The sequence below is a fragment of the Litoreibacter sp. genome (genome assembly GCF_058136045.1).
On sequence record NZ_JBYVDD010000003.1, the window covers coordinates 168,594 to 223,195 of the forward strand.

A 54,602-nucleotide genomic window follows, 5' to 3' on the forward strand; every position below is an offset into this window, starting at 1 on the left:
GATGTCGTGCTATACCTTAATGGCGAGGTCGATAGCCTTCCACCTTCGGCCAAAACAAACTGCACGTTATGGGCAGAAATGGGCGAAATCAGGGGGGAAGCATCGGCATTGTCAGAGGTGTTCGGCGCGGAGGACACCCTTGTTATTGACGCGCTGTTTGGCATCGGGTTGTCGCGGCCAATTGAGCTATACTGGCGCGAAATTATCGACAAATGTGGCTGGTTTGACAAGTCTTTGGCTATTGATATCCCGTCGGGTTTTCACAGTGATACAGGGCAGATCATTGATTTCTCCGAGAGTTATTTAGAAGAGACGATTTCGTATGTTGACGCTCAGGTGATTGGTAAATTTGATCTAACGGTGACATTCCATCGTCAAAAGCCGGCACATCAAATTCAGCCCTGCGCAATGCATTGCGGTAAAATCATCGTAAAGGATATAGGGTTATGAGTTTGGCGATCACCCCCATGCAGCTTGACGTGCTGCGTAAGCGCCCTGAGCAGCACAAGTACGACCATGGATCAGTCTTGGTTTTGTCCGGCCCAGCTTACCGCACCGGGGCCGCGCGCCTATCCGCTATGGCGGCTTTGCGTGTGGGGGCCGGGGTTGTGACGCTTGGCGCGCCGCAAGAGGCTATGGCGGAATGCGCGGCGCAGGTGACGGGGATCATGTTGCGCGAGGTCTCCGAGGCGTTGGATTTGTCGCTGATTTTGGCCGAGGACGCGCGGATTAATGCGCTGTGCATCGGGCCGGGCTTCGGGATGGAGCCTGAGCAGGGGCAGATTGTACGCGCCGCTTTGGCCGTTAAGCGGGCCTGTGTGCTGGATGCGGATGCGTTGAGCTTGATGGCGCAGGACCGTGATTTATTCACGCAATTGCATGAGGGATGCGTTTTGACACCTCATGCGGGCGAGTTCCGCAGGCTGTTTCCGGGCTTGGGCGAGGACAAAGCGGAGTTTTCGCTGGCAGAGAAACGGGATGCGACCATGCGGGCGGCGGATTTGTCGGGGGCTGTGGTGCTTTATAAAGGCGCGCAGACCACGATTGCGGCCCCCGGGTGCGCGGCCACAGTCTTGGACACGAGGTCTGAGCCGTCAGCAGCCTGGCTTGCGACGGCTGGTGCGGGCGATGTGTTGGCGGGGCTGATTGCGGGGCTTTTGGCGCGCGGATGCGGGGCGCAAGAGGCCGCAGAGTTGGGGGCGTTGTTGCACAGCTTGGCCGCGAAGAACGCAGGGCCGGGGCTGGTTGCAGAGGATTTGCCGCAGCAAATTCCTAAAATTTTTAGGGGATTAGGTCTCTAAGTTTGGCGTGAGGGCCCATATACAAGGCCCTCGCTGCCAACAATTTAACGTAGGGTGCTGCGATTAAGCCGCTACGAGGATGTCCTCGGACAACTCATTTGCCTCGGTCGTGTAATCGGACACGATCTCGACGCCATCGGCGTAGAAGATTTCTTCGCCAGCAAACCGAAGCTGGTAGATGTCATGGACTTCAGCCTTAGGGGCTTGGGAGATGTATTTGCCGTCAATCATGGTGTTGATGTTCACAATAACCATGTCGCGGCCAAAAAGCATCTCGGCGCGCCAGTCGCGGACCATAACCTCTTGGTCGGGGGCCATTTGCATATCTGTGTTTGGACGGGTGAAGCCCAATGTGCCTTGACCCACTTGGATCGGGCGCATCATGTGGCTCTCGACGTGCATCTCTAGCAAGGTACACATTCCGTTGCGGGTTATAACGCGGTCGCCAGCCTTGAGGCTTTTGATCGGCATATAGCCCTTCATTGTCAGAACTTGTGAGCCGCCCAGAAGGCCGGTCAGCTTGGTCTTGGTTTCAGTTTCCCCACCGAAAGTTTTGTGCATGTTGGCAGACATGTGATCGCTCCGTTTGTTTTGTTGCGTCTTTCGATACTTGGTTAATGAATTCCAATTGGGGCAAAAAGTGGACATGGTTCGGTCAAGTCTAAGGCCATGTCGCGATAAATTCAGGGCGCAGAGGGCAAAAGGTGGGGGCTGCCTTACGTTTTGATGGCAAATAGCATCATTTTCGTCTCGCATCCTCTCGCGGGCTTTGCTACATGGGCGCGAAGCGGGCCTTAGGATTACCTCTGAGGCCTCAATGATATGCGGGTGTGGCGGAATGGTAGACGCACCAGATTTAGGTTCTGGCGCCGCGAGGCGTGGAGGTTCGAGTCCTCTCACCCGCACCACTATATATAGGGAAGACAAACATGAAGGTCACCGAGACCCTGAATGAAGGCCTGAAACGCGGTTATAATATCGTAGTTTCTGCTGATGAGCTGGAAGCAAAAGTAAACGAAAAGCTGATCGAGGCCCAACCAGAGGTCGAGATGAAAGGCTTTCGTAAAGGCAAAGTGCCGATGGCCCTGCTGAAAAAGCAATTTGGCGATAAGGTGATGGGCGAAGCGATGCAAGAAAGCATCGACGGCGCAATGTCCAAGCATTTTGAAGAGAGCGGTGATCGTCCTGCGCTTCAGCCAGAAATCAAAATGACCAATGAAGACTGGAAACCCGGCGATGCTGTCGACGTTTCAGTTTCCTATGAAAAACTGCCAGAGATTCCTGACGTTGACCTGAAAACGGTCAAGTTGGAGAAAATGGTGGTTAAGGCTGACGACAAGGATGTGGACGAAGCTTTGTCCAACCTTGCCGAAAATGCGCAAAACTTTGAAGATCGCAAGAAGGGCTCGAAAGCCAAAGATGGCGACCAGATCACCATCGACTTCTTGGGTAAAGTAGACGGCGAAGCCTTTGAAGGCGGCACGTCCGAGGATTACCCGCTGGTTTTGGGCTCCAACTCGTTCATTCCGGGCTTTGAGGCCCAGTTGGTTGGTGCCAAGGTTGGTGACGACGTTGAAGTGAACGTCGACTTCCCAGCCGAGTACCAAGCCGAGCATCTGGCCGGTAAAGCGGCTGTGTTTGAGTGTAAGATCAAGGCCGTTAAGGAACCAAAAGCAGCTGAGATTAACGATGAGATGGCCAAGCAGTTTGGTGCGGAGGACCTTGCCGGTCTGAAAACCCAAGTGGCCGAGCGTCTTGAAGCCGAATTTGGCGGTGCCTCGCGCGCTGTTATGAAGCGTAAGCTGCTTGACGAGTTGGACAAGCTGGTGGCGTTTGAGCTGCCCCCATCATTGGTTGAAGCCGAAGCGGGTCAGATTGCGCACCAGTTGTGGCATGAAGAAAACCCTGACGTTGAAGGCCACGATCACCCAGAGATCGAGACCACCGACGAGCATAAAGGCTTGGCCGAGCGCCGCGTTCGCCTTGGCTTGTTGCTGGCCGAGATGGGTCGCAAGAACGAGATCGAGGTGACAGACGCCGAGATGACACAAGCGATCATGAACCAAGCCCGCCAATATCCGGGCCAAGAGCGTCAGTTCTTTGAGTTCGTTCAACAGAATCAACAAATGCAGCAGCAGATGCGTGCGCCGATCTTTGAAGACAAGGTTGTCGACTACATCTTCGAGCTTGCAGAAGTAAAAGAGAAGACCGTCAAAAAGGCTGATTTGGAAAAAGCTGTTGAAGCTTTGGAAGATGACGCGTCTTAACTGACTGATCTACTTGATTAATTTGGGCTGCCCTCCGGGGCGGCCCTATTTTTTTGCCACTATGTGAATGCGTAATGGCCGCTGTTTTGCCCCTATTCGCTTAAATTTGGTCTCATTTAGCCGCCAGAGTTAGCGGCAGCGAGAGAGAATTTAGGGACCGATGCTATGACCATGATGGATTACGTTTTAGATACCGCCGATCACGAGGCTTCGGTCGAGATTGACAATACATCGTGGGGATATCGCATCCGTGAGGTAGAGATGAAAGGCTGGCGGGTTCATGTGGCCCGTGCCGTTACCGCTGCTTTGTGCTTTGGCATGATGGCCGCTGGTGGCATGGTCTGGACTTTGACCGATGCGACGTTTCCCGGTGATCCGGCTATTACAAAGGCTGTGTTATCTACCGCGATTTACATCGTTGCTGCGGCATTGGTTGCGAATGGCGCGTTTTTACCAAAGCGTGATTCCATTGAAATCGACACCAAGGGGCGCACGTTGAATATTGTGAGCCGGTCGTTCGCGGGCTGGCGCAAAAACCGCAAGACCTACCGGTTTGAAGAGATCACCCGGATTGATTTGGCCGAAACCAGCTTGATGAACGAATTGCGCAGCGCAATCACGCGTTGGGACTATGGAAGCATCACGTTGAGCATCCATGGAACGCGGGATCTGCGTCTTTTGGGCGGGGATATGGATGATCTTGGGCCGCTGTTAAGCCGCCTGCGTGGTGACGCAGGCGTTGTTTAGGCAACCGCTGACTTCAGCCGCATCGGTGATGAGCCGCTAACCTAGTATAGAGAATGAGAAAGGCCGCTCTGGTAAGGAGCGGCCTTCGTCTTGTTCAGAGTGCTCAGAGAGGCTTATTCAGCCTCGTCGTCGCTTTCCTCGGTGGCAGGAGCAGCGTCGTCAGCTGCCGGCACCAGATCATCGTCGTCAGCCGCCGCAGCGCCCATATCGTCGAAGAGTTCCGAGATTTCGAACTCAGCTTCAGCTTCTGCTTCAGCGGCCAGTTCTTGGATGGATTTGCCGGAGGCTTGCAGCTCGGCTTCCTCGACAGAACGTGCGACGTTCAGCGAGAAAGTGGTGTCCACTTCAGGGTGCAAACGAACAGTTACGTCATGTACGCCCAGATATTTGATTGGACGATCCAGCACGACTTGGCCGCGATCCACGGTGAAGCCTTCGGCTGTTGCACTGTCTGCTGCGTCACGGGTGGTGACAGAGCCGTAAAGTGCGCCAGCGTCGGAGGCTTGGCGAATCACGATGAACTGTTGGCCACCAAGTTTGTCGGCCATTGCTTCGGCTTCTGTCTTGGTTTCCAGGTTGTTGGCTTCGAGTTGCGCTTTTTGCGCTTCAAAGACTGCCTGATTGGCTTTGGTCGAGTTCATCGCCTTGCCTTGTGGCAAGAGATAGTTGCGGGCGTAGCCCGGCTTTACGTCAACGATCTCGCCCATTTGGCCGAGTTTAGCGACGCGTTCCAGAAGGATAACTTGCATGTGCTTTGCTCCTTACTTCACAGCGTATGGCAGCAGGGCCAAGAAACGTGCGCGTTTGATGGCACGGGCCAGCGCACGCTGGTTCTTGGCGCCAACAGCGGTGATACGCGAGGGGACGATTTTACCACGCTCAGAGACGTAGCGTTGCAGCAGGCGGGTGTCTTTATAGTCGATCTTCGGGGCGTTATCACCCTCAAACGGATCGGACTTACGACGGCGGAAAAATGGTTTAGCAGCCATTGGTTAGCTCCTTAAGTTCAAGTAACAAGACTTAGTGGCGAGGGCGACGTTCACGCTCGTCACGCTTTTGCATCTGCACGGATGGACCTTCTTCATGTGCGTCAACCTTGATGGTCAAAACGCGCATAACGTCATCATGCAGGCGCATCAGACGTTCCATCTCCTGCACGGCAGCGGCCGGTGCGTCGGAGCGAACGAAGGCATAGTGGCCCTTGCGGTTCTTGTTGATCTTATAGGCCATAGTTTTCAGGCCCCAGTACTCGTGCTCGACAACTTTGCCGCCATTGTCCGACAGGACGGCGGAGAAGTGCTCGATCAGACCTTCAGCTTGTGTATTGCTGAGGTCTTGGCGCGAGATAAACACGTGCTCATACATTGGCATGTGTAATTCCTCTACTTTTCAGGCGTGCTTCACAGGACGGGCATCATCGACCTTCGTACCCATCCACGAGTGGCATCGCGGTTCAAATATTTTCACGAAGGTCCGCGCGGTATAGCAGGGATCGGGCAGGGCGCAAGGCAGAAGCGTGGCCTGCGCTGGCGCACAATTGAGCTACGTATTTACGCACACAAACTGTTGAACGCCACAGGATTGCCTTTTCATGCTACAAAGCGGGATTATTGCGTGACGATTCACAAAGCATTCCAACGCCTAATAAGGAAAATCCCCATGAAAACCTTTGCTCTTGCAGCCGCTCTTGCACTGACGGCCACCAGCTCATTTGCCGCTGATACATACATGCTGGATGCCAGCCACAGCCAAGTTGTGTTCAATTATAGCCACCTAGGGTTCTCGACCACCTATGGCATGTTCTCGGGCTTTGAGGGCGAGATTAGCTATGATGAGGCAAACCCGGCGGCATCCACTGTGTCGGTTTCCATGCCTGTTAAGAGCATGTTCACAGGTTGGGAGCAGCGCGAAGGGCATTTGATGTCGGGTGACTTCTTTGGGGCGGCTGATGGTGATTTGGTAACATTCACCTCCACAAGCATTGAAGTGACTGGTGATAATACCGCGAAAATCACAGGCGATTTGTCGATGCATGGCGTTACCAAATCCGTGGTATTGGATGCGAAAATGAACAAATCCGACGTCCACCCGATGGCAGGCAAGCCGTGGTTGGGCTTTGATGCTACGACCACGCTGATGCGCTCTGACTTCGGTGTTGGGGCTTTTGCACCAGCAGTGAGCGACGCGGTTGAGGTGAAAATCTCGATCGAGGCACAAAAAGCCGAGTAATGAACCAATGCCCGTGCGGATATTTTCCGTGCGGGGTTTTCTTTGCAAAGGCGGGCATTGTTATTGCTACATCCCCGCGCCGTCAGAATTCACCGAATAATCCGGGCTGGCGGGCCGAAAATACTAAGCTTCGACAACGCTCAAGCCATTTTTAGCAAGCCTCTCGACCAGCTTATTTTGCTTCCGTCCCAAAGGAACGGGGCAGGCGGGTTTGGGGTGAAACAGGGGATCAAGCAGTTTGGGGAAGAGTGTAAATATCTCGTCTCGGGCATCCGCCGAGAGGGTGTTCAGCGTCTCTTTTCCGGTGAAAAGGCTCTCGGTCAACGCGCCTTCAGCCAGAATAACCGCGTGATTGTTGAGCAGGATGTGGAAATACTCAACCTGTTGGACCGTGGTATCTACGAAAATATTATCAAGGCCTGACAGTTTGATCGCGGAAACGAGAACATCAAACCGCCCAAACATACGGTTTGCGACCCGAGATTTTGTCACCATGCGGTGTTGGCGCGACACCCATAAGTCACGTTTCGGGCGCCCGTTCCCAAGGCTGCCCTTTGATATTTTGACAGGATATAGTTTGGGGTTGGCCTTCAATTGGCGAGAGGTCAAACGCCGCTTGTAAATTCGTTTGATTTTGGTCGGTACAAGAGTGCCCGTCCGATCGCAGCGCGACAAGATCTGGTCGCCGTTCTTCAAGTCTTCGACGGCGACCTCACCCGTTGCTGTGCTTACGCGCGTGCCGCGGGTCAGGCAGGGAATGCCGATAGAGATCAGCTCTGCATCGGTGTCCAACTCGCCCGTGGTTACCCCGTATATGCGGATTTTTGTGCCGTCAGGAAAAGTTATGATAGATGACGCGCCGCCGTTTGTGCTGGAGACGACCACATCGTTAACGGTAATTGGGTCGCCCAAGGTGTTGGTTAACGCGCTGACATCGAGAAGGTCTTCGCCGACAGTGAAATCGTAAATAGAGTCGGTGACCCCGGGCTCCGACGTCATGACAAACGTGTCATTTCCTGACCCACCCCAAAGGCGGTCGCTGCCAAGGCCGCCAATGAGCAGGTCATCCCCGCTACCACCTAAGAGGGCGTCGTTACCAAGGCCGCCGATGAGAGTATCGTTGCCGCCCTGACCTTCGAGCCTGTCGTGCCCGTCGCCGCCATCAACAGTGTCATGGCCATTACCTGCGTAGATTTTGTCGTTGCCGTCATTCCCAAAAACGGTGTCATTACCGCCGCCCGATTTTATTGTGTCGTTGCCGCCGAGACCGGAAATTGTGTCATCCGCACCGTCACCGGTAAGGGTGTCATCGCCATTTGTGGGGGTGCCGGTAACTGCCATGTTGCCTCTGTCGTACACTGGTAAATGAGATACTAAAAAATAGACGAGCGGTCGTATGTTGGTTAAACGAGCGAGCGGGTCACGAGGATGGAAAACCAAAATTCCCGTGCCTGTTTAGTCAATATTAATTAAAATTAACGCTATAGCCTAGCCCAGCTAAGCGCTTAATCCGCCACTGTTGCGATTTGTGTACAATGGGGCGCAGGTATCAGGGTTTGAGCTGCGTTGTGGCAGGCCGTGTTTTAATTGCGCGTGGCCGTTAGGGACACATCTATCGCCACATCGAAGCCAAGGGAGGATTCGTCTGGATAGGCCTCTCCGACTTTGAAGCTGGTGCGATTCAGTCGGGTTTGGCCTTGCATTGTGGCGGTGTCGCCGTCGATGGACAGTGAGAACGGCAAGGTGACGGGGGCCTCTAGGCCTTTCAGTGTCAGGGTGCCGACGGCCTTATAGCCTTGGGTGTCGGGCATGATGTCGGCCTTAAACTGGGCTATCGGATGGGTTGTGGCGTCAAAAAAGTCGGCGCCCATGGCCTGTGCCGTGACGGAGCCAAGGGTTAGCGAGGCAATCGCGATTTGCACGTCGACATCGCCGTGAGTGCCGTCCGCGCCGATGGTTTCGGAGAAATTGATCGCGGCGGTCCAATCGGAAAAACTGCCTTCAACATCGCTGCCAAGCTGGCGCACGGTCAGGCCTAATGTGCCGTTTTGCACGTTCCAGCCGCTTTCGGTGACGCTTAGGACAGCGGCGGCGGAGGTGTCATGGCTATGCGCGTGATCATGCGCGCCATGGCTAAACAGACCCAGCCCAGCGCCAACGGCCAGCGCCAAAGCAAAGGCCCCAACCGCGCCGATGAGGGGCAGGGCGGAATGGTATTGCGTCGGCAGGCTGTCAGGCTCGGTCGTGCCGGGAAGCATACGTTTTAGGGTGATATCGCGGTCAATAAAGTGGTGCTTTAGCGCGCCAGCCACATGCAGCAGGATCGAGATCACGAGAACGCGCTCGAATATGATGTGCAGCGAGGAGAAGATTTTCGCGACATCTTCGCTTTTTGGCACCAAGGGCAAGCCTTGACCAAAGGGCCACCGGATCGGGGCAAAGCCAGTGGTGGCGGCGTGGTGGATCCAGCCACTCAGCGGGACGAGGATCAGCGAGATATAGAGCGTCCAGTGTACCATTTCGGCCAGTGTTGCTTCGAGGCGTTTATCGGCGTTTAGCAAGCCGGGTTTGGGCTGCGAGATGGCCCAAGCGATGCGCGCAACGGCGACGAAGAACAAAGTCACGCCAAGGGTTTTGTGCAGTGAGAACACGAAGGCTTTGTGAAGCAGCGCCTCGCTGGTGTCGAAGGGCAGGCCGCTGGCGTAGATACCCATCGGGATCAAGGTGATGATCAGCAGGACTGTAAGCCAATGAAATGACTTGGTTACTGCGCCGTAAGTGGTTGTGCTATTGCCTCGCATGGGGCGGGTGCTCCTGACTGGGTTCAGGGGCAATGTAGCGGTATTTCCAGCGATCTCAAACCACGAAAAGGTGCACATAATCTGTGCGCAAGGGTGGCGGCGGTGCTTGTGAGGCGCGGGCGGGTCGGATAGGCTGGTAAAAACGGTTATTTCTAGTGAGGGGAGCGGCTCATGCGCGCATTTGTATTTCCGGGCCAAGGGGCTCAGACCATCGGAATGGGGCAGGCTTTGGCTGCGGCCTATCCAGAAGCGAAAGCGGTTTTCGATGAGGTCGACGAGGCCTTGGGCGAAAAACTGTCTACACTGATTTGGGAAGGTGAGCAGGAGGCTTTGACCCTGACGCAAAACGCGCAGCCGGCGTTGATGGCCACGTCCTTGGCGGTGATGGCTGCATTGAAGGCCGAGGGCGTCGGGATTGAGGCCGCGTCCTTTGTCGCGGGGCATTCTTTGGGTGAATATTCGGCGCTGGCAGCGTCCGGCGCGATCTCAGTGGCCGATACGGCGCGCCTGTTGCGTGCGCGCGGTGTGGCGATGCAAGAGGCAGTGCCTGTGGGCGTTGGCGCGATGGCTGCGGTGTTGGGCTTGGATTTCGAGGCGGTTCAAGCGGTGGCGGAAGAGGCTGCGGGCGGTGAGGTTTGCCAAGCGGCCAATGACAATGATCCGGGGCAAGTTGTGGTGTCTGGCCACAAAGCGGCGGTGGATCGCGCGATTGTGCTGGCCAAAGAGCGCGGCGCCAAGCGTGCGGTGCTTTTGCCAGTAAGCGCGCCGTTTCATTGTGCGCTGATGGAGCCTGCGGCCGCAGCTATGGCGGGTGCTTTGGGGGGCGTGGATATTGAGCGCCCAGTAGTGCCGCTGATCGCCAATGTGCGCGCGACGGCGCTCAGCGACCCGACGACGATCCGCAATTTGCTGATCGAGCAGATCACTGGCTCGGTCCGTTGGCGTGAAAGCGTTATGTTTATGAGCGAGCAAGGTGTGGGTGAGATTTGGGAAATTGGCGCGGGCAAGGCATTGTCCGGCATGGTGCGCCGGATTAATCGTGATATTGCGTGCCGCGCGATTTCCTCGGCTGAGGATGTGAAGGCCGCCGCCGAGGCGTTGAATGCTTAAAGCCGGGCTTCTGGGGCTGGCCATATTGGCAGGTTGCGGGACGGTGGAAAACATGTCCCAAACCCTGCAAATGCGGGTGGAGGGACAGGTGTTGCACATGGATGGCATCATCAACACCCGCGCGTTGCGCCAATTCGTGCAGGTTCTGGAGGATAATCCGGGGCTGAGTGTGGTGGCTTTCGGCGATATTGATGGCTCGCTTGATGATGAGGTTGTGGCCGAGATGGGCTATGTTTTGCGCGAGCAGGGCTTGGCGACGCGAATGGGGGCTGGCTCGGAGGTGTTTTCGGGCGGTGTCGATTTGTTTCTTGCAGGCGTGGAGCGCACGGTGGCTGCGGGCGGTGTCGTAGGGGTGCATGAGTGGCAAAACAGCTATGGCTCGGCGCGCGACTACGGGCACGGGTCACGCCAGCATGAGCCGACACGCGGCTATATCGAGGATATGCTGGGGACGGACGCTTTTTACTGGTTCACCATTGGCGCGGCGCGCTTTGACGAGGTGCATGTGATGAGCCGGTCTGAGTTGATAAAATACGGTGTGGTGACACGCTAAACGAGTTTAAGAAAGGGCAGTAAGATGTTTAATTTAGAGGGTAAATCGGCGCTTGTAACAGGGGCGTCCGGTGGGATCGGCGGCGAGATTGCCAAAGTGTTGCACGCACAGGGCGCAACGGTCGGCCTGTCTGGCACGCGGGTTGAGCCATTGGAGGCTTTGGCGGCCGAGCTGGGGGAGCGCGCGCATGTGTTGCCGTGTAACCTGAGCGATTTCGAGGCCGTGGATGCGCTGCCCAAACAGGCGATTGCAGCCATGGGCGCAGTCGATATTTTAGTCAATAACGCGGGCATCACGCGCGACAACCTGTTCATGCGGATGTCGGATGACGAATGGCAGTCGGTGATCAATGTGAACCTGACCTCGACATTCAAGCTGTGCAAAGGCGTGCTGCGGGGCATGATGAAGGCGCGGTGGGGGCGGATCGTGAATGTGTCGTCCATTGTTGGGGCCACGGGTAATCCGGGGCAGGCCAATTACGCGGCCTCCAAGGCGGGCATGGTCGGCATGTCCAAATCGCTGGCCTATGAGGTGGCAACGCGCGGCATCACGGTCAACTGTATCGCACCGGGATTTATTGCCACGGCAATGACGGATAAGCTGACGGATGACCAAAAAGCCGGTATCCTTGGGCAAATTCCCGCCGGGCGCATGGGCGAAGCAAGTGAAATTGCTGCGGCTGCATTGTTTCTGGCAAGTGCCGAGGCAGGCTATACAACTGGCACGACGCTGCATGTAAACGGCGGAATGGCGATGATATAAGCGCTGCACTGCGGCGCTTTACGTTGGGGCAGTGATGGGTTGCATAAGCGTTTGCGTTCCCTATTTGGTGTGCTATAGGCGGCGCAGATGTGCTAACAGCGTATCCTGCGAGGGGCGTTTGAGGCGAAATAACAGGCCAAATGGCCAGACCACTTGGGCGGGGCAACCTGCCTACCACAAAGCGGGATTTTCCCGAGCAAATACGAGGAATATAACATGAGCGATATCGCAGACCGCGTTAAAAAGATCGTTGTCGAGCACCTTGGTGTAGAAGAAGACAAAGTTGTTGAAAACGCATCGTTCATCGACGATCTGGGCGCAGACAGCCTCGACACCGTTGAGTTGGTAATGGCATTCGAAGAAGAGTTCGGGATCGAAATCCCAGACGACGCTGCTGAAACCATCCAGACGTTCGGCGACGCAACAAAATTCATCTCCGCGGCTTCCTAAGTTTCACTTAGAGCTTTGACGAGATTAAAGATGGCATCCTTCGGGGTGCCATTTTTCGTTGATGACGTTGGAATGTTGGCTTTGGAATGTCCGGTATGGGGCTGCGATCTGAGTGATCATCGGTGACCCTGCCGCGCTTGGGGGAAATGATACGCGCCTTGGTGAATTACCTGCCACGAGGCAGGTACGAATATCTGGCCTTCTGGGATGCCATCCGTTCCATTCGCTCTATTTACAAGCTGCATTCACATATAAAGACCGCTGACTTTTTTCAATGTAGGTCCACGCAATAAAGCGACTTGTTTTTTGCCCCTGTGCCATCTCAACGACTTTAAAATCAACGACTTTAGCTTTTCCTAAAATTTTGTAGAGCGGCCGGAGGTTGTCTTTTTTCGATACCAGAGAGCTAAACCACAGGCACTGGTCGGCGAACTCCATGCTTTGTTCAACCATGCTCGCGATAAACTTTATCTCGCCGCCCGGACACCAAAGTTCAGCGTTTTGACCGCCAAAATTGAGTTGTTTTGAATGCCCCTTGCCAAGGTTGCGCCACTTACGTTGGGTGCCTTTATTAGCCTGCTCGATGGACGCATGGAAAGGCGGATTGCACATGGTGATGTGAAACGCATCATGGGGTTGGATCACGCCTCGAAAGATATTCTCAGGTGTATCTTGTCGTTTGAGGGTAATGTTCAGCTTGTTGGATTGGCAAATCTGCTGTGCTGATTTGATAGCAGCCGGGTCTATATCGACGCCAGTGAAGTGCCAGCCGTATTCACTTTGGCCAATAAGGGGGTACACCAAGCTGGCGCCGGTGCCGATGTCCAACACTTTGACATTACGCCCACGCGGGATTTCTTGATTGTTACTGCAAGCAAGCAAGTCCGCCAGGTAGTGGATGTAGTCGGCACGACCCGGGATCGGAGGGCATAGATAATTGGCAGGGATATCCCAGAAATTAATATTGTAATAAGTCTTTAGTAACGCCCGATTAAGCATACGGACCGCCTGCACGTCTTGAAAGTCAATCGTCGTCAGGCCGGCAGGATTGGTGATCGTGAATGCCTCAAGTTCAGGTGTATGCGCCACTAAACGAGTAAAATCGTAACCTTGTATGTGTTGATTACGGGGGTGCAGCTTAGATTTGCTGGCCATGGGGAAGCCTTCATTAAAGTTGGTGGAGGTAGCTAGCCAAACCGTTCGTTTCTCTTAAACCCTCATGCACAAATAGTAAAATTAATAGGCTGCTACATAGGAATGATAGATGAGGAGGAGCTGATATTTTGTGTATAAGGCTTAGCCCACGTGGTCTTGCTGGATCATTTATTGAACCGTTCGCGGTCTTAGGTAGTAATTTAATTTCGGGCGGCAAGCCAGCCTTTGACGCAACGGCCTGAGCGTTCGCCCTAGGGGTTTCATCCGTTATTTGGGGTGAAATAGGTGCGTTCGTAATTGCACAGGTGCTTGGAGTTTGGGGAGGGTGCGAAGTGTTTTCTATGGGGGCCGGGTGCTGCCTTTGCCTTGCAAAGGTTAGGGGGCGTCGGTAGGGATATACGGGATGTTTTTGCTTAACTGTTTGCCCATTGTCGATCCCAACCTATAGCTTTCGTCGATGGGGGCACTATTAAATGAGGCTGATGTTCTTGTCATTGGGCATTGCGTTACTACTATTTTAACGAGAAGATTATAACGTTCATGGAGAAAATAAACGGAATTTAAGGCCAATACACGCCCTTCGGATGCTAATTATCGACAGGTCTGCAAAAATCCATTTCACATTATCACCCACGATCGCGATTATATTCCTATGCCGCCATTGGTCTATTTGTATTGTGCTATTCTGGCGGAATTTACCTAAATAGAGCTTCCGATTCCGGGGATTATAACTACTTGGCGTTCATTGGGATTGCCGTCCTTTTAGCAAATGTATTTCGCGGGTTTTGGCAGAGACGAAAGATGTTACTGTCTGTTCAAAACAGCCCTCTTAGGAGTGGTGTGTTTTCACTAACCTTGAATGATGAAGGGTATACTGCACAGAAGGCAGGCTGTGTGACGTCTATTGGTTGGGAGCATTTTGATGCAGCGATTGATACGCAACAGGGGCTGATGCTTTTACATGGTGTGGGTGAATTTAAGATGGTCCCAAAAGATACGTTTCAAGAGAATGTAGCTGCGTCTGATTTATGTGCGCAGATCAATAAGTGGATAAAATTGTCTAAAGTGAAAAGAGAAGACTAGCTCCAGCCCACTCTGTTCACATAGAAACTCAGTTTATTGGATTATGTGCTTGGGCATTGGAGTGTTGCCTTTGCTTTGTAAGGGCTAGAGATGCCTACGTTCTCACCGATGCTTGTGGATTTGGCAGTTATCTAGCGCATAGCCGATGATCTCTTTGAATGCGTTTCCGTGGCCGACGAAGGCGACTGTTTGTGAGCCAACATCCTCTAGGGTGGTCACGAATTCAGCGATGCGGGTGCGAAAGACTGGCATTGGTTCTTGTATGATTTTCGGGTCATCGGGGTTGCCTGCGTGCCACCAGATATGGGGCAGGTGGTCGAATTCGAGGTCGGGGAAAGCGGTTTTTAGCGCTTTGGGGTGCCTGCCAACGTCACAGCTATGGGCGAGGTGTTCGTGGTGGCCGTGGCGTACTTCGATGGGGGCTATGTCTTCAAAGATTATTTGGGCGGTCTGAATTGCGCGGGTGAAGGGCGAGGTGATGACGCGGGTGATGTTCAGCTCTGCGATTGTTTCACGCGCTTGTGCCGCTTGTGATTGCCCAAGTGCCGTGAGCGGGGCGTCGAAAATCATCGGATCGCCTGAGCCGTCATATGCCGCGTTGAATTCGGATTGGCCGTGACGGATGAAGTAGATGCTCATGTGAAATTCTTTCTCAAACTGTAAATTTTTCGTGTGTTCTAGGCGGATGCGGCCATTTGGACGTTATTTTAAGTGCAATGCAACCGCTCTCAGGCGTGATTATGTTTGGCTTTCTTGCTTAACACTGGTGCGATTTCCTGTGCAGATGCCTTGCCCCTATGGGGCGTGGGCGTGTAAGACGCGGGGGATAAACCTTGTGCTACAAAATAAAGGGGTGGGGTATGCGTCGCGTAGTTGTAACCGGACTTGGAATGGTAACGCCTTTGGGCGATGGGGTGGAGACCACCTGGAAAAACGCGTTGGCGGGCAAATCCGGCGCGCGCACCATTGAGAGATTTGATGCCTCGCATCTTGGGACTAACTATGCGTGCGAAGTGCCGCGTGGCGAGGGTGAGGGCGAGTTTAACGCTGACGCCTACATGGCCCCCAAAGATCAGCGCAAAGTGGATGATTTCATTTTATACGGCATGGCTGCGGCGCAGCAGGCGGTGGAAGATTCTGGCTGGACGCCGACAGAGCGTCACGACCAAGAGCGCACAGGCGTGATGATTGGGTCTGGCATTGGCGGTTTGTCGTCGATTGCGGATACGGCGGTTTTGTTGAAAGAGCGCGGCCCGCGCCGGGTTTCGCCGTTCTTCATTCCGGGCGCTTTGGTTAATTTGGTCTCGGGTCAGGTGTCTATTCGCTATGGCTTTAAGGGGCCGAACCACGCGGTTGTGACGGCGTGCTCGACCGGGGCGCATGCGATTGGCGATGCGGCTCGTTTGATCATGCTGGACGATGCGGATGTGATGATTGCGGGCGGTGCGGAAAGCCCGATTTGCGAGATCGGCATTGCAGGTTTCAACGCGTGCAAGGCGCTATCTACGACGGGCGCGGATGATCCGACCAAGGCCTCGCGGCCATGGGATGCGGACCGAGATGGGTTCGTGATGGGCGAGGGCGCTGGCGTTGTGGTGCTGGAAGAATACGAGCACGCCATGGCGCGTGGCGCGAAGATATACGGTGAGATTTTGGGCTACGGGCTGTCGGGTGATGCACATCACATCACTGCGCCGCCGCCAGATCACGAGGGCGCCGAGCGTGCGATGCGGGCTGCGGTGAAACGTGCGGGCATTGAGCCAAGCCAGATTGATTACATCAACGCGCATGGCACCTCGACGATGGCGGACACGATCGAGCTGAGTGCGGTGGAGCGGCTGCTGGGCGATGCATGCAAAGGCGCTGTGATGTCGTCCACCAAGTCGATGACGGGGCACCTGCTGGGCGCTGCGGGTGCGATTGAGGCTATTTTCTGTATCTTGGCGATGCGTGATAATATTTGCCCGCCGACGATAAATTTGGACAATCCCGCATCCGATACCGAGATTGATTTGTGTGCAAACAAGGCAGTAGAGCGCGAAGTTAATGTAGTTTTGTCCAATAGTTTCGGCTTTGGTGGGACCAATGCTTGCCTCGTTATGGGGAAAGTTTAAGCCCTCATGTGGAAGTCCATTGCCTCGAATTTCCTGACGCTGTTTATCGTTTTACTGGTGGCGGGCGCTGCGGTCGTTGGTTGGGGGAAGTCCCAATATAGCACCTCGGGCCCCTTGGAAAATGCCATCTGTTTGCGGGTGCCTTTGGGCGGCTCCATGGCGCTGGTTTCGCGTGATCTTGAGGCTCGCGGGGCGGTGTCCAACGGGCGGATTTTTCGCATTGGTGCGGATTACTCTGACAAATCGCAAAAGCTAAAGGCAGGGAGCTTTTTGGTACCTGCGCAGGCGACGATGGAAGACATTATAGATATCGTGACGCGCGGTGGGCAAAATACCTGCGGCACGGAGGTGGTCTACCGGATTGGCATCACGTCGCGCAGTGCGGTGGTGCGCGAATTGGACCCCGCAACGAATGCCTATGTAGAGGCCGCGAAGTTCACGCCGGGCGAGGATGAGACCCCGCAGAAATACGTGGAGGCCCGCGAAGACCGCGATGTGCGCTACCGTGTGGCGATTGCGGAAGGGGCGACAAGCTGGCAGATCGTGGACAGCCTGAAAGCGCTGGATGTGTTGGAGGGCGAGGTTGGCGAAATTCCCGCAGAGGGCAGCCTTGCGCCGGACAGCTATGAGGTGGTGCCGGGAACAAAACGCGCCGATGTGATTGCGAAGATGCAGGCAGCGCAGGTCAAGATTTTGGCAGATGCGTGGGAGGCGCGTGATCCGAGCGTTCCGCTGAAGACGCCGGAAGAGGCGCTGATACTGGCCTCGATCATTGAGAAAGAGACGGGCATCGCCGAGGAGCGGCGGCAGGTGGCCAGCGTGTTCACCAACCGGTTGCGCCAAGGCATGAAGCTGCAAACGGACCCTGCGGTGATTTATGGGATTACCCATGGTGAGGGAGTGCTGGGGCGCGGTTTGCGCCAGTCCGAGCTGCGCCGCAAGACACCGTTTAACACCTATGCGATCCCCGGTTTGACGCCGACACCGATTGCGAACCCCGGTCGTTTGGCGATTGAGGCGGCGCTGAACCCTGACGAGACGCCGTTCATTTTCTTTGTTGCGGACGGTACGGGTGGTCATGCTTTTGCCGTGACAATTCAAGAGCATAACGCGAATGTTGCCAAGTGGCGCAAGATCGAGGCGGAGCGCAGTTCGGGCAATTGATACCTGTTAACCCATTGTTAACAAACACCGTTCGCAGGTATTGATTGGCAAAAAAACTTGACTTTTGGTCAGGATTGAGGGTAGTTACCCCCAAGATTGATGGTAGTAACCCTCAAGATAGATGAATTGAGAAAGCGGCGTGGATCAGTGTGATCCAGGGCCGCTTTTTCGTTTTCTGACCCTAGAGTATGCCTGCTGTGCCGGGCGCAGGGGCGCGGAGGCACTTAATGACAGAGACACCTGATCCATCCGGTTCGCCGGAGCCGTTGGCGCAGCGTAGTTTTGACGAGTTTTATGAAGAGTTAATGGAGATGACGCGTGAATTGACCAAAGACGTGCGCGCCGAATGGCACCGCGTGAAAGAAGATAGGACCGCTACGGCTCATTTGAAAAGCAAGCTTCGGACCGACCTGATCGGCCTGTTGACCCAGAGTATGGACACGGAGGGCAAGATCAATGAACACCGCATTAAGCGTGCCGGAAATGCCGGAGAATATGCGCTCGACCTTGGAGCAGCCCGACTTGAGATCGGGCGCCGACTTAATAGCATCCGCACCGCCGGACGTGCAGAAGGCGTTTCTTGACGGGTTGAGCGAGAATGAGATGGCGGCGTTGCCGTTCCTGTTCGATTTCTGGGCGCATCCGCATCAGCAACCGCCCGAGGGCAAGTGGCGCTCGTGGGTGATTATGGGCGGGCGTGGTGCGGGCAAGACCCGTGCGGGGGCCGAGTGGGTGCGCTCTATGGTTGAGGGCGACATGCCGTGCGACGCGGGGCGCGTGCGTCGGGTGGCCTTGGTGGGCGAGACCTTTGACCAAGTGCGCGACGTGATGATTTTTGGCGATAGCGGGATTTTGGCGTGTTCGCCGCCGGACCGTCGTCCGGAGTGGCAGGCGACGCGTCGCCGCTTGGTTTGGCCTAACGGCGCGGTGGCTGAGGCGCATAGCGCGTCCTCGCCCGAACATATGCGCGGGCCGCAGTTTGACGCGGCTTGGGTGGATGAGTTGGCCAAGTGGAAGAAGGCCCGCGAGGCCTATGACCAGTTGCAGTTTGCGCTGCGATTGGGGGAGTGCCCGCAGCAGGTGATTACGACCACGCCGCGCAATGTGTCGGTGCTGAAACAGGTGTTGGATGCGGGCTCGACGGTTGTGACCCATGCACCGACCGAGGCGAATAGCGCCAACTTGGCGGCGTCGTTTTTGGAAGAAGTCAGGACGCGGTATGGCAACACGCGGCTGGGGCGCCAAGAGTTGGACGGCATTTTGCTGGATGATTTGGAGGGGGCATTGTGGACGGCCACGATGTTGGAGGATGTGCGGGTTGCAGAGCTGCCGGAGTTTGAGCGGGTCGTGGTGGCTGTGGACCCTGCGGTGTCATCCAAGAAGTCATCGGACGCTTGCGGGATCGTTGTGGCGGGGCTGGTGCGCGCGGGCAAGGATTGGCACGCGGTGGTGATTGAAGATGCGACGGTTGAGGGGGCATCGCCCACGGGCTGGGCACATGCAGCGATTGCGGCCTATGAGCGCCACGGGGCGGAGCGCATTGTGGCGGAGGTCAACCAGGGTGGTGATTTGGTGGAGACGTTGATCCACCAGTTGGACCCGTTGGTGCCATACAGATCCGTGCATGCGACGCGGGGCAAGGCTGCGCGCGCGGAACCTGTGGCGGCATTGTACGAGCAGGGCCGGGTGCGCCATTTCGGTGCGTTGGGCCCGTTAGAGGACCAGATGTGTCAGATGACGACGATGGGGTTTCAGGGATCCGGCTCGCCGGACCGGGTGGATGCTTTGGTTTGGGCGTTGACCGAATTGAAAGGTGCGGTTGCGCCGGAAGCGCGGATACGCACGCTTTAGGGCACCGTACGGTGGTGTAGGAACATCTTAGGGGCAGTGCTGCATATTGCCCTCAAGACGCGATGAAGGGCTTACGGCCCAAGGACGACAGACAATTGAGGCTCCCGAGGATCACACCCGGGGGCCTTTTCTTTTGGACGAACAGGAGCCGGATGATGGTGTTTGACTTTTTACGGCGTGGGGCGGCGGAAGTGCCGGAAGCGAAGGCCTCGGCCACGGGCAAGGTTTTGGCCTATGGTGGGCGCGGCATTGCATGGAGCCCACGCGATACGCCGTCGCTGACACGCACGGGATTTGCGGCGAACCCGGTTGGGTTTCGCTCGGTCAAGATGATCGCGGAGGCGGCTGCAGCTTTGCCATTGGTGTTGCAAAATGAGGCGCAGCGCTTTGAGACGCATCCGGTGTTGGCGTTGATGTCGCGGCCCAATCAGGCACAGGCGCGTGCTGAATTGCTGGAGGCGTTATATGGCCAGTTATTGCTGTCGGGGAACGGCTATCTAGAGGCTGTGGGGCTTGGTGACGGGGTGCCGGTTGAGTTGCATGTGCTGCGCTCGGAGCGGATGCGCTTGGTGCCAGGATCTGATGGCTGGGCGGCGGCGTATGAATATGCGGTGGGCGGGCGCAAGCACCGCTTTGACATGACAGGGGATTTGGCCCCGATCTGCCATATTCGCAGCTTTCATCCGCAAGATGATCATTACGGGTTCTCGCCGATGCAGGCGGCGGCGACGGCGGTGGATGTGCACAATAGCGCGTCGCGGTGGTCAAAAGCCTTGCTGGACAATGCGGCGCGGCCCTCGGGGGCGATTATCTACAAGGGCGGTGATGGTCAGCAATCGATGACCAATGATCAGTTCGAGCGCTTGCAGGTTGAGATGGAGGCGCATCATCAGGGCGCGCGCAATGCCGGGCGTCCGATGCTGCTGGAGGGTGGTCTGGATTGGAAGCCGATGGGGTTTTCGCCGTCCGATATGGAGTTCCAGAAGACCAAGGAGGCAGCGGCGCGCGAGATTGCGCAGGCCTTTGGGGTGCCACCGATGTTGCTGGGGATACCCGGCGATGCGACCTACGCGAATTACGCTGAGGCGAACCGGGCATTCTACCGCCTGACGGTGTTGCCGATGGCGGGAAAAGTGTTGGGCTCGGTGTCGCATTGGCTGAGCGAGTTGTCCGGTGAGGCGGTGAAGTTGAGCGCTGATTTGGACCAAATATCGGCCTTGGCTGTGGAGCGCGAGGCGCAATGGGCGCGGGTGGCAAAGGCTGATTTCCTAAGCGCTGCTGAGAAGCGGGTGCTGTTGGGGCTACCAGCGGAGGCGCAATGATCGAGACCAAGGCGGGTGCTGCGCATAAGGGCGGCGGATCACGCTACCTTTATGAGCCATTTCAGAGCGGCGTAGAGCTGGCTCCGATGTTGAAGTTGGAAGCGCTGGAGCGGGTGCAGGCGGAACGCTGGAGCGCGCTGGACTACCGACTGGGGCAGATCGAGACCCGGCTAGAGCGGCTGGATAAGCGGGTTTGGTTGACGATCTTTGGGGTCGCGGCCGCCGTGTTGAAAGAAACCGTAACGGGCGTTTTACTGCCGTGAGTGAGCGAAGGAATACAATGATGTCAGATTATTACGGGCCAGATTTAGAACGAAAGTTCTGCCAGATCGGCGACCAGATGGAGTTGGGCGCGGATGCCACTATTTCGGGCTATGCCTCGCTGTTTGGCGAGACGGATCAGGGCGGTGATGTGGTCACCAAAGGGGCTTATGCGGCCTCTCTGGAGCGGCTCAAAGCCAGCGGTAGCAAGGTGAAATTGCTGTGGCAGCATGACCCGGCCCAGCCGATTGGGGTCTGGGACGAGGTGCGCGAGGATGCGCGCGGGTTGTTCGTCAAGGGGCGCTTGTTGACCGAGACAAGGCAGGGGTTCGAGGCGGCGGCGCTGATCGAAGCGGGCGCCATTGACGGGCTCTCTATCGGATACCGAACGGTGAAGGCCGAACGGGATGCCAAAGGCCGGAGGCACTTGGCAGAACTGGAGTTGTGGGAGGTGTCGCTTGTGACATTTCCGATGCTTCAACAAGCGCGAGTGGGGGCTAAGGCCGACACTGTGCTGGATACTACAACGCAGGATTTAGCGGGCGTTTTCCGTACCTTGCGTCACACGCTCAGCGAGGCCTGAGCTTTCATTAACTAACATGCAGGACATGACATGACCAAACCCGAGACAAAGTCCCGGGCCGGAGGGCGCACGCCTGATGGCACGGCTCCGGCTTATAACTTGGCCACTGAGATGGCCGGTTTCATGGACGAATTCGGCCTGTTTCAGGCTGACATCAAATCCCGATTACAAACACAGGAAGACCGTATGACCCATTTGGATCGCAAGAATTTCGCCCGCGCGGCACGCCCCGCTTTGTCCACATCTGTTGAGGCCGGAGTGCCGCATCAAAAGGCGTTTAATAGCTATTTGCGCTCTGGCGATGAGGACGCGCTGCGCGGCCTTGAGGTGGAGGCCAAAGGTTTGACCACAGCGGTGGCCGCTGATGGTGGTTATCTGGTTGATCCGCAGACGTCAGACACGGTTGCGACGGTGCTGAAATCTGCGGCATCATTGCGTGCAATTGCCAATGTGGTGAATGTGGAAGCGACGTCTTACGACGTATTGGTAGATCACACCGAGCTGGGTTTTGGCTGGGCAACTGAGGCAGCTTCAGCAGAGACAGACACGCCGCAGTTTGATCGTATTTCCATTCCGTTGCACGAGTTGTCGGCGCTGCCGAAGGCTTCGCAGCGTTTGCTGGATGATGCAGCGTTTGACGTCGAGGGTTGGTTGGCTGGTCGCATTGCCGACAAGTTTGCCGGTGCTGAGGCCGCGGCGTTTATTTCCGGTGATGGCGTGGACAAGCCTAAAGGGTTTTTGAGCCATAGCACGGTGGATGATGCGTCTTGGGCGTGGGGTAATATTGGCTATATCGCGACGGGTGTTGATGGTGATTTTGCCTCGGGCTCGCCTGCGGAGAGCATTGTGGATTTGGTGTACTCGTTGGGTGCCCGATACCGTGCGAATGCGGCGTTTGTGATGAACTCCAAGACGGCGGGTGCGGTGCGCAAGATGAAGGACGCTGATGGTCGCTTCTTGTGGTCTGACGGTTTGGCGGCCGGCGAGCCTGCACGCCTTATGGGTTACGCTGTGTTGATCGGTGAAGACATGCCGGACATTGGCTCTGACACCACGGCGATTGCGTTTGGGGATTTCACCAAGGGCTACACCATTGCCGAGCGTCCAGATCTGCGCATTCTGCGTGATCCGTTCTCGGCCAAGCCACATGTGTTGTTCTATGCCACCAAGCGCGTGGGCGGTGATGTGTCTGACTTTGCGGCGATCAAGTTGCTGAAGTTCGGCCTTTCCTAAGGTCTGTTGTGCTGGGCGCGCAGGGTGCGCCCAGCATCCCCTTTTTACTGACACTGACTTCTTGGGAGATGGATGATGGAGCTGGTTGAATTGACCACCACACCCGCCGGGGCTTTGCCTTTGGCCGCGTTCAAAGCGCATTTACGACTGGGGTCGGGCTTTACTGATGACAGCCTGCAAGATGATTTGTTGGAAGGTTTTCTGCGCGCGTCTTTGGCTGCGATCGAGGCGCGTATTGGCAAGGTTCTATTCGAGCGGATGTTGCAGTGGCGCGTGTCCCATTGGAGCGACATTGGCGGGCAGCCTTTGCCTGTAGCGCCGGTCACTGCGGTGACGAGTTTGGCGCTGCGCACGGTGGAAGATGTGGTGAGCGAGATTGCCTCTGAGCTGTATGGGTTGGAGCGCGACACGCATAGGCCGCGGGTCTTTGCCAAGGGGCGTTGTTTGCCTGCGATCCCGAATGATGGGGAAGCGATTTTGAGTTTCACGGCCGGGTTTGGCCCTGCGTGGAGCGATGTGCCTGCGGATTTGCAGCAGGCGGTTCTACTGCTGGGCGCGCATTTTTATGAGCGTCGTGACGAGGTTTTGGGTGCTGGGGCGGCGATGCCGTTTGGCGTGGTGTCCTTGCTGGAGCCGCACCGCAATATTCGCGTGCTGGGGGCGCGGGCATGAGTGTGGAGCTGAACCGACGACTGGTGTTGGAGCACGCGGTGCGTGTGGCTGACGGGGCCGGGGGCTACACTGAGGCTTGGGTGGCTTTGGGGGACCTTTGGGCGCAGGTGAAGGCTGGCTCGGGGCGCGAGCGGTTCGGAGCGGGGGTGACGGTATCGTCGGTGCCGTACCGGATTGTGGTGCGCGGCGCTCCTGTTGGGTCCGAGGCGCGGCCCAAGCCGGAGCAGCGGTTTCGCGAGGGAACACGGGTGTTTCGGATTGTGGGCGTGGCGGAATATGACCGCGATGCGCGCTACCTGACTTGCTTTGCGATTGAGGAGGTGGCGGGATGACCTATGCAATCTCGGTAGCCTTACAAGAGGCCGTTTACGGCGCTTTGAGTGGGGATGTGGGGCTAAGTTCCTTGGTCGGTGGCGCGATCTTTGATGCGGAACCTGCGGGGACATTGCCCGAGTTATACGTGACCTTGGGGCCGGAAAATGTGCGGGCCAGGTCGGACGGCTCGGGCGGTGGTGCGGTGCATGAGTTCATGATCTCGGTGGTGACGGATACGGCGGGGTTTTCAACTGCCAAGCAGGCCGGGGTTTTGGTGTGCGATGTGTTGATCGACGCGGAGCTAGCGTTGGCGCGCGGGCGGTTGGTGTATTGCCGGTTCCTGAAGGCCAAGGCGGCGCGCGCTGAGAGTGGCGCGGTGCGGCGCATTGATCTGACGTTTCGGGCGCGGGTGGATGATGGCTGAGGGGCTGCGCTGGTGGCGGCTGGTGGAGCTTTGCTTTGTTGGTGATGGATGCATCACCGGTTGGAGCCTGCGGCGCGGATATTTTTGGAACAATGATGGTGCACGGCCTTTGGTTTTAGGCGGTGCGTTAACCTTAATGAAATGTGAATGGAGATGAGCCATGGGCGTGCAACGCGGCAAGGACTTATTGTTGAAAGTGGATCTGACCGGAGACGGGCAGTTCGAGACCATCGCGGGGCTGAGAGCCACGCGGATATCGTTCAATGCAGAGCAGGTGGACGTGACCTCGATGGAGAGTGCGGGGGGGTGGCGCGAGCTGCTGGCCGGTGCAGGTGTTAAGAGCGCTGCGATTTCCGGCTCGGGGGTGTTTCGTGATGAGGGGACGGATGAGCGTGCGCGCCAGATTTTCTTTGATGGCGAAGTGCCTGAGTTTCAGGTGATTATTCCTGATTTCGGCATCATTGAGGGGGCGTTTCAGATTACCTCGATTGAATATGCGGGCACGCTGGAGGGCGAGGCTACGTATGAGATGTCGATGGCCTCGGCGGGGGCGTTGAGCTTTACCCCGATTGTTACGCCCTGATGGCGAACCCTTGGGCAGGTGAGGTTCGGCTGGTTCTGGATGGTCAGGCGCATGAGTTGCGCCTGACGCTTGGGGCACTGGCCGAGCTGGAGGCCGAATTGGACAGCGAAAATGTGCTGGACCTGATTGAGCGCTTTGAGGCGGGCAAGTTTTCGACCCGAGATGTGTTGGCATTGATCGTGGCAGGTTTGCGCGGTGGTGGCTGGCGCGGTGTCGCGGGGGATTTGGTGTCGTGCGAGATCGAGGGTGGTTTGTTGGAATGCACCAAGGTGGCGGCGCAACTATTGGCGCGCGCGTTCAGCACGCCAGCGTCGTGAGTGGCTTTGATTGGCCGGCGTTGATGCGGGTTGGTGTGGCGGGTGGCTTGAAGCCTGCCGAGTTTTGGGTGCTGACGCCAGCTGAGCTGGTTTTGGTGCTGGGGCTGGAGGCCGTTGAGAAGCCTTTGAACCGTGCCCGACTGGCAGAGTTGGACCGGATGTATAGCGACATAAAAGGAGCGCCGTGATGGGTGTGTTGGATGGGATAGACGGGTTGGAGAGCCGCATTGAGGGGTTAGAGACCTCGCTGGGGAGTGCGGAGGTGGTGGTGAGCACCTTCGAGACCGAGCTGGCGGCGATGCGCTCGACGATGTTGTACACCTCAAAGGAGGTGGCGTCGCTGTCGCTGTCGATTGGTGGCGGGTTGCGCAAGGCGTTTGACGGGCTGGCCTTTGACGGGATGAAGCTGTCAGATGCGCTGAAGACCGTGGCCGAGAGCATGATCAACGCGGCCTACAATACGGCGCTGAAACCTATTCAGAACGGCCTTGGTGCGGTGATTGCCAATGGGGTGAACGGGCTAGTGTCTGGGATATTGCCCTTTGAGAAGGGGGGCTCGTTTTCCCAAGGGCGCGTGATGCCGTTTGCCAAGGGTGGTGTGGTTAGTTCTCCGACGAATTTTGCCATGCGCGGTGGCATGGGGCTGATGGGCGAGGCGGGGCCAGAGGCGATCATGCCCTTGGCGCGCGGCGCTGATGGGTCTTTGGGTGTGCGCGCGGGCGGCGGGGGCAGTTCTGTGCAGGTGGTGATGAATATCACGACGCCGGATGTGTCGGGGTTCCAGCGCTCGCAAAGCCAGATTGCAGCACAGATGGGTCGGGCCTTGAGCCGTGGCCAGCGCAACCGTTGAACCTGTTGAACTTTTGATCCTTTTGGAAGGGTGTGTCGATGAATTTTCATGAAGTACGATTTCCGGCGGCTTTGTCCTTTGGCTCGCTTGGCGGACCGGAGCGGCGCACTGAGGTGGTAACGCTGTCCAACGGGTTTGAGGAGCGCAATACGCCCTGGGCACATTCGCGCAGGCGCTATGATGCAGGTGTGGGGATGCGGTCTTTGGATGACGTGGAAGTCATGGTAGCGTTCTTTGAGGCGCGCCAAGGGCAGCTATATGGGTTCCGGTGGAAGGACTGGTCGGATTTCCGCTCGTGCAAGGCCTCGGGTGAGGTTGGCTTTGAGGATCAGGTGATTGGTACGGGCGACGGTGTGCAGACGCAGTGGCAGTTGCTCAAGACCTATGCCTCGGGGGGGTATGAGTATGCGCGCCCGGTGAAGAAGATGGTGACGGGCAGCGTGCTGGTGGGCTTTGACGGGATTATCTTGCAAGAGGGGATCGACTGGGACGTGGATGTAGACACCGGGCTGGTGAGTTTTGGTGAGGCCCCCGATGAGGGGGTGGAGATCACTGCGGGCTATGAGTTTGATGTGGCGGTGCGTTTTAACGTGGATGCGATCCAAACCAGTGTGGCGAGTTTTCAGGCGGGTGAAGTGCCCAGCGTGCCGGTGGTCGAGGTGCGGGTATGAGTTTGCAGGAGCATTTAGCGGGTGGGCTGACGACGGTGTGTCGCTGCTGGGCTGTAACGCGGGGTGATGGCCGGGTGTTTGGGTTCACTGACCATGATGAGGCGTTGCTCTTTGAGGGGGCGGAGTTCAAGGCCGATACTGGCCTGACGGCGAGTGCGTTGCAGCAGGTGACAGGCTTGGCGGTGGACAACACCGAGGCCGTGGGGGCGCTGTCGGGTGAGGCGGTGACCGAGGCAGATATCAACGCGGGGCGCTTTGATGGGGCTAAGGTCACGGCGTGGCTGGTGAACTGGCGCGATGTGGATGAGCGCGAGGTACAGTTTAAGGGCTCGATCGGCGAGCTGAAGCGCGCAGATGGTGCATTCCATGCGGAGTTGCGCGGCTTGTCGGAGGCGCTGAATACGCCTGTGGGGCGGGTTTACCAAAAGCCGTGCCAAGCGGTGCTGGGCGATAAGAAATGCTGCTTTGCGTTGGAGGCTGCGGGATACCGCACGCAGGTGGCGGTTGAGGTTGTGGAAGATGCACGGGTGTTCCGGTTTGCCGAGTTGAGCGGTTTTGATGACCGCTGGTTCGAGCGGGGCCGTTTGGAGGTTCTGAGCGGTGAAGCCGAGGGGCTTATGGCGATGGTCAAGAATGACCGCGTTGTGGACGGCGCGCGGGTGATCGAGCTGTGGGAAGAGTTGCGCATGCCGGTGGGCGCTGGGGATATGGTGTTGCTGGAGGCGGGCTGTGACAAGCGGATCGAGACCTGCCGCCTAAAATTCCAGAACATCGCGAATTTTCAGGGATTTCCACATATTCCGGGCGAGGATTGGTTGATGACTTATCCGCAGGAGTCCGGCGCGAATGACGGCGGGAGCCGGTACAAATGAGCGTGGTGGCAGAGCAGATTGTAGCGGAGGCCCGCGCCTGGGTCGGCACGCCTTATATGCATCAAGCCAGTTGCAAGGGGGCGGGGGCGGATTGCCTTGGGCTTTTGCGCGGGGTGTGGCGTGCAGTCTACGGGGCGGAGCCGGAAGCGGTGCCTGCTTATTCAGCCGATTGGTCGGAGCCGCAGGGCGAGGAGCGCCTGTGGGCGGCGGCTGCGCGGTGTCTGGTGGCCAAGGGACGCAGGGATGCGGCTCTGGGGGATGTGGTGTTGTTTCGTATGCGCGAGCAGGGGGTAGCCAAACATTTAGGGCTGGTCTCGGCGCTGGGCGATACCCCGAAGTTTATCCATGCCTATTCAGGGCATGGGGTTGTGGAGTCTCCGTTCTCGGAGCCTTGGGCACGGCGCGTTGTTGCGCGATTTGAATTTCCGAAAGCAGGTAGCTAATGGCAACGATACTCCTTTCCGCAGTAGGGGCCGCCGCAGGTGGCGTGCTGGGCAGCGGTGCGTTTGGCATCAGCTCGGTGGTGATTGGGCGTGCCATTGGCGCGACTATTGGGCGCGCTATTGATCAACGCTTACTTGGCGGAGGCTCGCAGGTCGTCGAGACGGGCCGCCTAGACCGGATGCGCGTCATGGGGGCCAATGAGGGCAGCACTGTTGCGCGCGCGTTCGGGCGGATGCGGGTGTCGGGCAATGTGATCTGGACCTCGCGGTTCAAGGAGAAGGTGACGGTTAGCGAACAGGGCGGCGGCAAGGGCGGCGGGCCAAAAGCCACGACGCGTCAGTATAGCTATTGCATCTCGATTGCGGTGGCGCTGTGCGAGGGCGAGATTGCCCGTGTGGGGCGGATTTGGGCGGATGGCTCGATTGTGCGCAAGTCAGATCTGAACCTGCGGGTGTATCGTGGCACCAAGGAGCAGCAACCTGATCCGGTGATGAGCGCGATTGAGGGCGAGGGGACCATTCCGGCCTATCGCGGGCTGGCCTATGTGGTGATTGAGGACTTGGATTTGAGCGACTACGGCAACCGCGTGCCGCAGCTTACGTTTGAGGTGATCCGGCCATCGCGTGCCGCTGGTGTGACGGAACCGCTGGCGTCTGATCTGGTGCAGGGCGTGGCTTTGATGCCGGGCTCGGGGGAGTTCGCACTGGCGACAACGCCCGTATACCGCAAAGGAGAGCTGGGCGAGGAGGTCGCTGCTAATGTGAACAGCGCCTCTGGCGAGCCGGATTTGGTGTCCTCTTTGGAGGCATTGACGGGGGAGTTGCCCAATTGCAAGTCGACATCGCTGGTGGTGAGCTGGTTTGGCGATGATCTGCGCGCTGGGCAGTGTACGGTGGCGCCCAAGGTAGAAGAGCAGGGGGATGTGCCGGTTCATATTGGCTCGCTTCCGGTGCCAGTAGTGAATGATCCGACAAACTGGACGGTGTCTGGTGTGACCCGCGCAACGGCGCAGGCGGTGGCGCGGGTGGATGACAGCCCGGTTTATGGCGGAACGCCGTCGGATGCTTCGGTGGTGGAGGCGATTGCCGCGCTGAAAGATGCGGGGCAGGAGGTGATGTTCTACCCGTTTATCCTGATGGAGCAGATCGCGGGGAATAGTTTGCCTGACCCGTATAGCGATGCGCTGGAGCAGCCTGCTTTGCCGTGGCGGGGGCGGATCACGTCCGAGAAGGCTGTGGGGGTTGCCGGCTCGACGGATGGGACTGTGGCGGCGGGGCAAGAGGTCGCGGCGTTCATGGGGGCGGCGCAGCCGTCTGACTTTACCCAAGTGGGGGGCGTGGTGAGCTATACAGGCGCACCGGAGTATTCCTACCGCCGGTTCGTGTTGCATTACGCGCATCTGTGTGCGGCGGCCGGGGGGGTCGAGGCGTTTTGCATTGGCTCCGAGATGCGCGGCTTGACGCAAATTCGTGACGAGACGGGGGGCTTTCCTGCGGTTGCGGCGTTGCGTGTTCTGGCGGGCGAGGTGCGTGCAATTTTAGGGCCTGAGACCAAGATCGGCTATGCAGCGGATTGGTCGGAGTATTCGGGCTATCAGCCGCAAGATGGCTCGGGCGACTTGTTGTATCATCTGGACCCGCTTTGGGCCGATGATGACATAGATTTTGTCGGCATCGACAACTACATGCCGATTGCCGACTGGCGCGACGGGGAGGATCATCTGGATGCCTCCGAGGCGCGCTCCATTTATGATCTGGACTACCTGCGCCGCAATATTCGCGGCGGGGAGGGCTATGATTGGTATTACCGCGACGCGGAGGAGCGGGCCTTGCAAATTCGCACCCCGATTGAGGATGGCGCGTTTGATGAGGCATGGGTCTATCGCACCAAGGATTTGTGGAATTGGTGGGGGCAGGCGCATCACGAGCGCGTGGGCGGTGTGCGCTCCACGGTGTCGTCGCCATGGGTGGCGCAGGGCAAGCCGATTTGGTTCACCGAGCTGGGCTGTGCGGCTATTGATAAGGGCGTTAATCAGCCTAATAAGTTCCTAGATCCGAAATCGAGCGAAAGCGCGATACCGTATTTTTCGAACGGGCAGCGCGATGACTATGTGCAGATGCAGTATTTGCGGGCGTATTATGGCTACTTTGAGGGTGTCGCGAATAATCCGGTGAGTGCGGTTTATGACGGGCCAATGGTGGATATGTCGCGGGCGTTTATCTGGGCGTGGGACGCGCGGCCATGGCCTGATTTCCCGAGCAACCTATCGGTGTGGAGCGACGGGCAGAACCATGTAACCGGCCACTGGTTAACCGGGCGGACGGCGGTGATGCCGCTGGCGCATGTGGTGGGCGAGATTTGCGAGAGCGTGGGGTTGAGCGCGTATGATGTGGATGATTTGCACGGGATCGTGCGCGGCTATGGGGTGACGGAGTTCGACACGCCACGCGCGGCTTTGCAACCTTTGATGATTGCGCTGGGCTTTGATGCTATCGAGCGCGGCGGCAAGGTGGTGTTCCAGTCACGCAAGGACGCGGTGGAAGTGGCCATAGCAGACGCAGAATTTGTGGTGACGGACGGTAATCCGGTGATCGAGCAGATCCGCGCGCCTCAGGCAGAGGTCGTGGGCGAAGTGCGCCTTGGCTATGTTGAGGCCGAGGGCGAGTTTGTGGCGCGTGTTGCGGCGGCCAAGTTCCCGCATGACGGCTCGGTGGATGTGACCCAGAACGAGTTGCCCATGGCCTTTACGCAGGCTGAAGCCACGACAATTGCCGAGCGGTGGTTGTCGGAGGCGCGGGTGGCGCGCGATGCGGTGAGTTTCACCGTGCCGCCATCGCGCAGTGATCTGCGGGCGGGGGATTTGGCCCGGCTGACGGACCCGCGCGGCGACGAGACCTTGTTCCGGGTTGACCGGGTGGAAGACCGCGGCGCGCGCCACATCGAGGCGGTTCGGGTCGAGCGTCAGATCTACACGCCAAGCGAGGCGGTGGAGAGCGTGGGCGAGGTGCGGTCGTTCTCGGTTCCTATTCCGGTGTCGGCGCAATTTATGGACCTGCCATTGCTCAAGGGCGATGAGGTGGCGCATGCGCCCTATGTGGCGGCGACGGCGCGGCCTTGGCCGGGGGGCGCGGCGGTCTATGGCTCTGCGCAAGATAGCGGTTATGCGCTGAACACGGTGATTGAGCGGCCATCGCGCATGGGGGTCTTGTTGACGTCATTGCCACGGGTCGAGGCCGGGTTGTGGCAGCGGGGCACACCGTTGCGCGTCAAGGTTGCTGGCGAGCCGTTAAGTTCCGTGACGCGGGAGGCGGTGCTTAACGGGGCCAATGTCGCGGCGATTGGCGACGGGTCAGCAGAAAACTGGGAAGTAGTGCAATTCGCCAAGGCCGAGTTGGTCGCGCCTAACACCTACGATTTGTCAGACATGTTGCGCGGGCAGGCGGGCAGTGACGGGGTGATCCCGGATGTTTGGCCCGTGGGCAGCCGCATTGTGATGCTGGACGGTGCGCCGACGCAAATCGGGCTGGAGTTATCCTCGCGTGGCTTGGCGCGGCACTATCGTGTGGGGCCATCGCTGCGGCCTTATGATGACCCGTCTTACAGGTATTATATCGAGGCATTCCAAGGGATTGGTTTGCGGCCCTATGCGCCGGCACACCTAAAAGCGCGCAATTCCAGCGGTGATTTGGCGCTAAGTTGGGTGCGACGCACGCGCATTGACGGTGATAGCTGGGCCTCGGTGGATGTGCCTCTGAACGAGGAGGTCGAGCGTTACGCGGTTCGGGTGATCGTGGGCGGTAGCACGGTGCGCGAGGTCGAGGTGGCGGCGCAAGGCTGGACCTATACCGCCGCCGCGCAAGTGCAAGATGGGGCCGTGGCGCCCTATGATATCGAAGTGGCGCAGGTGTCCCTGCGCTTTGGACCGGGACTTTACTCAAGGATCGAAATCAATGGCTGATACAGCAACTCTTAAGCTGCCTTTGGTGGCTGCCTCGCAGGCGCAAAAACATGTGACCGTGAACGAGGCATTGGCGCGGATAGATGCGGCATTACAGCTGAGCGTGGTGAGCCGATCTGTAGGCACCCCGCCTGCATTGGCGGTGGAGGGAGAGACTTATCTCGTGCCCTTGGGCGCGGTGAATGACTGGGGCGGAGAGGACGGTAACTTGGCGTTCTTCCTCAATGGCGGGTGGGAGTTCCTGACGCCTTTGATGGGCTGGCATATCTATGTTGGCGATGAGGCAGTTCGGGTTAGCTATGACGGCAACGTTTGGTTGGAAAACGTGCTCTCGACCTCGCCTTATGGGGCCGCCATGCGCGCCGAAACCATCGAGTTCGACTTTAATATCAGCGCAGGGACGAGCGATTTGACCGGATTTGTGATCCCCAATGGCGCGGTGGTTTTTGCGGTAACTGGCTTGGTTGTGGCCCCGATCACAGGCACTTTGAGCGATTGGTCCCTAGGGGTTGTGGCCTCGGACAATCGGTATGGCTCGGGGCTTGGCATTGGCAACGGGTCGTGGCTGCGCGGAGTGACGGGGCAGCCGCAGGCTTATTACAGCAACACGCAGCTGAAACTGACGGCCAATGGTGGTGATTTTGCGGGCGGCACAGTGCGCTTGGCCGTGCACCTGATGCGGTTTGAATTACCGGGGGTATAAGCCCTTGTGATCACTGTGATCACAGTTTTGCGCGTGACAGGGGTTTGGAATTGCCAGAAATTACCTATCTGTAGTAGGCTACGGCCAACATCTGAAAGGACTATTGATGGCACATTCCAACCCCAAGCTCGCAGAGATTGACCCGGTATGGGCTCAGATCACTGAAGAAGCGCGTGCAGCCATCACCGAGGAGCCGTTGCTTGGCGGGCTTATTCACGGGACGATTTTGCACCATTCGAAGCTTGAGTCGGCTTTGGCATACCGGTTTTCGCAAAAGCTGGCCTCGGCCGAGATGTCGGAGCAGATATTGCGCGAAATTGCGGATGAGGCCTATGCGTCTGATCCGTGGCTGGGCGAAGCTGCGCGTGCAGATATCGTGGCGGTTTTTGATCGCGATCCGGCGTGCCAGCGGTTCATTCAACCACTGTTGTTTTTCAAAGGGTTTCAGGCCATTCAAGCCTACCGCGTTGGGCATTGGTTGTGGGCGCAGGGGCGCAAGGATCTGTCATACTTTGTGCAGATGCGGGTCTCTGAGGCGTTTGGTGTTGATGTTCATCCAGCCGCAAAAATTGGTAAAGGCATCATGATTGACCATGCGCATTCCATCGTGATCGGGGAAACTGCGATCGTGGGCGATAACGTGTCGATGCTGCATTCCGTGACGCTTGGTGGGACGGGCAAGGAAGACGATGATCGCCATCCTAAGATCGAGAATGGTGTGCTGATTGGTGCGGGTGCCAAGGTGCTTGGCAACATCACTGTCGGTCATTGCTCGCGCATTGCGGCGGGCTCTGTGGTGCTGGAAGAAGTGCCGCCGATGAAGACTGTTGCGGGGGTTCCTGCAAAGATCGTGGGCGAGGCAGGTTGTGCGCAGCCGTCAGTATCTATGGATCAACTTATCGGCGTAAAGAGCTGATTTTAATAGCAAAAGACCGTTCAAAAAAGGCCGGATCGTTTGATCCGGCCTTTTTGTTTATGTGAGCTACTTATGTGAGCATGCCCAGTGGGTTTTCAAGGTTATCCTTGATTGCGTTGAGCAGATTGGCCCCAAGGGCGCCGTCAATCACACGGTGATCAACGCTAAGCGTGGTGGACATTACGACCGCGACTTTTAGCTCTCCGTCATCGCCAACAACTGGCTTTTTTGTGCCTGCGCCCACGGCCAAGATAGCGGCGTGGGGTGGGTTGATGATGGCGTCAAAATTGTCGATGCCAAACATGCCAAGATTAGAGATTGCGAAGCTGCCGCCTTGATATTCATGTGGCGCAAGTTTGCGGTCACGGGCGCGGGTCGCTAGGTCTTTCATCTCGGCCGAGAGGGCCGAGAGCGACTTGGTTTCGGCGTCTTGCAAAACCGGGGTGAACAACCCGCCTTCAATGGCCACAGCAACGGCGACATCGGATGGCTTCAGACTAAATGTGCGATCACCCGCCCAAACTGCGTTGGCGTCTGGGACTTGTTGCAACGCCAAAGCACAGGCCTTGATGATGAAGTCGTTGACCGACAATTTGATGCCGCGTGGCTCTAGGGTTTTGTTCAGCGTTGCGCGGAATTTAAGCAGGGCGTCGAGTTGGATATCACGGCGCAGATAGAAGTGCGGAACCGATTGCTTGGCCTCGGTGAGGCGTGCGGCAATGATCTTGCGCATCCCGTCGAGCGGCACTTCTTCGTATTCGCGACCCTCATACATTTTGCGCACTTGATCGAGCGTTGGGCCCGATGCCAATGCAGTGGCCGGAGCGGTGGTGGCCGCCGCCGCCGCAGGCGCAACTTTTGGCGTGGCAGTTGCGTTTTCTACGTCGGCTTTGACGATGCGACCTTTGGGGCCGGAGCCGGTTATCGTCGTCAGGTCAATGCCTTTATTGGCGGCAATGCGGCGTGCCAGTGGCGAGGCAAAGACGCGGTTGCCATCGGCAGTCACGGGGGCAGCAGCAGCCGGAGCTACAGATGCGGCCACAGGGGCATCGGCCACGGGAGCCGCCGCAGCAGCAGGTGCGGAACTGGTGGTGCTGATGTCATCGACACTTTCACCATCTTCCAGCAATACGGCAATGACGGCGTTCACTTTCACGCCCTCAGTGCCCTCAGTAACTACGATTTTGCCGATAACACCTTCATCAACGGCTTCAAATTCCATCGTGGCTTTGTCGGTTTCAATTTCGGCCATCACGTCGCCCGAGGACACCGTGTCGCCTTCCTTAACCAGCCATTTGGACAGGGTGCCTTCTTCCATCGTTGGGGAAAGCGCGGGCATGAGAATTTCTATTGGCATGTTCAGCGCTCCTTAACGGTAAGTGACAGCTTTGACGGCGTCGATGACCTCTGCGGTCGTCGTCAGCGCAAGCTTTTCTAGGTTGGCGGCATAGGGCATTGGGACGTCCTTGCCGGTGCAATTGATGACAGGCGCGTCGAGGTAGTCGAACGCTTCTTGCATCAACACGGAGCTGATATAGCTGCCGATAGAGCAGACCGGGAAGCCTTCCTCGACGGTGACGCAGCGGTTGGTTTTCTTGACGCTCTCGATGATCGAGGCGGTGTCCATTGGGCGCAAGGTGCGCAGGTCAAGTACTTCGGCTGAAATTCCGTCTTCTGCAAGTTTATCAGCAGCTTCCAAGGCGTACTTCATCCCGATACCAAAGCTAACAATGGTAACATCAGTCCCCTCGCGCCAGATCTTGGCCTTGCCGAATGGAACGGTGTAGTCGTCCATCACAGGCACATCGAAAGATTGGCCATAGAGGATTTCGTTCTCTAGGAAGATGACCGGGTTCGGGTCGCGGATCGCAGTCTTTAGCAGGCCTTTGGCGTCGGCTGCGGAATAGGGCATCACGACCTTTAGGCCAGGAATTTGAGAATACCAAGACGCGTAGTCATGCGAGTGTTGAGCCCCCACACGCGCAGCGGCACCATTGGCCCCGCGGAACACAATCGGGCAACCCATTTGACCGCCAGACATATACAACGTTTTGGCGGCAGAGTTAATGATGTGGTCAATCGCTTGCATGGCAAAGTTGAAGGTCATGAACTCGACAATCGGGTTCAATCCACCAAATGCGGCACCCACACCGATGCCGGCAAAACCGTGCTCGGTGATCGGTGTGTCGATGACGCGTTTCTCGCCAAATTCTTCCAGCAAGCCTTGGGAGATTTTGTAGGCCCCTTGGTATTCGGCCACCTCTTCACCCATCAAGAACACTTCCGGTGTGCGGCGCATTTCCTCGGCCATGGCATCGCGAAGGGCTTCGCGGACCGTGGTCGGCTTCATTACTGTGCCCTCGGGAATGTCGGTCTCGGCGGGAACAACCACGGCAACTGGCGCGGCGGCAACGGCCGGTGCGCTGGCGGGCGCATCCGCGACCGCTGCGACTGTTGGGGCAGCGGCGCTGGCGATATCGTCAACGCTTTCGCCTTCCTCGATTAGAATGGCGATGACGGCGTTCACTTTCACGCCCTCTGTGCCCTCGGTAATTACGATTTTGCCGATGATACCTTCATCGACAGCCTCAAATTCCATCGTAGCTTTGTCGGTTTCAATTTCCGCCATGATGTCGCCGGAGGAGACGGTATCGCCTTCCTTCACGAGCCATTTGGCAAGGGTACCTTCTTCCATGGTGGGCGAGAGGGCGGGCATCAGAATTTCGGTCGCCATGTCTTAAGCCTCCGCTTCCATGTAAATGTCGGTGTAAAGCTCGGCCAATTCGGGCTCTGGGCTTTCTTTGGAGAACTCAGCGGCCTCGTTGACGATGCCTTTGATTTCTTTGTCGATGGCTTTTAGGTCATCGTCGGTGGCGTGCTTGCCGGTGAGCAACAGGTCACGAACTTGCTCGATAGCGTCACGCTCGTCGCGCATTTTTTGAACCTCTTCGCGGGTCCGGTATTTGGCCGGATCCGACATGGAGTGGCCACGGTAGCGGTACGTTTTGACCTCTAGAATGTAGGGGCCCTTGCCCGCGCGGCAGTGCGCCACGGCTTTCTCGGAGGCCTCTTTGACCGCAAGAACATTCATCCCGTCAACGGCTTCACCCTTGATGCCGAAAGCCGCGCCGCGTGTGTAAATATCAGCGCTAGAAGTTGAGCGCGCCATGGCGGTGCCCATAGCGTACTGATTGTTTTCAATGACAAAAATCACTGGCAAATCCCATAGGGCCGCCATGTTGAAGGATTCGTAAACTTGGCCTTGGTTCGCGGCACCGTCGCCAAAATAGGTGAAGGTCACGTTGTCATTGCCACGGTATTTATCTGAGAACGCTAGCCCCGCACCTAGTGGCACCTGCGCGGCAACAATGCCGTGGCCGCCGTAGAAATGCTTCTCTTTCGAGAACATGTGCATTGAGCCGCCTTTGCCTTTTGAGTAGCCGCCTGTGCGACCTGTCAACTCGGCCATGACGCCTTTGGGGTCCATGCCGCAGGCCAGCATGTGGCCGTGATCACGGTAAGAGGTGAGACGTTTGTCGCCTTCTTTGGTGGCTGATTCTAGCCCAACAACAACCGCTTCTTGACCGATGTAGAGGTGACAGAAACCGCCGATCAAACCCATCCCGTAAAGTTGGCCCGCTTTTTCCTCAAAGCGGCGGATCAAAAGCATGCTTCGGTAATATCCGAGCAGCTCCTCTTTAGAGACGTTCGATCCCTTGGTTGCTTTCTTGGCGGCCATGCGGGCAATCCTCCCAGAGTTTCAGCGTGGTGGCTGTATAGTTTAACGTTAAACTATCTTCTATCAGAACTCGGGGGAAAGATCACCCCTCTTTACGCAAGGCGCGGCTTATTTACCTTAGGGCACCCGAATCGCAAAAATAGATAAATGTTTTTAATAGGTTAGCGCAAAAGGATTTCGTCGGACCGCATCAATCCAAGGGTTGCACGGGCCTGCATGTCCAAAAGGTCAAGATCAAGGTAGCCGTCAGAAAGTCGCCGGGTTTTGTTGCGCATCGCGGCGACTTCCATTTCCAGCGTGTCCAGCTCTGCGCGCAGAGTGTCAATTTCAGCTTCGACTTGCACACGGCGGAAAATGCCAAAATCGCCCTGCACAGCGGCAAAGGTGAAGTAGGCCCCCATGGCGAACAGCAAGGTGAAGATCAGGAGCGGTGCAATGCTGAAAGAGTCGCGCGGGTTGGTCATAGACATGCCTTTGAGTGCGCCTCTTTTTGGGCGCTGCCTGTCTTGAATCGCACATGTGATTCGGTTTGTGAATCCCCTAAATAGCCAAAAGGCGATATTTATTGAGGATATGGCGAATTAACCAACGATTATCCGCCGGTTATCCGGCGACAGAAGCCTGATAGATACTGTCGATGGTGTCCGCGATCATCTCGTCAAACGCGCCGCCGCTTTGTTGTGCCGACAGCCCCTCGGTCAAGGCGCGCGAAAAGCTGGCAATAATGCCGGAGTTTTGTGACAGGCGTGTGTTGGCCTCATCGCGCGAATAGCCACCAGAAAGCGCCACAATACGCATCACACGCGGGTGGTTGACCAGCGTTTGATATTGGTTCGCGGTCTCGGGGAGGGTCAGCTTCAGCATCACGTCTTGACCTTCAACTAGCGCATCAAGTTGCTTGGTTAACTCCGCGAGCAAGAGCGCCTCGGCCTCGGATTTATCAGTGATGGAGATCGTGACTTCCGGCTCGAGGATCGGCACAAGGCCATGGCCCAGAATTTGACGCCCAAGGTCAAACTGTTGCGCGACGATAGCGGCAATGCCACTTGCGGAGGCGGCGGAGATGACCGAGCGCATTTTGGTGCCGAACATGCCTTTTTGAACGCCACGTTTCAGCAAAGCATCAAGGCCGTCGATGTGTTTCATCAGTTGCACGCCGTCGGTCTCGGCCTCGAGGCCCTTGTCGATTTTCAAGAAGGGCACGACGCCGCTGTCTTCCCAGATGAACTGGCCAGAGGGCATGCCATCCATCTCGCGGTCCATGGTTTTCTCGAACAAGATCGCGCCGATAACTTTATCACCTTTGAAGGCTGGGGCTTTCACGATGCGCGTGCGCATTTGGTGGATTTGGTCGTACATTTCGGCGTCATTTGTGTAGGCATCTTCGCTCACACCATAGAGCCGCAGGGCTTTCGGGGTTGATCCGCCGCTTTGGTCGAGGGCCGCAATGAAGCCATTTCCGTTGCGGATTTGCTCGAGTTGTTCGGAGTTCGACATGAAAGACCTCGCCATGGTTGCCTGTTTGGGCCGCTTCTAGGCGAGGGATGGAAGCGTGGCAATCATGCTTGCGCTAACATGGCGCAAGCAATTTTTGTCTGGTTCAGGTGCGGGCGTAAAACTGTGCGACAACCAACGTCAGAAGCCCGCGCGGCACGAAACGGGGCAAAACGGCGAAGATTTTGTTGATCAGGCCGGGGATCACGATGCGTTTGCCGCGTTGCAGCCCGTCCCAACCGGCTTGCGCCACGTCTTGGGCGCTCATCATCAGCCCCAGCTTTAACAGGCGCACATCGTGCATATCGGCCCCGTCAAAAAACTCAGTCTTCGTGGCACCGGGGCATAGGGCGGTGATCGTGATACCGCTGTTGGTTAATTCACGCGCGACGGCCTCGGATAGGGATAGCACGTAGGATTTGGTTGCGTGGTAGACGGCCATATGGGGGCCGGGCATGAAGGCGGCAGTGGAGGCCACGTTGAGGATTTTTCCGCTACCGTTGGCTGCCATGTGTTGTACGCCAAGTTTCATCAATTGGGTCAAGGCGATCATGTTGACTTGCATGGAGGCCTCTTCGCGGGCCAAATCCGTGGCCTGAAACGGGCCGTTGATGCCGAGGCCTGCGTTGTTCACCAGCGTCTCAATCGAGCCTATTGCCGTGGCTTTGGTCCAAAGTTCAGTCGCGCAGTCGGGGTCGTTCAGGTCAGTTGGAATAACATGGGCCTCAACGCCTGTCGCACGTAACTCGGTGGCCAGCGCCTCTAGCTTGCCCTCGGAGCGCGCGCTTAGGATCAGGTTGCAGCCGTCGCGTGCAGCGCAGCGCGCGATCTCTTTTCCGATGCCTTCCGAGGCTCCGGTGATCAGCGTAAAACCCATGGTCTAGCCTTCCAATGCAGCAACGCCGGGGAGGGTTTTGCCTTCCATCCATTCAAGGAACGCACCGCCTGCGGTGGAGATATAGGTGAAGTCGTCGCCATGCTCGCTTAGGTTAATGGCCGCCACGGTATCGCCGCCACCTGCGACGGAAATTAGCTCGCCAGCGTTGGTTTGGCGTGCGATTTCGTGAAGCACGTCGAAGGTCGCTTGGTGGAATGGCACCAGCTCGAACACGCCCAGCGGGCCGTTCATGATGACAGTTTTTGCCCCCTGCAAGACGGATTTGATATAGGCGACAGTTTGCGGCCCGGCATCGAGGATCATTTGATCCTTGGGGCAGGCGTCGACGGCAAGGGTCTGGGCCTCGGCCTTGGCTTTGAACTCTTTGGCGACGACAATATCGCGCGGCAAGATGATCTCGCAGCCTGCCGTTTTGGCCTTGGCGATGATCTCGCTCACAGTGTTGGCCATGTCATGTTCCGCCAGCGACTTGCCAACCTCAACCCCTTGGGCGGCAAGGAATGTATTGGCCATGCCGCCGCCGATGACCAGATGGTCAACTTTGGCCACGAGGTTGCCCAGAAGATCAAGTTTGGTCGAGACCTTCGCCCCGCCAACGATCGCAACCACGGGGCGTTTGGGCGTGGCCAATGCGCCCTCCAGCGCGGTGAGTTCTTCTTGCATCAGGCGTCCGGCGCAAGCGGGCAGCAGTTTGGCTATGGCTTGCGTTGAGGCATGCGCGCGGTGCGCAGCAGAGAAGGCGTCGTTCACATAGATATCACCCAGAGAGGCCAAGCGGGCGGCGAAGCCCGCGTCATTGGCTTCTTCGCCGGGATTGAAGCGCAGGTTTTCCAGCAGGGCAATGTCGCCAGTGGCGAGGGCTGCAACACGCGCGCCGTAATCGCCGTCAATGAAGGTGACAGGCTGGCCTAGAATGTCGGACAGGGCAGGGACCACATGGCTCAGTGACATCTCGGGGACGATCTTGCCTTTGGGGCGCGCGAAATGCGCCATTAAGATGGGCTTGCCGCCCGCCGCCTGTACGTCGCGCACGGTGGGTATGATGCGCTCTATGCGGGTGGTGTCGGTGACGCGGCCATCTTTCATGGGCACGTTAATGTCCACACGGATCAGCACGGTTTTGCCGTTCAAGTCCATATCGTCGAGAGTTTTCCAAGCCATGGGGTGCGCGTCTCCTGAAAAATGCTTACGGCCCGCTTCTATAAGGAGCGGGCCGTCTGTTCTAGTCGTTGTATTTGAGTATTTTTGGCAAAAAGAAACCTAGATCAGCTTTCCCATCGCCACGGCGGTGTCTGCCATGCGGTTGGAGAAGCCCCACTCGTTGTCGTACCACGTCAAGATGCGCACCATGTTTCCGCCGAGGGCTTTGGTCTGGTCGGCGGCAAAAATGGACGAGCGCGGATCGTGGTTGAAGTCGGAGCTGACGAGCTTTTTGTCGCAATACCCAAGGATGCCTTTCAGCGGGCCGGTTTCTGCGGCGGCGGCCATCAGCGCGTTGACCTCTTCGACGGTTGTGCCGCGTGCGGCCTCAAAGGTCAGGTCAACGACTGAGACATTCGGGGTTGGCACGCGGATCGCGACGCCGTCCAATTTGCCGTCAAGTTCTGGCAGGACCAGACCAACGGCTTTAGCGGCACCTGTGGAGCTTGGGATCATCGACAAAGCCGCCGCGCGGGCGCGGTAGAGGTCATTGTGCATGGTATCCAGCGTTGGTTGGTCGCCAGTGTAGCTGTGGATCGTTGTCATGAAGCCTTTCACGATGCCGATGTTTTCTTCCAAAATATGGACCACCGGTGCCAGGCAGTTGGTAGTGCACGACGCGTTGGAGACGACGATGTCGTCTGCGGTCAGAGTTTCGTGGTTTACGCCGTAGACAATGGTTTTGTCCGCGCCTTTGCCCGGAGCCGAGATCAGGACGCGTGAGGAGCCATTTTCCAAGTGTGCTTGGCAGGCGTCTTTGGAATTGAAGATGCCGGTGCATTCCAAGACGATGTCGATATGGCCCCAAGGCAGGTCAGCGGGGTTGCGAATGGCCGTGACGTTGATTGGACCACGGCCCACGTCGATGGTGTCGCCGCGCACGGTGACTTCTTGCGGGAAGCGGCCATGAACACTGTCGTATTGTAGCAGGTGGGCGTTGGTTTCCACTGGGCCAAGGTCGTTGATTGCGACGACTTCAATGTCGGTGCGGCCAGATTCGATGATGGCGCGCAAAATATTGCGGCCGATGCGACCAAAGCCGTTGATGGCTACTTTGACGGACATGGGGGAGACCCTCCTGCTGGGAGATTGAAAAGCTGTTACCGCTAACAATTACATTTTGGCGGAAAGGTCAACCTTTGGGTGGCGAATAGAGGGCCGAATAAGGTTGGGCGAGGGGGGTGAGAAAAGAATAAGTGCTGCACGGCTTTCTTAACCACATCGGTGAGAAAACTAATGTGATCGTGAGTTGTCTTCCATGTGACGTCCCTTATGATCCAAAACATGGGAAACATATATTCTGGAAAATGCCTTTGCGGCGCAATCACTTATGAAGCAACTGAACAACCAGTTGTTGTTGCTCAATGTCATTGCGATGAATGCCGCAGATTAAGTGGAACAGGTCACACAATTGGGGCCATGTTCTCTTCTGAGGCGGTCAGTTTGCGTGGAACGCTGAGTAAATTTAAGTATTTATCTGATAAAGGGTCTGAAGTTTCAAAAGCCTTTTGCGCAGAATGTGGAAGTCCAATTTACGGGACAAACTCGCGGATACCAAATCACCTGACCCTCAGTCTAGGCACGATGGATGATGCCGCAGGATTGGAGGTTCAAGTTGTTATATTTGAGCGGGACAAACAACACTGGGATCAACTTGGACACGATGTTGTGTCGTTCGCAACCCAGCCGGATTGGAAGCCAGAAGGCTGAGTGTCACCACGTGCCCGACGTGATCCAAACGGTAGCTTCGTCCGCAAAACCGACTTACCGCCAGAACGCCAGATACTCAGTGAGCACCATCAGCTTGCGGCCTAGAAAAATATGCAGATCCCAGCCGAACACCAGTAAGTCAGCGGCAAGGATGCCGCCGATCAAAATAGCCAGTGCAATCGCGATTTTGTCGGTCACTACGCTTGATGCCTTCTGAGGTCAGAGGCGTCCCATTGCAGCGGCCACATCGGCCATGCGGCACGAGAAGCCCCATTCGTTATCATACCACGCCAATACCCGAACCGTGCGCCCGCCGACAACCTTTGTCTGGTCTGGCGCGAAAATGGTGGAGTAATTTGTGTGGTTGAAGTCGATGGAGACCTTTTGCTCGGGGTCATAGCTCAGCACCGCGCCCATATGGCCCGCTGCGGCCTCGGCGACCACGGCGTTCACATCTTCGACGGTGACGTCTTTGGAGGCTTCAAACGTCAGATCCACCGCCGAGACATTCGGGGTTGGCACGCGCATCGCCGTGCCATCCAACTTGCCCGCGAGTTCGGGCAAAACTTCGCCCAAAGCTTTGGCCGCACCGGTCGAGGTCGGGATGATCGCCATTGCGGCAGCGCGGGCGCGGTACAAATCCGAGTGGCGGCGGTCCAGCGTTGGCTGGTCGCCGGTGTAGCTGTGGATCGTGGTCATGATGCCGCGCTCGATACCGATGGCGTCATTCAGGACTTTGGCCAGCGGGGCCAGGCAGTTGGTGGTGCATGACCCGTTAGAAATCACCTTATGTTCGGGCAACAATTCGCGGTGGTTCACGCCGTACACGATCGTGCGATCAACGCCTGATGCAGGGGCCGAGATCAGCACACGCTTGGCACCGCGCGACAGATGTACTTCGGATTTTTCTTTCGAGTTGAACTTGCCAGTGCATTCCAACACGACATCGACGCCGTCCCAGTCCAGCTCTTGCGGGTCATAGGTCGAGAACATTTTCATCGGGCCACGGCCAATATCCATGGTATTGCCGTCGATGCGAACCTCTTGGCCAAACCGGCCATGTACGCTGTCATATTTCAGCAAGTGGGCGCTGGTCTCCAATGGGCCAGTGGCGTTGATTGCGACGACTTGAACGTCATTGCGCGCGCTCTCGGCGATATGGGCAAGAGTGCAGCGGCCAATGCGGCCAAATCCGTTGATTGCGACTTTGGTGGTCATGCTCGCGCGTCCCTTGAATACGTTGCCTGCGTTGACGCGGGTATACGGGGAGGGGCGTGTTTTGGATAGATGGATTTGGCCGCAAAAAGAGGATGTTAGCGTTATCAGGGCAAGATTTGACCATTGAGAATTACCAAATTTTCCGTGTTAGCGGTAACGAGGCGTGCGCCAACCGTTGGCCAGACGACTCACCCGCGTTTGGCCTCCAGTGCATCCGCCAGAGCCTCGGATCGTGCAGCCAGCTCCGCCAAGGTGTCGGTCACGGAAGACGGGATCACGGCCACTTCAACGGTTTGGGCAGGCGCGGCTTTTAGCGCCTCTAATTCGCGACGCATGGTATCAAGGCGGTCTTCCGACGCGCGCAAATCCTCTTCAAGCCCGGCAGTTTTATCGGCCAGCATCAAGCCCGCCATCAGCAGCATCCGCGTCTCGGGCATCCGCCCGATCTGCTCGGCCAGTACCGAGGCTTCATTGTCCAACAGTTTGGCAGCGGTCTGTAAGAAATGCTCTTCGCCAGTTTGGCAGGCGACTTGGAAAGTACGGCCACCGATGTCTACATTAATCTCGGGCATTGCTTATCCCTCCTGAACCAGCGGGGCGATCTCGCCCAAAATATCATCCAACTCCGCCAGATCGGCGGCGCGTGCGGCGGTGAGCGCCTCGTTTTCGGCCTCAAGGGAGGTGTTAATGGAGGCCTCCGCGCCTTGGTGCTCGCTGTTGGCGGCGCGCAGAAGCTTGTTGGTGTCGCGCAACGCGCCCATCACGGCTTGCAGGCGCTTGTTTTCGCCGTCCATGAACTCCAAGCGATCCGTCAGGCGGGCCACGCGGGTCTCTAGACGCTCTACGCGCGCAAGGCTTTGCTGTCCGGCCTCGACCAGCCGCTTATTGGTGTCGCGCTCGATTCCCAAGTCTTCGACCAAATCGGCGTCCGGTGCGGCGGGAGCGCTGGCAATGGCGTCGGCGCTATAAGCTATACGGTCCAGCGCGGTGATTATGCGCTGCTCCAAGTCGGTGACATTCGTCATTTCTGTCCCTTTAATCCAAGGAGAATTCACAGGCGATACTTACCGCCGCGAATCAACTCCGTGCCTCATGAGGTTGATTTTAACCATAGATTGCACGGAATGCCCCCCCTTTAAGCGGATCAAGGTGCAATGACGCGCGTGCATTGCCTTGAACTTCGCGCAGGCAGTGGTATCAGATGCGCAAATATGCACGCACTTTATGAGGATCAAGCCTTTGGATATTGCAGCCCTTCGTGACGCCCACCCTGACCACTGGATGCGCGCTGCCGCCATCCGTACCTTGACTTTGGACGCTGTTGCAGCGGCAAATTCCGGACACTCCGGCATGCCAATGGGCATGGCCGACGTGGCGACGGTCTTGTATGAAAAGCACCTGAAATTTGACGCCTCCGCGCCGGAATGGCCTGATCGCGACCGCTTCATTTTGTCGGCGGGCCACGGCTCCATGCTGATCTATTCGCTACTGCATCTGACAGGCTATTCCGACATGACCATGGCGCAGGTGAAAAACTTCCGCCAGAAGGGGGCCATCACAGCCGGCCACCCGGAGTATGGCCATGCCAAAGGCGTAGAGACCACCACAGGGCCATTGGGTCAAGGCATTGGTAACGCTGTTGGTTTTGCCATGGCTGAGGAAAATCAACGTGCACGGTTCGGCAAAAAGATCGTAGACCACTACACTTATTGCATCGCTGGCGACGGCTGCCTGATGGAGGGTATTAGCCAAGAGGCTATCGGCATCGCCGGGCGCCACGAATTGGGCCGACTGATCGTGATGTGGGACAATAATAACATCACCATCGACGGCACCGTGGAGCTGTCGGATCGCACCAATCAAGTGCTGCGTTTCAAGGCGTCCGGTTGGCATGTGCAAGAAATCGACGGCCATGATCCGGTCGCCATTGATGCGGCCATCGAGAAGGCCAAGAAGACCAATAAGCCGTCGATGATTGCGTGCAAAACGCATATCGCACTCGGCTCGTCGGCGCAGGATACCTCAAAAGGTCACGGCGCTTTGACCTCGGCAGATCTGATCCGCGACACCAAAGCCGCATATGGCTGGACTGGTGGCCCGTTTGAAATTCCCGCCGATGTGAAATCGCAATGGGAAGCCATCGGCAGCCGTGGTGCTGCGGACCGTCAAGCTTGGGAAGGGCGCTTTGCCGAGGTTTCGAACTCCAAGCAAAAAGAATTCACCCGCTGTTATGCTGGTGATGTTCCCAATAAATTATCGTCCACGATCAAAGCGCTGAAGAAGAAAATCAGCGAAGAGCAGCCCAAAATGGCGACGCGCAAAGCCTCCGAGATGGCGCTGGCTGCGATCAATCCGATCATGCAGGAAACCTTTGGTGGTTCTGCTGATTTGACCGGCTCCAACAACACGCTGACGGCGGATATGGGCGTGTTCGACCCCGAGAACCGCAAGGGCCGCTACATGTATTACGGCATCCGTGAACACGGTATGGCTGCTGCAATGAACGGCATGGCTTTACATGGCGGAACAAGGGCTTATGGCGGGACATTCATGTGCTTTACCGACTATGCGCGCGGTGCTATGCGCCTGTCCGCACTGATGGGAATTCCGGTGACTTATGTGATGACGCATGACAGCATCGGCCTTGGCGAAGATGGGCCAACTCACCAACCTGTTGAGCATCTTGCCATGTCGCGTGCGACCCCGAACCTCAATGTGTTCCGCCCTGCGGATGCGGTCGAGACGGCAGAGGCGTGGGAATTGGCGCTCTCGTCCAAAACCACGCCATCAATGTTGGCTTTGTCGCGCCAGAACCTGCCAACACTGCGCACAGATCACATGTTGAAAAACCGCACTGCATTGGGCGCATATGTCATGGCCGAGGCTCAGAGCAAGCGCCAAGCGATCATCATGGCGACCGGTTCCGAGGTGGAAATCGCACTTTCTGCGCGTGATATCTTGGAGGCCGAGGGCATCGGCACCCGCGTGGTGTCCATGCCGTGTTGGGAGCTGTTCGATCAGCAAGATGACACCTACCGTCGCAAAATCCTGCCTGCTGGTCCGGTGCGTGTGGCTGTTGAAGCTGCCGTTGGGTTTGGTTGGGATCGTTGGTTGTTCAGCGAGCGCGGCAAGCGTGACAAAGGCGCGTTCGTTGGCATGGAAGGCTTCGGTGCTTCTGCTCCGGCGGATGAGCTGTACGAGATGTTTGGCATCACCGCGCAAAACGTCGCCGATAAGGTTAAAGGCCTGCTCTAGCCAATTCAAAACAACATGAAAAAGCCCGGCGGAGAGGTCTCTCCGCCGGGCTTTTTGTTGATCAATGCAGTGATTTAGCTGTTGTGTTCACGGATTTTTTTGGCGGCTTCTTTGTCAAAACTCACACCATTTTGCTCTAATAGCGTGTCCAATTCGCCGGATAGGGTCATCTCGGTGATGATGTCGCAACCGCCGACAAATTCGCCTTTGACATAGAGCTGTGGAATAGTCGGCCAGTCGGAAAATTCTTTGATGCCAGACCGCACGCCTTCGTCTTCCAGCACGTTCACGTCCTTGTAGGGGACGCCCATATAGTTCAGCACGCCCGCCACTTTTGACGAAAAGCCACATTGCGGCATGCTTGAAGTGCCCTTCATGAACAAGACAACATCGTTGTCGGTCACGGTCTGTTTGATCTGGGTTTGTGCGTCGCTCATGTCTTACTCCGGTGCTTTGGTTGTGAGGGCCAGCGCGTGCAGTTCGCCGCTGTCCACTTTGTCTTTGACGGCGCTCATGACGCCGCGTTGTTGTTGGATACGGTTTTGGCCGCGGAAGCTTTCGTCCACCACATGGGCCGAGAAATGCGCGCCATCGTCGCCTTGGACCTCAATTTGCGCGTTGGGAAAGGCGATGCGGATCATGTCCTCAATGTCTTTGGGTTGCATGGGCGCTATGGCTCCTGTGGTTGCGGTGTTGTTAGGAAAGTAGGCAGCGTTGAGGGCGGTGACAACCCCGCCCTAGCCAACTGCGGCTTCAAAGCTTGTGTGATAGACCTCGGACAGCTCGGCCAAGGGCGCGCTAGAGCCGCCGATTGTCACCGCGTCGCCGCCAAATTTGCCGATGCTGCGCAGTGTTACGCCTGCTTGGCCTGCGGCGGTCATCAATGCTTCGGCCTTGTCGAACGAGCAGGCAATTAGGTAGCGCGCTTGGTCCTCGCCAAAGGCCTGCGCGGTGGTGTCATCGTCCAAGGTGACGCCAACTTGCGCCGCATCTGCCAGCTCGAACGCCGCCACGGCCACGCCGCCATCGGACACATCTGTGCACACGTCGATCCACTGGCGCTCAGTACGGATGAAATCGCCGTTCAGCTTCTCGGCTGCCAAATCCACATGCGGCGCATCGCCGTCTTCGCGGTTAAACACCTCGGCCAATAGGGCGGATTGCCCCAAATGGCCCTCGGCCTCGCCGAGCATCAACAACACATGCCCCTCGCGCACAGTGCCGGCGATGATATCATCTGTGTGCGCGATCAAACCCACCGCACCAATGGTCGGCGTGGGCAGGATACCCGTGCCGTCGGTCTCGTTGTACAATGACACGTTGCCAGACACGATCGGCATATCCAGTGCCAAAACGGCCTCGGCTATACCTTTGATTGCACCAACGAATTGGCCCATGATCTCGGGCTTCTCTGGGTTGCCGAAGTTCATGTTATCAGTCGTTGCCAGCGGCACAGCGCCCACTGCGCTCAAGTTGCGGTACGCCTCGGCCACCGCCTGTTTGCCACCCTCAAACGGGTTGGCCATCACATAGCGTGGCGTTACATCAGAGGTAAATGCCAGCGCTTTGTTGGTGCCATGCACGCGCACGATGCCCGCGCTGGCGCCCGGCGTAACCACGGTATCGGCCATAACTTGGCTGTCATATTGCTCCCAAACCCACTGCTTGCGCGCATAGTTCGGGCTGGCCACGATCATGCGCAGCGCGTCGATCGCATCGACTTGCGGCAAGTCTTCCAGCGGCTCGGCGGGCGGGGTTTCCACCCAAGGGCGGTCATATTCAGGTGCAGAACCGGACAGGGTTTTCAACGGCAGATCGGCTTTGACCTCGCCATTATGCAGCACCAAAAAGCGGTCCTCGGCCATGGTTTCACCGACAATGGCAAAATCGAGGTCCCATTTGTCGAATACGGCGCGCGCCTCGGCCTCCAGCTCGGGTTTGAGCACCATCAACATGCGCTCTTGGCTCTCAGACAGCATCATTTCATAGGCGCTCATGTTTTCTTCGCGCTGTGGCACGTCTTCGAGGTTCAATTTTACCCCAAGGCCACCTTTATCGCCCATCTCGACAGCGGAGCAGGTCAGGCCAGCGGCACCCATATCTTGGATCGAGATCACCGCGCCGGTGGCCATCAACTCAAGCGTGGCTTCCATCAAGCGTTTCTCGGTGAACGGATCACCAACTTGCACGGTGGGGCGCTTTTCCTCGATGGTGTCATCAAATTCAGCGCTGGCCATGGTTGCGCCACCGACACCGTCACGGCCAGTTTTTGCGCCCAGATAGACCACGGGCATCCCCACGCCAGAGGCAGCAGAGTAGAAGATCTTGTCGGTATCCGCGATGCCCGCGGCAAAGGCGTTTACCAGACAGTTACCATTATATGCGGGGTGAAAGCGCACTTCGCCGCCCACGGTTGGCACGCCAAAGCAGTTGCCGTAGCCGCCAACGCCCGCCACCACGCCCGACACCAATTGGCGGGTTTTCGGGTGGTCCGGCACGCCAAAGGACAGCGAGTTCATCGCAGCCACTGGGCGCGCACCCATGGTGAACACATCGCGTAAAATACCGCCCACACCGGTGGCAGCCCCTTGGTAGGGCTCGATATATGACGGGTGGTTGTGGCTCTCCATTTTGAACACCACACATTGGCCGTCGCCGATGTCCACGATGCCAGCATTTTCGCCGGGGCCGCAGATCACTTGCGGGCCCTCTGTAGGCAAGGTGCGCAGCCATTTCTTGGAGGATTTGTAGGAGCAATGCTCGTTCCACATTGCCGAAAAAATACCCAACTCGGTAAATGTCGGCTCGCGGCCAATGATTTCTAGGATGCGTTGGTATTCATCAGGGCTTAGCCCGTGTGACGCGATAAGATCATCGGTGATGTGTGGTTCTTGCATGCCGTGATTTCCCCAGATCGGTTCTGCTTGCGCACCTCATATTGCAGCGCGCGGGCAGGGGGAAGGGGTGTTATGTCACGACTTTTGCATATGCCGACGCCAGTGAAGACTGTTTGAGCAAGATGATCCACCGTGCCCCCGGTCTGACTGGGGTACGCACGGAGTTTGACAGGGAGGGCCTAAAAGTAGCTGTGATGCGCAAGATAAAGCAACCGATTCACAATCAACGGGCGACGCTCTCACCAAAGGGCAGGCCATGGACCGCCACAAAAACCGTCATTTGCATCGTATTCCACATATAGTGTCTTCCTTGCATCGGAGCCGCTACATTTTGTTTGTGCGCTTTGCAATTGTGGCGAATCCTAAGCCAAAGGCAGAGCTTTGTGAGTTAAGTGGGCCAGTTTGCAGCCTTTTTTCCAAGTCGGATTTTCTCGCCAAGCGCATAGGAATCGGCAGGGGTTTCGCAGGGGGTCAAGTCAACTAAAAAAACTGTCACAAAGTGGTAAAAAATTCGTTGACCCGATAGGCCTCGATACGTCAAGTAGTAGCTGTTGGCGCAAAAGCCACCACATATAGTGGCAGCGACAGCAACGGGAATGGGACACTACACTACACTCGAAACATCGCAAAGATGTCCTCTGTGCATATCTGCATGGGGTGAGTGGATTATTGCCCTGATCCAACCACGACCCGCATGAGGCAGGTCACTTGAATTACGAACGCGCTGCTGGGCGCATGATACCGGGGTAAAGACCAATGAAAATCGACCGCAAACTCACGAAAGCCGGAGTTGACGCCTATGAGGCGCTGGAATTCACCACAACGGCTTCCGAGATTCGCAACCCCGACGGGACCATCGTGTTCAAGCTCGACAATGTAGAAATTCCCGCGGGTTGGAGTCAGGTCGCCTCCGACGTCATCGCGCAGAAATATTTCCGTAAGGCTGGCGTGCCGGTCATCACCAAAAAGGTGAAAGAGAAAAACGTCCCGGAATTCTTATGGCGCTCGGTTCCTGACGACGCTGCAATGAAGAAGATCCCCGAAGATCAACGCTTTGGCGGGGAAACCTCAGCCAAGCAAGTGTTCGACCGCCTTGCAGGCACATGGTGCTATTGGGGTTGGAAAGGCGGCTACTTCTCCACCGAGGCCGACGCCCAAGCTTACCTAGACGAGATGCGCGTGATGCTGGCCAAACAAATGGCCGCTCCGAATTCTCCACAATGGTTCAACACTGGTTTGCACTGGGCCTACGGCATCGACGGTCCGGCCCAAGGGCACCACTATGTTGACTTCCAAACCGGTGTGTTGACCAAATCCAAATCTTCCTACGAGCACCCGCAGCCACATGCTTGCTTTATCCAATCGGTCTCGGATGATCTGGTGAATGAAGGTGGCATCATGGATCTTTGGGTCCGCGAGGCACGCCTGTTCAAATACGGCTCTGGCACTGGCACCAACTTCTCGTCCCTGCGTGCGGCGGGTGAAAACCTGTCTGGCGGCGGCAAGTCTTCCGGCCTCATGGGCTTCTTGAAAATCGGGGACCGCGCGGCTGGCGCGATCAAATCTGGTGGCACCACACGCCGTGCGGCTAAGATGGTAATCGTTGATGCGGACCACCCGGATATCGAGGAATTCATCAACTGGAAGGTGCTTGAAGAGCAAAAAGTGGCCTCCATCGTTGCGGGCTCTAAGATGCACGAGCAGAAGCTCAATCTGGTTTTTGAGGCGATCAAAACTTGGGATGGCAAGATCGAAGACGCCGTTGATCCAAAGACCAACGAGCAGTTAAAATCAGCCATTCGTGAAGCCAAAAAAGTTGCTATTCCAGAGACTTACGTCAAGCGCGTACTGGATTATGCCAAGCAAGGCTACACTTCAATCGAGTTCCCAACCTATGACACAGATTGGGATTCAGAGGCTTATAGCTCTGTCTCGGGCCAGAACTCCAACAACTCCATTCGCGTTACCGATGCTTTCTTGAAGGCGGTTGAGGCCGATGCGGATTGGGATTTGATCAACCGCAAGGACAACAAGGTTTCCAAGACTATCAAAGCGCGTGATTTATGGGAACAGGTCGGCCACGCTGCATGGGCTTGCGCTGATCCGGGTATCCAGTACCACGACACGGTTAACGCGTGGCACACATGCCCCGAAGACGGTGCCATTCGCGGCTCCAACCCGTGTTCCGAGTACATGTTCTTGGATGACACGGCTTGTAACTTGGCCTCGATGAACCTGCTGACCTTCCAAAAAGACACCAAGTTCGACGCAGAGCTATACATGCACGCCACGCGCCTGTGGACCCTGACGCTGGAGATTGCCGTCACCATGGCGCAATTCCCGTCCAAGGAAATCGCGCAGCGCTCTTATGACTTCCGCACCTTGGGTCTTGGCTATGCCAATATCGGTGGCTTGTTGATGAACATGGGCCATGGCTATGACAGCAAAGAGGGCCGCGCCATGTGCGGCGCGCTGACGGCGCTGATGACGGGCGTTTCCTACGCAACCTCCGCCGAGATTGCCAAAGAGCTGGGTCCATTCCCGGGCTACACTAAGAACTCCAAACACATGCTGCGCGTGATCCGCAATCACCGCAACGCGGCGCATGGCAATGACGAGGGCTATGAGGGCTTGGAGATCAAGCCGTTGGCGCTGGATCATGCAAACTGCCCGAACCAAGAGCTTATCAACCTTGCAATGGTCGCGTGGGATGAAGCGCTTGATCTGGGTGAGAAGCACGGCTACCGCAACGCGCAGGCCACGGTTGTTGCACCAACAGGCACCATCGGGCTGGTCATGGATTGCGACACCACGGGTATCGAGCCTGACTTCGCCTTGGTGAAATTCAAGAAACTTGCGGGTGGCGGCTACTTCAAGATCATCAACCGCGGGGTTCCGGGCGCGTTGGAAAACCTAGGCTATCCCTCCAACCAAATCGAGGAAATCGTGTCCTACGCGGTTGGCCACGGCACCATCGGCAATGCACCGGGCATTAACCACACATCGCTGGTGGGTCACGGGTTTGGCGAGGCCGAGTTGGCCAAGATTGAGGCCGCATTGCCATCCGCCTTTGATATCCGCTTTGTGTTCAACCAATGGACTTTGGGCGAAGAGTTCTGCACCGGCACGTTGGGCATCCCAACGGCCGAGTTGAACAACCCGAACTTCGATATGTTACGCCACTTGGGCTTTACCAAAGCACAAATTGATGCCTCCAATGACCATGTTTGCGGCACCATGACGCTGGAAGGCGCACCGCACCTGAAGCAAGAGCACTACAAAGTATTCGACTGTGCCAACGTATGCGGCAAGAAGGGCAAGCGTTTCTTGTCCGTCGACAGCCACATCTACATGATGGCGGCGGCGCAATCGTTCATCTCGGGGGCGATCTCCAAGACGATCAACATGCCAAATGACGCCAACATTGAGGACTGCCAGAAAGCCTATGAGCTGTCTTGGTCGCTTGGCATCAAGGCCAACGCTTTGTACCGTGATGGCTCCAAGTTGAGCCAACCACTGGCCGCTGCTTTGGTCGAAGATGATGATGAGGCCGCCGAAATTCTGGAAAGCGGGTCCAACCACGAGAAATCTATCGTGCTGTCCGAGAAGATCATCGAGAAGATCATCATCAAAGAAGTCGAGAAAGCCACCGCACGCACTAAGATGCCAGAGCGTCGCAAGGGTTACACTCAAAAGGCGGTCGTTGGTGGGCACAAAGTTTATTTGCGCACCGGAGAATATCAAGACGGCCAGTTGGGTGAGATTTTCATCGACATGCACAAAGAGGGCGCAGGCTTTCGCGCTATGATGAATAACTTCGCCATCGCTATCTCGGTGGGCTTGCAATACGGCGTGCCGCTGGAGGAATTCGTGGACGCCTTCACCTTCACCAAGTTCGAGCCAGCCGGCATGGTTCAAGGCAACGACAGCATCAAAAATGCAACGTCGATTTTGGATTACATCTTCCGCGAATTGGCCGTGTCCTATCTGGACCGCACCGATTTGGCGCATGTGAAACCAACTGGCGCTACCTTCGATGATATCGGTCGCGGCGAGCAAGAAGGCGTGCGTAATTTTGACAATGTATCGGAAAGCGCAGCCTCTAAGTCTTTGGAAGTGCTGAAACAAATCAGCTCAACCGGGTATCTGCGCAAACGCGTTCCACAAGAGTTGAAGGTGTTGCAAGGTGGCTTGAACATGGCGGCCGTTGCAGGGGCCACGGCACTTGATAATGCAACAGACCCCGTTGCGACGCTGCAAACCTTGGTGCCGGAAACGACAAGTACAATGGCATCAGGCTCTGGTCCTTTGTCGATGGACAATCGGGTCAAGGCCAAGATGCAGGGCTACGAGGGCGAAGCTTGTAATGAGTGTGGCAACTACACGCTGGTGCGCAACGGCACCTGCATGAAGTGCAACACATGCGGCGGCACCTCCGGGTGTAGCTAGCAAAGAGATTGGGGGCGCGGCTCGGGCCGCA

General features: G+C 57.0%; 57 protein-coding genes and 1 tRNA gene (1 of these 58 only partly in view). 35 read left to right on the plus strand and 23 right to left on the minus strand.

The genetic code is table 11. The features are described 5' to 3' along the window. Window positions 1–450: the 3' portion of an NAD(P)H-hydrate epimerase gene (locus AC3Y7R_RS02160; RefSeq protein WP_490040362.1), read on the plus strand. It extends 252 nt beyond the left edge of the window; only the last 450 of its 702 coding nucleotides appear in the window; its start codon lies off the left edge, out of view; its stop codon occupies window positions 448–450. Next, entirely contained in the window at window positions 447–1,301 is an 855-nt protein-coding gene (locus AC3Y7R_RS02165) for an NAD(P)H-hydrate dehydratase (protein ID WP_490040363.1), read from the plus strand. The genes AC3Y7R_RS02160 and AC3Y7R_RS02165 overlap by 4 nt, the downstream gene beginning before the upstream one ends. Before the next feature lie 63 nt (window positions 1,302–1,364). On the opposite strand, the gene AC3Y7R_RS02170 is transcribed toward AC3Y7R_RS02165, so the two are convergent. After that, window positions 1,365–1,874, minus strand: coding sequence for a Hint domain-containing protein (locus tag AC3Y7R_RS02170; protein ID WP_490040364.1), 510 nt, complete (start codon window positions 1,872–1,874; stop codon window positions 1,365–1,367). 251 nt (window positions 1,875–2,125) lie between these two features. Between AC3Y7R_RS02170 and AC3Y7R_RS02175 the strand changes: the two genes are divergently transcribed. The 3 genes from AC3Y7R_RS02175 to AC3Y7R_RS02185 all read left to right on the plus strand — a co-directional run bounded on the left by AC3Y7R_RS02175 (window position 2,126) and on the right by AC3Y7R_RS02185 (window position 4,315). Continuing rightward, window positions 2,126–2,209 (plus strand) — tRNA-Leu (locus AC3Y7R_RS02175). A gap of 21 nt (window positions 2,210–2,230) precedes the next feature. Next, window positions 2,231–3,568: a trigger factor gene (gene tig / locus AC3Y7R_RS02180; RefSeq protein ID WP_490040365.1), complete on the plus strand. Its 1,338-nt coding sequence runs from the start codon at window positions 2,231–2,233 to the stop codon at window positions 3,566–3,568. A gap of 165 nt (window positions 3,569–3,733) precedes the next feature. Next, a complete protein-coding gene (locus tag AC3Y7R_RS02185; RefSeq protein WP_490040366.1) occupies window positions 3,734–4,315 on the plus strand; it encodes a hypothetical protein in 582 nt (193 codons plus the stop codon). A gap of 113 nt (window positions 4,316–4,428) precedes the next feature. Here AC3Y7R_RS02185 and rplI read toward each other — a convergent pair whose 3' ends face one another. The 3 genes from rplI to rpsF are packed head-to-tail and all read right to left on the minus strand — an operon-like array spanning window position 4,429 to window position 5,686. Beyond that, entirely contained in the window at window positions 4,429–5,064 is a 636-nt protein-coding gene (rplI, locus tag AC3Y7R_RS02190) for a 50S ribosomal protein L9 (protein ID WP_490040367.1), read from the minus strand. A 12-nt stretch (window positions 5,065–5,076) separates the two neighbouring features. Continuing rightward, window positions 5,077–5,304, minus strand: coding sequence for a 30S ribosomal protein S18 (gene rpsR / locus AC3Y7R_RS02195; protein WP_021100072.1), 228 nt, complete (start codon window positions 5,302–5,304; stop codon window positions 5,077–5,079). Between the two features lie 31 nt (window positions 5,305–5,335). Then, a complete protein-coding gene (gene rpsF / locus AC3Y7R_RS02200; protein WP_490040368.1) occupies window positions 5,336–5,686 on the minus strand; it encodes a 30S ribosomal protein S6 in 351 nt (116 codons plus the stop codon). Between the two features lie 288 nt (window positions 5,687–5,974). Here rpsF and AC3Y7R_RS02205 point away from each other — a divergent pair, with 288 nt between their 5' ends. Then, window positions 5,975–6,544 carry a YceI family protein gene (locus tag AC3Y7R_RS02205; RefSeq protein WP_490040369.1) on the plus strand — a complete coding sequence of 190 codons (570 nt, stop codon included), beginning with the start codon at window positions 5,975–5,977 and terminating at the stop codon, window positions 6,542–6,544. Window positions 6,545–6,667: 123 nt separating this feature from the next. Here the strand turns inward: AC3Y7R_RS02205 and AC3Y7R_RS02210 are convergent, their stop codons facing one another. Continuing rightward, complete coding sequence (locus AC3Y7R_RS02210; protein WP_490040370.1) at window positions 6,668–7,885, minus strand: Hint domain-containing protein; 1,218 nt, start codon at window positions 7,883–7,885, stop codon at window positions 6,668–6,670. 242 nt (window positions 7,886–8,127) lie between these two features. Beyond that, a complete protein-coding gene (locus AC3Y7R_RS02215) occupies window positions 8,128–9,345 on the minus strand; it encodes a cytochrome b/b6 domain-containing protein (protein ID WP_490040371.1) in 1,218 nt (405 codons plus the stop codon). Between the two features lie 171 nt (window positions 9,346–9,516). Between AC3Y7R_RS02215 and fabD the strand changes: the two genes are divergently transcribed. From fabD to AC3Y7R_RS02235, 4 genes are all read left to right on the plus strand, one after another. Then, window positions 9,517–10,455, plus strand: a complete 939-nt coding sequence (fabD, locus tag AC3Y7R_RS02220; RefSeq protein ID WP_490040372.1) for an ACP S-malonyltransferase — start codon at window positions 9,517–9,519, stop codon at window positions 10,453–10,455. Beyond that, window positions 10,448–11,008, plus strand: coding sequence for a hypothetical protein (locus AC3Y7R_RS02225; protein WP_490040373.1), 561 nt, complete (start codon window positions 10,448–10,450; stop codon window positions 11,006–11,008). Before fabD ends, AC3Y7R_RS02225 begins: the two co-directional genes overlap by 8 nt. Before the next feature lie 24 nt (window positions 11,009–11,032). Further along, window positions 11,033–11,770, plus strand: coding sequence for a 3-oxoacyl-[acyl-carrier-protein] reductase (gene fabG / locus AC3Y7R_RS02230; RefSeq protein ID WP_490040374.1), 738 nt, complete (start codon window positions 11,033–11,035; stop codon window positions 11,768–11,770). Between the two features lie 216 nt (window positions 11,771–11,986). Beyond that, on the plus strand, window positions 11,987–12,220 hold the full coding sequence (locus AC3Y7R_RS02235) for an acyl carrier protein (protein ID WP_490040375.1): 234 nt from the start codon (window positions 11,987–11,989) through the stop codon (window positions 12,218–12,220). Window positions 12,221–12,448: 228 nt separating this feature from the next. Here the strand turns inward: AC3Y7R_RS02235 and rlmF are convergent, their stop codons facing one another. Beyond that, complete coding sequence (rlmF, locus tag AC3Y7R_RS02240) at window positions 12,449–13,375, minus strand: 23S rRNA (adenine(1618)-N(6))-methyltransferase RlmF (protein WP_490040376.1); 927 nt, start codon at window positions 13,373–13,375, stop codon at window positions 12,449–12,451. 840 nt (window positions 13,376–14,215) lie between these two features. On the opposite strand from rlmF, the gene AC3Y7R_RS02245 reads away from it, so the two are divergent. Continuing rightward, a complete protein-coding gene (locus tag AC3Y7R_RS02245) occupies window positions 14,216–14,458 on the plus strand; it encodes a YcxB family protein (RefSeq protein ID WP_490040377.1) in 243 nt (80 codons plus the stop codon). A 102-nt stretch (window positions 14,459–14,560) separates the two neighbouring features. Here the strand turns inward: AC3Y7R_RS02245 and AC3Y7R_RS02250 are convergent, their stop codons facing one another. After that, on the minus strand, window positions 14,561–15,097 hold the full coding sequence (locus AC3Y7R_RS02250; protein ID WP_490040378.1) for a histidine phosphatase family protein: 537 nt from the start codon (window positions 15,095–15,097) through the stop codon (window positions 14,561–14,563). A gap of 221 nt (window positions 15,098–15,318) precedes the next feature. On the opposite strand from AC3Y7R_RS02250, the gene fabF reads away from it, so the two are divergent. The 21 genes from fabF to cysE all read left to right on the plus strand — a co-directional run bounded on the left by fabF (window position 15,319) and on the right by cysE (window position 33,711). Further along, on the plus strand, window positions 15,319–16,572 hold the full coding sequence (gene fabF / locus AC3Y7R_RS02255) for a beta-ketoacyl-ACP synthase II (protein ID WP_490040379.1): 1,254 nt from the start codon (window positions 15,319–15,321) through the stop codon (window positions 16,570–16,572). 6 nt (window positions 16,573–16,578) lie between these two features. Beyond that, window positions 16,579–17,736, plus strand: a complete 1,158-nt coding sequence (gene mltG, locus AC3Y7R_RS02260; RefSeq protein WP_490040380.1) for an endolytic transglycosylase MltG — start codon at window positions 16,579–16,581, stop codon at window positions 17,734–17,736. 227 nt (window positions 17,737–17,963) lie between these two features. Then, window positions 17,964–18,320, plus strand: coding sequence for a hypothetical protein (locus tag AC3Y7R_RS02265; protein ID WP_490040381.1), 357 nt, complete (start codon window positions 17,964–17,966; stop codon window positions 18,318–18,320). Beyond that, the gene (locus AC3Y7R_RS02270; protein WP_490040965.1) at window positions 18,220–19,587 is read left to right on the plus strand and encodes a DNA-packaging protein; all 1,368 of its coding nucleotides are present in this window, start codon (window positions 18,220–18,222) and stop codon (window positions 19,585–19,587) included. Before AC3Y7R_RS02265 ends, AC3Y7R_RS02270 begins: the two co-directional genes overlap by 101 nt. Window positions 19,588–19,742: 155 nt before the next feature. Beyond that, on the plus strand, window positions 19,743–20,909 hold the full coding sequence (locus tag AC3Y7R_RS02275) for a phage portal protein (RefSeq protein WP_490040382.1): 1,167 nt from the start codon (window positions 19,743–19,745) through the stop codon (window positions 20,907–20,909). Further along, window positions 20,906–21,172, plus strand: a complete 267-nt coding sequence (locus AC3Y7R_RS02280) for a GTA head formation protein, RCAP_rcc01685 family (protein WP_490040383.1) — start codon at window positions 20,906–20,908, stop codon at window positions 21,170–21,172. The genes AC3Y7R_RS02275 and AC3Y7R_RS02280 overlap by 4 nt, the downstream gene beginning before the upstream one ends. Before the next feature lie 20 nt (window positions 21,173–21,192). Next, complete coding sequence (locus AC3Y7R_RS02285) at window positions 21,193–21,753, plus strand: HK97 family phage prohead protease (RefSeq protein ID WP_490040384.1); 561 nt, start codon at window positions 21,193–21,195, stop codon at window positions 21,751–21,753. Between the two features lie 30 nt (window positions 21,754–21,783). Then, window positions 21,784–22,986, plus strand: coding sequence for a phage major capsid protein (locus AC3Y7R_RS02290; RefSeq protein ID WP_490040385.1), 1,203 nt, complete (start codon window positions 21,784–21,786; stop codon window positions 22,984–22,986). A 75-nt stretch (window positions 22,987–23,061) separates the two neighbouring features. Next, entirely contained in the window at window positions 23,062–23,658 is a 597-nt protein-coding gene (locus tag AC3Y7R_RS02295) for a head-tail connector protein (protein WP_490040386.1), read from the plus strand. Beyond that, window positions 23,655–23,990 (plus strand): phage head closure protein, encoded by a 336-nt coding sequence (locus AC3Y7R_RS02300; protein ID WP_490040387.1) that lies wholly within the window; start codon window positions 23,655–23,657, stop codon window positions 23,988–23,990. The genes AC3Y7R_RS02295 and AC3Y7R_RS02300 overlap by 4 nt, the downstream gene beginning before the upstream one ends. After that, complete coding sequence (locus tag AC3Y7R_RS02305) at window positions 23,987–24,397, plus strand: DUF3168 domain-containing protein (RefSeq protein WP_490040388.1); 411 nt, start codon at window positions 23,987–23,989, stop codon at window positions 24,395–24,397. Before AC3Y7R_RS02300 ends, AC3Y7R_RS02305 begins: the two co-directional genes overlap by 4 nt. Window positions 24,398–24,557: 160 nt before the next feature. Continuing rightward, window positions 24,558–24,980 (plus strand): phage major tail protein, TP901-1 family, encoded by a 423-nt coding sequence (locus AC3Y7R_RS02310; RefSeq protein WP_490040389.1) that lies wholly within the window; start codon window positions 24,558–24,560, stop codon window positions 24,978–24,980. After that, window positions 24,980–25,297 carry a gene transfer agent family protein gene (locus AC3Y7R_RS02315; protein ID WP_490040390.1) on the plus strand — a complete coding sequence of 106 codons (318 nt, stop codon included), beginning with the start codon at window positions 24,980–24,982 and terminating at the stop codon, window positions 25,295–25,297. The genes AC3Y7R_RS02310 and AC3Y7R_RS02315 overlap by 1 nt, the downstream gene beginning before the upstream one ends. Beyond that, window positions 25,294–25,485, plus strand: coding sequence for a phage tail assembly chaperone (locus AC3Y7R_RS02320; RefSeq protein ID WP_490040391.1), 192 nt, complete (start codon window positions 25,294–25,296; stop codon window positions 25,483–25,485). The genes AC3Y7R_RS02315 and AC3Y7R_RS02320 overlap by 4 nt, the downstream gene beginning before the upstream one ends. Then, the gene (locus AC3Y7R_RS02325; RefSeq protein ID WP_490040392.1) at window positions 25,485–26,147 is read left to right on the plus strand and encodes a phage tail tape measure protein; all 663 of its coding nucleotides are present in this window, start codon (window positions 25,485–25,487) and stop codon (window positions 26,145–26,147) included. The genes AC3Y7R_RS02320 and AC3Y7R_RS02325 overlap by 1 nt, the downstream gene beginning before the upstream one ends. A gap of 38 nt (window positions 26,148–26,185) precedes the next feature. Next, window positions 26,186–26,818, plus strand: coding sequence for a phage distal tail protein, Rcc01695 family (locus AC3Y7R_RS02330; RefSeq protein ID WP_490040393.1), 633 nt, complete (start codon window positions 26,186–26,188; stop codon window positions 26,816–26,818). Next, the gene (locus AC3Y7R_RS02335; RefSeq protein ID WP_490040394.1) at window positions 26,815–27,690 is read left to right on the plus strand and encodes a DUF2163 domain-containing protein; all 876 of its coding nucleotides are present in this window, start codon (window positions 26,815–26,817) and stop codon (window positions 27,688–27,690) included. The genes AC3Y7R_RS02330 and AC3Y7R_RS02335 overlap by 4 nt, the downstream gene beginning before the upstream one ends. Then, window positions 27,687–28,133: an NlpC/P60 family protein gene (locus AC3Y7R_RS02340; protein ID WP_490040395.1), complete on the plus strand. Its 447-nt coding sequence runs from the start codon at window positions 27,687–27,689 to the stop codon at window positions 28,131–28,133. The genes AC3Y7R_RS02335 and AC3Y7R_RS02340 overlap by 4 nt, the downstream gene beginning before the upstream one ends. Next, window positions 28,133–32,092: a baseplate multidomain protein megatron gene (locus tag AC3Y7R_RS02345; RefSeq protein ID WP_490040396.1), complete on the plus strand. Its 3,960-nt coding sequence runs from the start codon at window positions 28,133–28,135 to the stop codon at window positions 32,090–32,092. The genes AC3Y7R_RS02340 and AC3Y7R_RS02345 overlap by 1 nt, the downstream gene beginning before the upstream one ends. After that, the gene (locus AC3Y7R_RS02350; RefSeq protein ID WP_490040397.1) at window positions 32,085–32,795 is read left to right on the plus strand and encodes a DUF2793 domain-containing protein; all 711 of its coding nucleotides are present in this window, start codon (window positions 32,085–32,087) and stop codon (window positions 32,793–32,795) included. Before AC3Y7R_RS02345 ends, AC3Y7R_RS02350 begins: the two co-directional genes overlap by 8 nt. A 106-nt stretch (window positions 32,796–32,901) precedes the next feature. After that, window positions 32,902–33,711, plus strand: coding sequence for a serine O-acetyltransferase (gene cysE / locus AC3Y7R_RS02355; protein ID WP_490040398.1), 810 nt, complete (start codon window positions 32,902–32,904; stop codon window positions 33,709–33,711). Window positions 33,712–33,781: 70 nt separating this feature from the next. Here cysE and AC3Y7R_RS02360 read toward each other — a convergent pair whose 3' ends face one another. From AC3Y7R_RS02360 to gap (AC3Y7R_RS02395), 8 genes are all read right to left on the minus strand, one after another. Beyond that, complete coding sequence (locus AC3Y7R_RS02360) at window positions 33,782–35,068, minus strand: pyruvate dehydrogenase complex dihydrolipoamide acetyltransferase (RefSeq protein WP_490040399.1); 1,287 nt, start codon at window positions 35,066–35,068, stop codon at window positions 33,782–33,784. A gap of 12 nt (window positions 35,069–35,080) precedes the next feature. Further along, complete coding sequence (locus tag AC3Y7R_RS02365) at window positions 35,081–36,445, minus strand: pyruvate dehydrogenase complex E1 component subunit beta (protein WP_490040400.1); 1,365 nt, start codon at window positions 36,443–36,445, stop codon at window positions 35,081–35,083. A 3-nt stretch (window positions 36,446–36,448) separates the two neighbouring features. Next, complete coding sequence (gene pdhA / locus AC3Y7R_RS02370; RefSeq protein ID WP_490040401.1) at window positions 36,449–37,450, minus strand: pyruvate dehydrogenase (acetyl-transferring) E1 component subunit alpha; 1,002 nt, start codon at window positions 37,448–37,450, stop codon at window positions 36,449–36,451. A gap of 161 nt (window positions 37,451–37,611) precedes the next feature. Next, window positions 37,612–37,914, minus strand: coding sequence for an FtsB family cell division protein (locus tag AC3Y7R_RS02375; protein ID WP_490040402.1), 303 nt, complete (start codon window positions 37,912–37,914; stop codon window positions 37,612–37,614). Window positions 37,915–38,053: 139 nt separating this feature from the next. Continuing rightward, entirely contained in the window at window positions 38,054–38,947 is an 894-nt protein-coding gene (locus tag AC3Y7R_RS02380) for a fructose bisphosphate aldolase (RefSeq protein WP_490040403.1), read from the minus strand. A gap of 103 nt (window positions 38,948–39,050) precedes the next feature. Then, window positions 39,051–39,821, minus strand: a complete 771-nt coding sequence (locus AC3Y7R_RS02385; RefSeq protein ID WP_490040404.1) for an SDR family NAD(P)-dependent oxidoreductase — start codon at window positions 39,819–39,821, stop codon at window positions 39,051–39,053. A 3-nt stretch (window positions 39,822–39,824) separates the two neighbouring features. Continuing rightward, window positions 39,825–41,003, minus strand: a complete 1,179-nt coding sequence (locus tag AC3Y7R_RS02390) for a phosphoglycerate kinase (RefSeq protein ID WP_490040405.1) — start codon at window positions 41,001–41,003, stop codon at window positions 39,825–39,827. Between the two features lie 99 nt (window positions 41,004–41,102). Beyond that, entirely contained in the window at window positions 41,103–42,107 is a 1,005-nt protein-coding gene (gene gap / locus AC3Y7R_RS02395; protein WP_490040406.1) for a type I glyceraldehyde-3-phosphate dehydrogenase, read from the minus strand. A 207-nt stretch (window positions 42,108–42,314) separates the two neighbouring features. Here gap (AC3Y7R_RS02395) and AC3Y7R_RS02400 point away from each other — a divergent pair, with 207 nt between their 5' ends. After that, the gene (locus AC3Y7R_RS02400; protein ID WP_490040407.1) at window positions 42,315–42,752 is read left to right on the plus strand and encodes a GFA family protein; all 438 of its coding nucleotides are present in this window, start codon (window positions 42,315–42,317) and stop codon (window positions 42,750–42,752) included. A gap of 54 nt (window positions 42,753–42,806) precedes the next feature. On the opposite strand, the gene AC3Y7R_RS02405 is transcribed toward AC3Y7R_RS02400, so the two are convergent. The 4 genes from AC3Y7R_RS02405 to AC3Y7R_RS02420 form a co-directional block, all read right to left on the minus strand. After that, complete coding sequence (locus tag AC3Y7R_RS02405) at window positions 42,807–42,950, minus strand: hypothetical protein (protein ID WP_490040408.1); 144 nt, start codon at window positions 42,948–42,950, stop codon at window positions 42,807–42,809. A 21-nt stretch (window positions 42,951–42,971) separates the two neighbouring features. Beyond that, the gene (gene gap, locus AC3Y7R_RS02410; RefSeq protein ID WP_490040409.1) at window positions 42,972–43,970 is read right to left on the minus strand and encodes a type I glyceraldehyde-3-phosphate dehydrogenase; all 999 of its coding nucleotides are present in this window, start codon (window positions 43,968–43,970) and stop codon (window positions 42,972–42,974) included. Between the two features lie 188 nt (window positions 43,971–44,158). Next, the gene (locus tag AC3Y7R_RS02415; protein ID WP_490040410.1) at window positions 44,159–44,542 is read right to left on the minus strand and encodes a cell division protein ZapA; all 384 of its coding nucleotides are present in this window, start codon (window positions 44,540–44,542) and stop codon (window positions 44,159–44,161) included. Window positions 44,543–44,545: 3 nt separating this feature from the next. Next, a complete protein-coding gene (locus AC3Y7R_RS02420; protein WP_490040411.1) occupies window positions 44,546–44,995 on the minus strand; it encodes a hypothetical protein in 450 nt (149 codons plus the stop codon). A gap of 214 nt (window positions 44,996–45,209) precedes the next feature. Between AC3Y7R_RS02420 and tkt the strand changes: the two genes are divergently transcribed. Next, window positions 45,210–47,225, plus strand: coding sequence for a transketolase (gene tkt, locus AC3Y7R_RS02425; RefSeq protein WP_490040966.1), 2,016 nt, complete (start codon window positions 45,210–45,212; stop codon window positions 47,223–47,225). Window positions 47,226–47,299: 74 nt separating this feature from the next. Here tkt and grxD read toward each other — a convergent pair whose 3' ends face one another. The 3 genes from grxD to purL all read right to left on the minus strand — a co-directional run bounded on the left by grxD (window position 47,300) and on the right by purL (window position 50,122). After that, window positions 47,300–47,662, minus strand: a complete 363-nt coding sequence (grxD, locus tag AC3Y7R_RS02430) for a Grx4 family monothiol glutaredoxin (RefSeq protein WP_490040412.1) — start codon at window positions 47,660–47,662, stop codon at window positions 47,300–47,302. A gap of 3 nt (window positions 47,663–47,665) precedes the next feature. Continuing rightward, the gene (locus AC3Y7R_RS02435) at window positions 47,666–47,890 is read right to left on the minus strand and encodes a BolA/IbaG family iron-sulfur metabolism protein (RefSeq protein WP_490040413.1); all 225 of its coding nucleotides are present in this window, start codon (window positions 47,888–47,890) and stop codon (window positions 47,666–47,668) included. Window positions 47,891–47,962: 72 nt separating this feature from the next. After that, window positions 47,963–50,122 carry a phosphoribosylformylglycinamidine synthase subunit PurL gene (gene purL, locus AC3Y7R_RS02440; RefSeq protein WP_490040414.1) on the minus strand — a complete coding sequence of 720 codons (2,160 nt, stop codon included), beginning with the start codon at window positions 50,120–50,122 and terminating at the stop codon, window positions 47,963–47,965. Between the two features lie 756 nt (window positions 50,123–50,878). On the opposite strand from purL, the gene AC3Y7R_RS02445 reads away from it, so the two are divergent. Next, window positions 50,879–54,571, plus strand: a complete 3,693-nt coding sequence (locus AC3Y7R_RS02445) for a vitamin B12-dependent ribonucleotide reductase (RefSeq protein WP_490040415.1) — start codon at window positions 50,879–50,881, stop codon at window positions 54,569–54,571. Window positions 54,572–54,602 lie beyond the last annotated feature (31 nt).

Coding starts and splice junctions, on each gene's coding strand:
- AC3Y7R_RS02165 (WP_490040363.1), top strand. CDS start 447: ATGAGTTTGGCGATCACCCCCATGCAGCTTGACGTGCTGCGTAAGCGC.
- AC3Y7R_RS02170 (WP_490040364.1), bottom strand. CDS start 1,874: ATGTCTGCCAACATGCACAAAACTTTCGGTGGGGAAACTGAAACCAAG.
- tig (WP_490040365.1), top strand. CDS start 2,231: ATGAAGGTCACCGAGACCCTGAATGAAGGCCTGAAACGCGGTTATAAT.
- AC3Y7R_RS02185 (WP_490040366.1), top strand. CDS start 3,734: ATGACCATGATGGATTACGTTTTAGATACCGCCGATCACGAGGCTTCG.
- rplI (WP_490040367.1), bottom strand. CDS start 5,064: ATGCAAGTTATCCTTCTGGAACGCGTCGCTAAACTCGGCCAAATGGGC.
- rpsR (WP_021100072.1), bottom strand. CDS start 5,304: ATGGCTGCTAAACCATTTTTCCGCCGTCGTAAGTCCGATCCGTTTGAG.
- rpsF (WP_490040368.1), bottom strand. CDS start 5,686: ATGCCAATGTATGAGCACGTGTTTATCTCGCGCCAAGACCTCAGCAAT.
- AC3Y7R_RS02205 (WP_490040369.1), top strand. CDS start 5,975: ATGAAAACCTTTGCTCTTGCAGCCGCTCTTGCACTGACGGCCACCAGC.
- AC3Y7R_RS02210 (WP_490040370.1), bottom strand. CDS start 7,885: ATGGCAGTTACCGGCACCCCCACAAATGGCGATGACACCCTTACCGGT.
- AC3Y7R_RS02215 (WP_490040371.1), bottom strand. CDS start 9,345: ATGCGAGGCAATAGCACAACCACTTACGGCGCAGTAACCAAGTCATTT.
- fabD (WP_490040372.1), top strand. CDS start 9,517: ATGCGCGCATTTGTATTTCCGGGCCAAGGGGCTCAGACCATCGGAATG.
- AC3Y7R_RS02225 (WP_490040373.1), top strand. CDS start 10,448: ATGCTTAAAGCCGGGCTTCTGGGGCTGGCCATATTGGCAGGTTGCGGG.
- fabG (WP_490040374.1), top strand. CDS start 11,033: ATGTTTAATTTAGAGGGTAAATCGGCGCTTGTAACAGGGGCGTCCGGT.
- AC3Y7R_RS02235 (WP_490040375.1), top strand. CDS start 11,987: ATGAGCGATATCGCAGACCGCGTTAAAAAGATCGTTGTCGAGCACCTT.
- rlmF (WP_490040376.1), bottom strand. CDS start 13,375: ATGGCCAGCAAATCTAAGCTGCACCCCCGTAATCAACACATACAAGGT.
- AC3Y7R_RS02250 (WP_490040378.1), bottom strand. CDS start 15,097: ATGAGCATCTACTTCATCCGTCACGGCCAATCCGAATTCAACGCGGCA.
- fabF (WP_490040379.1), top strand. CDS start 15,319: ATGCGTCGCGTAGTTGTAACCGGACTTGGAATGGTAACGCCTTTGGGC.
- mltG (WP_490040380.1), top strand. CDS start 16,579: ATGTGGAAGTCCATTGCCTCGAATTTCCTGACGCTGTTTATCGTTTTA.
- AC3Y7R_RS02265 (WP_490040381.1), top strand. CDS start 17,964: ATGACAGAGACACCTGATCCATCCGGTTCGCCGGAGCCGTTGGCGCAG.
- AC3Y7R_RS02270 (WP_490040965.1), top strand. CDS start 18,220: ATGCCGGAGAATATGCGCTCGACCTTGGAGCAGCCCGACTTGAGATCG.
- AC3Y7R_RS02275 (WP_490040382.1), top strand. CDS start 19,743: ATGGTGTTTGACTTTTTACGGCGTGGGGCGGCGGAAGTGCCGGAAGCG.
- AC3Y7R_RS02280 (WP_490040383.1), top strand. CDS start 20,906: ATGATCGAGACCAAGGCGGGTGCTGCGCATAAGGGCGGCGGATCACGC.
- AC3Y7R_RS02285 (WP_490040384.1), top strand. CDS start 21,193: ATGTCAGATTATTACGGGCCAGATTTAGAACGAAAGTTCTGCCAGATC.
- AC3Y7R_RS02290 (WP_490040385.1), top strand. CDS start 21,784: ATGACCAAACCCGAGACAAAGTCCCGGGCCGGAGGGCGCACGCCTGAT.
- AC3Y7R_RS02295 (WP_490040386.1), top strand. CDS start 23,062: ATGGAGCTGGTTGAATTGACCACCACACCCGCCGGGGCTTTGCCTTTG.
- AC3Y7R_RS02300 (WP_490040387.1), top strand. CDS start 23,655: ATGAGTGTGGAGCTGAACCGACGACTGGTGTTGGAGCACGCGGTGCGT.
- AC3Y7R_RS02305 (WP_490040388.1), top strand. CDS start 23,987: ATGACCTATGCAATCTCGGTAGCCTTACAAGAGGCCGTTTACGGCGCT.
- AC3Y7R_RS02310 (WP_490040389.1), top strand. CDS start 24,558: ATGGGCGTGCAACGCGGCAAGGACTTATTGTTGAAAGTGGATCTGACC.
- AC3Y7R_RS02315 (WP_490040390.1), top strand. CDS start 24,980: ATGGCGAACCCTTGGGCAGGTGAGGTTCGGCTGGTTCTGGATGGTCAG.
- AC3Y7R_RS02325 (WP_490040392.1), top strand. CDS start 25,485: ATGGGTGTGTTGGATGGGATAGACGGGTTGGAGAGCCGCATTGAGGGG.
- AC3Y7R_RS02330 (WP_490040393.1), top strand. CDS start 26,186: ATGAATTTTCATGAAGTACGATTTCCGGCGGCTTTGTCCTTTGGCTCG.
- AC3Y7R_RS02335 (WP_490040394.1), top strand. CDS start 26,815: ATGAGTTTGCAGGAGCATTTAGCGGGTGGGCTGACGACGGTGTGTCGC.
- AC3Y7R_RS02340 (WP_490040395.1), top strand. CDS start 27,687: ATGAGCGTGGTGGCAGAGCAGATTGTAGCGGAGGCCCGCGCCTGGGTC.
- AC3Y7R_RS02345 (WP_490040396.1), top strand. CDS start 28,133: ATGGCAACGATACTCCTTTCCGCAGTAGGGGCCGCCGCAGGTGGCGTG.
- AC3Y7R_RS02350 (WP_490040397.1), top strand. CDS start 32,085: ATGGCTGATACAGCAACTCTTAAGCTGCCTTTGGTGGCTGCCTCGCAG.
- cysE (WP_490040398.1), top strand. CDS start 32,902: ATGGCACATTCCAACCCCAAGCTCGCAGAGATTGACCCGGTATGGGCT.
- AC3Y7R_RS02360 (WP_490040399.1), bottom strand. CDS start 35,068: ATGCCAATAGAAATTCTCATGCCCGCGCTTTCCCCAACGATGGAAGAA.
- AC3Y7R_RS02365 (WP_490040400.1), bottom strand. CDS start 36,445: ATGGCGACCGAAATTCTGATGCCCGCCCTCTCGCCCACCATGGAAGAA.
- pdhA (WP_490040401.1), bottom strand. CDS start 37,450: ATGGCCGCCAAGAAAGCAACCAAGGGATCGAACGTCTCTAAAGAGGAG.
- AC3Y7R_RS02375 (WP_490040402.1), bottom strand. CDS start 37,914: ATGACCAACCCGCGCGACTCTTTCAGCATTGCACCGCTCCTGATCTTC.
- AC3Y7R_RS02380 (WP_490040403.1), bottom strand. CDS start 38,947: ATGTCGAACTCCGAACAACTCGAGCAAATCCGCAACGGAAATGGCTTC.
- AC3Y7R_RS02385 (WP_490040404.1), bottom strand. CDS start 39,821: ATGGGTTTTACGCTGATCACCGGAGCCTCGGAAGGCATCGGAAAAGAG.
- AC3Y7R_RS02390 (WP_490040405.1), bottom strand. CDS start 41,003: ATGGCTTGGAAAACTCTCGACGATATGGACTTGAACGGCAAAACCGTG.
- gap (WP_490040406.1), bottom strand. CDS start 42,107: ATGTCCGTCAAAGTAGCCATCAACGGCTTTGGTCGCATCGGCCGCAAT.
- AC3Y7R_RS02400 (WP_490040407.1), top strand. CDS start 42,315: ATGATCCAAAACATGGGAAACATATATTCTGGAAAATGCCTTTGCGGC.
- gap (WP_490040409.1), bottom strand. CDS start 43,970: ATGACCACCAAAGTCGCAATCAACGGATTTGGCCGCATTGGCCGCTGC.
- AC3Y7R_RS02415 (WP_490040410.1), bottom strand. CDS start 44,542: ATGCCCGAGATTAATGTAGACATCGGTGGCCGTACTTTCCAAGTCGCC.
- AC3Y7R_RS02420 (WP_490040411.1), bottom strand. CDS start 44,995: ATGACGAATGTCACCGACTTGGAGCAGCGCATAATCACCGCGCTGGAC.
- grxD (WP_490040412.1), bottom strand. CDS start 47,662: ATGAGCGACGCACAAACCCAGATCAAACAGACCGTGACCGACAACGAT.
- AC3Y7R_RS02435 (WP_490040413.1), bottom strand. CDS start 47,890: ATGCAACCCAAAGACATTGAGGACATGATCCGCATCGCCTTTCCCAAC.
- purL (WP_490040414.1), bottom strand. CDS start 50,122: ATGCAAGAACCACACATCACCGATGATCTTATCGCGTCACACGGGCTA.
- AC3Y7R_RS02445 (WP_490040415.1), top strand. CDS start 50,879: ATGAAAATCGACCGCAAACTCACGAAAGCCGGAGTTGACGCCTATGAG.